This is a genomic window from Rhizorhabdus sp. P4_G5 (assembly GCF_056401065.1).
On the sequence record NZ_JBFUKB010000013.1, the window covers coordinates 1 to 55,860 of the forward strand.

Below are 55,860 nucleotides of genomic sequence, written 5' to 3' on the forward strand. Positions count from 1 at the left end.
TTGCGCGTGATGTAGCGGACCAGGCCACCGGTCGCGTTGCGGCCGAACAGCGTGCCCTGCGGCCCCTTCAGCACCTCGACGCGGTCGATATCGAACAGGGCGAAAGTCTGGCCCTGGCCGATCGCGATGTAACCGTCGTCCAGATAAACCGCGTTCGGCGCCTCGACGATATCGTTGATGTCATTCTGGGTGACGCCGCGGATCGTGTACTGGCTGTTCTGGCCGGCGAGCGCGCCGCCGAGGTGCACGCCCGGCGTGATCGCCGCCAGTTCGCGTGAATCGGTCACGTTGAGCGCGCGCAACTGGTCGCCGGAATAGGCGGTGATGGCGATGCCCACCTTCTGGATGCTCTGCTCGCGACGCTGCGCGGTCACGATGATGTCGCCCGACAATGCCGAGCCGCCTTCGTCGGCCTGATCTTGGGCCGCTTGACCCTGCATGGGAGCAGCGGCGGGCGCGTCCTGCGCCAGTGCGGGACTGGCAAGCGCGCCAACCGCAACGGCGCAAAGTAAGGTCGACCGCATTCCAAGATCTTTTCTCATTATCATTCCCCTTAAGTGATAATTATAGAGCAAATCATCCTGCACAATGAGCGCCCTGCGCCAGCGCTTGGCTCGACCCCGCAGGTAGGCGAATGGGAACTGCTCACTGGTTGCGTGCGCGGTGCCCATCAAATCCAATGCCCAAATCCGCTTCGCGCTTACCCCGCATTTCCATCGCGGTGCCGCCGATCCACGCTGGGCTGACAGCGAAAAAGAATAAGGGTTTAACGGTCGCTTCGGTTAGGATGGACGGCTTGATCGCTTGAACTACTTTGTTCTGATTGCGATGATTGGTCCTAATCGATGATCGGCTGATCCGCTTTCTGGTCATTTCCGGTACCGCGACTGGTAACCAAGGCTATTGTGTGGGCGTAGTCGGACGGAAAGAGCGCGTCACCAGCCGGTGATGCAACGAACCTCCTCAAGGCGATGGAAGATCTCACCGTTGAGCAGGCCATCCCGCAGCGGGCACTGACGCTTTCGATATATGGGGCCTGTATGCTCGCAAAGGCAGGCCTGTCGCAGTTGGCGTGCAACCTGGCGGCGCAGCGCAGAACGATCCGGCTGCGCTCCGACAGCGAACGCCTGACCCGCTGTTCCAGATGCCTATGTGTGAATGATTTTTTGAGCAGAGACATTTGGGCGACGCGACGTGTCGCCTTGCCGCAGATTGACCTCCGCGATCTGGTTACCGCTTGGCGCGGTCCATGACGAGTGACGATCCCAAATTTGTGGATCATGACCTGGAACGAGGCGTTCGAACTTGTTCTTCAAAAGTTCGCGGATTTCGCGATATGCGCGAATCTGGTTGAACGTATTGCCTTGGCTATAGCCAGGAGGCCACATGCGCTCGATATTAGAGTACCAATAGACCGTGTCGCCTACCACCGCGAACGGACCGTTGCGCGTCTGCACTTCGAACCACTGCGTCCCAAAGGTGTGACTCTCCTTCGCCAGGTGAGCCGTTATGCCGGGCAGCACTTCCTCATCACCGCGAATGAATTTCACGCGGCCTTCGGATACGCCTTGTGCGGCTCTGATCAGATCCTGCGGATCGAAAGAAGAAAAGACCCATGCCTTTTCTTCCTCGGTTTCCATCTGATGAGCGGCACAAACCGCATCAGACCATCCAAGATATTCATCCAGCTGGATGTATAATTTAGCGTTCGGAAAGGCTTCGAAATTACCAATATGGTCGAAATGCATATGTGTCACGAGGATCACATCAACATCTTCGGGTTTGAAGCCAACACGCCCAAGAACGTCGCTTGGCTCCTCCCAGCTTGAAAATGCGTAACGCGTCAACCAATGATCGTTGCGGAATCCGCAATCGACCAACGCAACATGCTGCTTGCCGCCGACTTCACCACCTACAACCAACGTGTAGATCATGGGAAGACGGACAGTCCCGGCATTGCTGTACAGACCGGATCCGGCAACGAAATCCAGAGGCATATCAGATTGGCAGTATGCCAAGGGCCAAATAGAATAATCAGTATCCAGCTTGGTACCGAGTCCTATGATCGATGAGTTGGCCACGGCATAACTCCTAGTAGTGTGTCACAGAATACTTCGCACGTCCGGAAATTAAAGAAAATGCACAGTTTGCTTCGTCAAAGGCGAGCCGCACCTGACACGCGGGTAAACAGCATTAGAGTAGAGAGGCTCTCAGCTGTTAGGATTGACGGCTTGATCGCTTGAACTGCTTTGGAATCTTGAGACGCCGGCCCATTACGGCATCTGGGCTGTGAGGAACCCCTGTTAAATGCCATTGTACCACGCCCAGCCGTTCCGGATCGGTCCCGCGCGACCCAGGTCGTCGAACTTATCGGTGACGACTATCCGTCGCAGGAATTTCAAGCTCTTGTAGCCGATCTGCCGCTCGACCCTCAGGCGCAGCGGTGCGCCGTGGCCGATGGGCAGTTCGCGCCCGTTCATCCCGTAGGCGAGGATCGTTTGCGGATGAAGCGCATCGACCATGTCGATCCCGTCCGCCATCAGGTCGAAAGTATGGAACTGGACGAAGCGCCCAGAGGGGCGGACACCTGCCGCGGCGAGCACCGTACGCAGCGGCACGCCGGTCCATTCTGCGATCGCGGTCCAGCCTTGCTCGCATGTGTGCCTGGTGATCTGGGTGCGCGATTGCATTTGCTTAAGTTCGGCAAGTGAAAAACTCTTCGGATTGTTCACGCTGCCCTCGACTTTGAGCCGCCAGTCGGCGAAATCGCCTTTCCGAAGCGCCGCGTAGGCTTCACCGCCTTGCGGATCGTGGAGACCCACATCCGACCGCGAAGGGTCGATCGTGCCGATCGCCGGCATCGAACTAATCTGCGAGCGATCGTATTCGGCCACCAATGCGGTGCGCGAGAGCAGGAGGCGCTGCGCGTTGTATGTCAGATTGTCTCCCATCCTCAGAATGTTGCCATAGGTCGGCGGCTGCTGATCGCTGCAGCCGGAGAGCAGCAGGCCACCGCTGGAGGCGAGGCCTCCGATAAGTGCGCGGCGCGAGAGTTGGAGGGGCCTGTCGGTCATGTCAGTTCCCCAAAATCATCCCGCGCAACTGCCGCAGCGGGCCGGTTAGAAGGATCATCGCGATGTGGATGAGCAGGAAGATCGCAAGGAACGTAAAGGTGAAGAAGTGGATCGTGCGCGCCGACTGCGCGCCGCCAAAAATGGCGAGCAAGATCGGATAATCCGCCGTGATCGCGGGCGACATGGAGATCCCGGTTAGGAACATCAGCGGCAGGGCGAGGAACACCACCAGCGTATAAGCGAGCTTCTGCAGGATGGCGTAGGGTGGACCGGGCTCGGCGGCGGGCATGGGGAGACGTAGATGCGCCTGGACGTCCTGCCACACGTTCTTACGCCTAAGTTCGTCCCGGCGCGGCCACAAGACGCGGCGGGCGTGGCCGGAGGCGAAGGCGAAGGTCAGATAGGCGAGCAGTCCGGCCAAAAAACACCACGCGGCGAGGAAATGCAGGCTGCGCGCCCAGGAGTTCTGATTCCATGGCTCCACCAGCAGGTTGGCGGTCACCGGGCTGTCGGGCGAGGCGAAGAACGGCCTTCCGGGAGCAAAGCTGATATTGTGATAGTTCGGTCCGAGCGGAACCTCGAACAGGGGCTGGATGAGATCGTTTCCGGCATTGCCCCAATAGAACCGCGGATGCGCCATCAGAATGGTGACGCCGGTATAGATCAGCACGAGAACCGCGCCGGCGATCAGCCAGTGTGTCAGCCGCACCCATAATCGGTGGCCACGCGACCCGATATTCGCTTCGGCTTCGCTCGCCCCTGTCATCCAACCTCCTGAGGCCTCAATGTGATTCCGCTAATTCATACTTGGCCATCCTGCTATTCAGAGGTCGGATATTCACCGGAATAGCGGTCATCCGCGGCATGGCGTTTATGTGCTGATAGTCCTGATCGGCCGCCATGAGGGCTCCTACGCAAACGCCCCCATCTTCATCCATCTCCTCGCCCGGGACCATACCCCAGCCATGCGCGATGGATATCACCCCAGGCCGCATCGTCTCATCTGCCTCGGCGATCGCCGTGATCCTGCCGACATCAGATTCGAGTTCAATATGATCGCCATTCTCTAAACTCAGAGCAGTCATGTCGTCGGGATGAATAAAGGCAGGATTAAACTTCGATTTTGCACGAATGCTCGGCATGCCGATCGTGCCGACGCTGTTGAATACATGCCGCATTCGACGACTGCTAACCAGATAGCTGAATTTCTTGCCGTGGCTGACGATGTTGCCAGGCGCGATCTCATATCGGAGAGCTTCTTCCAGTTCGGCCCTCACGTCATCAGGCATCACATCGAACTTGGCCGTGCCTTCCGGTCGAGGGGGAGCCACATAGGATGACGGGAATTCGAATGAATGGCCGCTGGGATATTTTTTCATCTCGTCCAGCGATACGCGGCCATCCGCAGCGCGAATGCTGAGCAGATCGTCGGTGGTAACCGTATCCAAATCCAGATAGGTCGTGTGATTATATTGAATCTGCAACCCGAGCCTTTTTGCAAGACCCGTATATAGCTGCCAGTCCTCGATCAGTTCAGACCCGGCGGGGGGCGAAACAACCGGCGGTGTATATTGTATCCAGTTTATGTCTGTGAAGACTACGGTGGGAATTGTCAGCGGCAAATCCGCACGTTCATAGGGCATCGTCGGGGGTAATATATAGTCGCAATATCGGGCAGTCTGCGTCATGAACGGATCGATAAGCACCGACAATTCCAGCGCCTCCATCGCTTCAACCATGCGCTTCTGACCCGGAATCGCGATGACCGGATTGCCACCCTGGATCAGCAGCCCACGGATTTGCCCCTTGCCCGGGGTGAGGATCTCGTCCGGAAGCGCACCGGTCATCTCCTCCCTGTTGAGAAGTGTGCCCATCCCGCGGATGCGACCCGGCGGGAGCTTTTCCCACGTGCGACTCGCTGGGATCACCTCGGGATAGATCGGCCTCTCCGGACTGAGCATTTCGACAAGCGTGCGGTCACCCTCCCGAAGATAGCGACCGCATACGACGTTCAAGCAATCTACCAGATGCTGCGCAACATTCGAGTGCGGTCCAAAGTTGTTGCCGGTGCCGGTCGTAGCCGGTCCACGTCGCGAGTCATGCGCGAACATCTTGGCGGCCGCGCGCAGCTGGCCCTCCTTCAATCCGGCTCGGCGCGTCACCATGTCAGGTTCGAATGGGGAGACCGCCTCGCGCAGCGCGGCCATTCTCTCCGGACCGACGAACTGATCGCAGAACTCGCGGTCCTCCCATCCTTCCTCCAATATGATGCGAATAAGACCTGCGGCGATTGCCGCGTCCTGGCCCGGAATCGCCTGAAGATGGATATCCGCGTAACGAGCGGTTTCCGAAAGCCGGGGATCGATGACGATCAGTTTCATCCCCCTGGCTTTCGCCGCTTTTATCTTGCGGACCGGATCCGACATCAAGAAATTGAGCGAGGCGTGCGAGAGCACGGGATTGCCCCCGAACACCATCACGACATCCGCGGTATCGACGCGCTGCTGGCCCGCCGCCCAGAATCCCATGCGCTCATAGGACACCATCTTCGCGGACTGATCTATCGTGTTCGTCGTATAGAAGTGCCGAGACCCCAAGGCCTGCATGAATGGCGTATGGATCGAGAAGGCGGCAGAGTTGAAGTTTGCTCCGTTGCCGATGAACAGGCCTAGCGCTTCGGGTCCGTCCCGGTCCATGATATGCCGCATCTTCTCGGCAATCTCATCCAACGCCTGCTCAATGGAGATGCGCTCGAATGTCCCATCGGGCTGACGCTTCAAAGGATGGAGCAGGCGATCAGGACTGTATTGCGCTTCGTGGCTCTGCAAGCCTTTGAAACAGGCATAACCGTTGCTCATCGCATTGTCGTGATCACCGCGGATGCTGATGATCCGCTCCTGATCATCGACTGTCAGCTTTGTGCCGCAGCCCGCTGTACAAGTTCTGCAAAAGGACGGCACTGTCCGCACGGTCAGTCTCCCAGGGCGATTTCCAAGCGATCGGGCGAGATTGCTGGCCAGGAAAATCGCGATAAACAAAAAATCAGAGCGGCGATCTGCTTCAATCAGATAGCCCAGAGTAGCGTTAGTTCCCTGTCATGCCGGCTCGGCGGACAGTTCTTCGAGGACGTCTCGGGTCAATTCGGGGGTGAGCTTGATGAAATGCCCATCGACGGTCGGCGGGAAGGATGTGAGCCCGCCCAGTATGTCGGTCTTCGCCAGAATCACGGTCGGCCGGTCCGATGCCAGCGCATCATCCATGCCCTGCCGGAGCGCGTCCACGTCATGACCGTCGCATTCGATGACGTTCCAGCCGAAGGCACGCCATTTGTCAGCGATCGGTTCAACCGTCGTGACGAAGGTGACCGGACCGTCGACCTGGGAATTGTTGACGTCCATCACCGCGATCAGGTTGCCGACCTTGTGATGGGCGGCGAACATCGCCGCTTCCCAGGTCTGGCCTTCCTCCATCTCGCCGTCGCTGATCAGCGCGATCGTCCGCCCGCCGTCGCCGGCGAACCGCTGGGCAAGCGCCAGGCCGATGCCGCCCGAAAGCCCTTGGGCCAGCGAGCCGCAGGTGATGTCGACAACCGGTGTACGCTCCGTGCTGATCGCTTCCAGAAGCGCTTCGTCCTTGCCATAGTCCGCGAGCGCCTCGCGCGGGATAAGGCCGATCTCCGCCGCCACGGCGTAGAAGGTGATGGCATAGTGCCCCGGCGACAGCACGAAGCGGTCCACGCCCTGGCGCCAATATCTCTCGCCGAAGATCACCGCCATGATCTCGGCCGTGCCGAGCGCCTGGCCCAGATAGCCGAAGCCCTGGATATCGACCATGTTGACGGCGTTGACGCGAATCCGCCGGGCGAGGTCTTCGGTGTTGGTGGGCTGTGTCATGCCCCATCCTCCTTGCAATATTCAAACATCTATAGCGACCGGCAGAAAGCCGCCGCGAAGACCGACGGTCTTGGGGAAGCCGGCCAGGCCATGGTCCCGCGCGGGCCCTTTCGGGCACCGGAAACTGTGAAACATGACCGCTGTCAGAAGCGAATGGGCGATGAGCAGGCCGGCTGCGATATGGATGACCATGGGCGGCAGAAAGCCCGCCCGGATGATCACGACCGCTCCGCCGATTTCCAGCAGGATCGCCAAAGCGAGCGCGATGCCGGGCATCGCCCTTCCCTTTTCCTTCAGCACGACCGTGATCGCAGCGAAATTGGCAGGCTTGTTGATCGACCCCGACCAGAGGGACATGCCTGCGAGGAGCACCTTCGCGAACAGATCGACTATCGGCATGGCACTTCCACCCGCTCTCCAATCAATGACGCTGGGCGCCGATCGCCGACAAATCGATCTCCATTAGCTGCCGGCGCCGAAATTCGAGCGGCGACACGCCCAGATCCTGCCGGAACCGCCGAGAGAAATAGGCATGGTCTTCGAACCCGCATTCGAACGCCACCTGGGAGACGCGCCTGTCGGTATAGATCAACAGCTCGCGCGCATGCTGCAGCCGCGCCTTGAGCAGAAGCTCGCCGAATGTCTGCCCGGTCACCCGCTTGATGCGGGCTGCCAGGCAGCTTGTAGAGATTGCGAGGTGACGGGCCGCTTCGTGGATCGACAGGTGCTCGGCAAGATTGGCCTCGATGAACTGGCGCAATTCGTCAATCTTGTCCGAAGCGCCCTCATGCTGCTCCATCTCGACCACCTCGATGATCTCGCTCTCAAATGCTTCCAACACCTCCAGCAGCAGGATGGACAGCTGCGCGCGCGCATATTGCTCCGAGCCCAGGCTTTGCGAGCCGTTGCGTTCGATCAGCGAGGTCCAGATCCTCTGGAGCTTCTCCGTCAGGCAGGGATCGCATTCGTAGCGCATCTGCTTCTGCCCCAAGAAGGGAAGAAGTTCGGGCGCTGCGCTCAGCGTGCTCGGGTGCGACCACAGGCGCTGGGCATCTGCCGGCAATTCGGGATGCAGGAATTTCAGGTTGAACTGGACGGAGAGGCTGGCGGTGTGCCCGACGATGGTTGCGCCATGGCGCAACCCTGGCGGGGTAAAGATCAGGCTGCCGGAATTGGCTTCGATCTCCAGACTGCCATGATGCTGCACCCGGCGGCCCGACAGGATCAGCAGCGCTTCGAAATGATCGTGCGCATGGACGGGAAAGACGCCGCCGCGATGGCTTTCCTGGCGAGCCAGGAAATATTCCCCAGTGTCGCCCAAGACGGTCGATGTCGAGAGATCGCTCACCATTTCCTCCCATTGCGGAGTTGCAGGAATTGACCTTGCTACTTGACCTAAGCATGCCAAGTCGAAGGCCGTTAGGATAACCAACTTGATTATTGGACGAAAGGCCCGTCGGGCCCGGCGGGCGACGAAGTCCAGCGCGGCCCAGTCGAGGTCGGCCCCGCGGCCGCCGTGGCTTCGAGAAAGCTGTCGCGAAGTAGGCAGCCAGGGAAGCGGCGCCTGCCGGTCCCTTGCGCTACTTCAATCGAGGTGGACCCCTTCGGACAAGAGTGCGCGTTCCGCGCTTATCCTTGGCGTCGATGAGGATGGGCGACTGCGCTACGCGGGCAAGGTCGGACGTGGGCCGTCAATGATGGCAAACCGCGTCGCGGCCGGGAATGGATGAGATACCTCTCTGTGCTCGACGGAACTCGCTTGGGCTCATACCGGCCTCCCGTACGAAGGCGGCGGAAAAGCTGCTGTGCGACGAAAAACCTACCTTATACGCGATTTGCTTGAGCGGCATTTCCGTCGAGCCAAGCAGCGCACATGCTGAGTTGAACTGATTTCGCGCGATATGGCGCGAGAGGGTAACGCCCGTCGCCGCTGAAAACAGCCGGTTAAGGTGGCGGCCGGACATGCCCAGTTCGTCGGCGATCATCGTGACCGTAGGGAGGCCATTGTAGTCGTGGAGCATTTCGTCGATGCGTCGGAGTTGCCATGACGCGAGCACGCTACCTTGCTCATGTGTCACGCGATCGAAGCGCATCAGTTCGACGAGAACCGTTGTCATCAGCGCTTCCACGAGGACGTTCGATCCAAAACTCGGGGCCTTTATCTCAATCAGCACCCGATGCAGGGCACTGGCTATACGGCCATTGTGGATGTCGACATCCGGCGGGGCCTCTGCCAGTTCGCGGAATTCTTCTCCTATCCGACGGAAAACCTCTTCGAGATCGAACTGGCACGCGAGAATACGGAAACTGCCGCCCGGGTTCATGCAGTGAAGCGTGAGATTGGCCGGACGGAAGACGATGCCGCCAGCCGTCAATTCATCGCTATATTGCTGCCCCCTCTTGATTCGGATCTTCGAAGGAGTGGGAGGCGGCTTGATCATGAGCGCCATGGTGGGATAGGGATCGCAATAGACATGCTCGACCGGCTCGGCCCAAGTATAGTTGCGTATCTCTAGTTCGCCGCCGCCGAAGCACTGCTTCGCCTCTGTCTTGAAATCCGCGCATTCCATCGTCAGCGTCCCGCAATAGGGCTGCGCCTAACGAAGTCGCGATGAAGCATATATCGGACCGAAGGCATGACGACTCTCCAACCAGATTTACGATTTTGTTTTCTCAGATGAACGATGCGCCAGGTTAGAACATCTGTAAAGACGGGGTCCGTTCGGCAAATCATGCGAAAAGCTGCACCGCTTTGCCTCCATCGACGTTCAGGCATGTGCCCGTGACGTAAGCAGCCGCATCCGACAGGAGAAACAGGATCGGCGCGGCGATCTCCTCGGCGCGCGCGGCGCGCAGCATCGGGATCTTGCTTTCGGCCGAAAGCTTCAGCGCCGGATCGGTATCGAAGAATTCGGCGGCATGGGGCGTCTCGACCAGCCCCGGGGCGATCGCGTTGACCCTGACGCCCGACGGCGCGCCCTCCATGGCTGCGACCGCGCTCAAATGGATGATCGCCGCCTTGCTGGCTGAATACGTCGCCATTCCCGGCATGGCCCTTAGTCCGTTGGTGGAGGAGATGTTGACGATCGATCCGCTGCCCTGCCGCGCCATGATCCGCATCGCTGCGCGCGTCCCCACAAATACGGCCTCGGCCCCTCCTCGAAAGGCTTCCCGCCATTGCTCGTTGCTGGCGTCTGCTACGGGGCCATAGGTATAGGAGGACGCATTGTTGACCAGGCCGTCCAGCCGCCCTTTGCTTTCGGCGACGCGGGTAATCGCCGCGTCGAGCGCCTCCGCATCGGTGACATCAACCGAACAGGCTTCCACGGAAACGTCCATCGCGCCTATCTCGTCGCGGAGCGCGTGCAACCGCTCGGCGTTGCGCGCGATCAGGACGATGTCGGCCCGCTCCTCGGCCAGCATCAGGGCCGTTGCCCTACCGATACCGAGCGTTGCGCCGGTCACGACGACAACCTTGCCGTTCATCGTTCTCGTCAGGCCCATCACATCCCCTCAATATGGTGTCGCGCATCGCCGCCGGCGCGCATGTCTTTCCATATCGACCGTCGCATCGACGTCGGTCGAAGGCGGGTGATCATGGGCATGCTTCATGTGCTTATGCTCCATAAGGCATCTCCATGCATTTGCATCGATCGGTCCACATCGCGCTAAAGGATGTCCGGTTCGAAACAGCAATCCGCGCTTGTGAGCCGTGCTGTACCAGCCAATAGCTGTATCGATGGCGAGCGAATGCAAGGCCCCGTCGCGCGGCCCAGCAGGACGGCGTGAGAGAATCATCCGCGCGGACGCCGTCTGAACTGGAGATTGAAAAGGATGTTGTCGGATGTCGCTCTGGTCGTGCGCGGCGGGACCATCGTCGATGGGACGGGCAAGCCCCCCTTCAAGGCGGATATCAGGATTCAGGGCGACAGGATCGTCGCGGGCGGGGCCGGGATCCCCGAGCCGATCCCATCTCCCTGCACGGCGTCACGACGATATTGATCGGCAATTGCAGCCTGGGCCTCGCCCCGGTACGCGCGGCCGACGTAGACATGCTCGGTGCGCTGTTCAGTTATATCGAGGATCTGCCCCGAGACCTCTTCGCTTCGGAAATTCCCTGGAACTGGGTAAGCTTTCCGCAATATGCCGCGACGATGCGCGATCGCCGATGGGGCGTGAACATCGCGGCCCTGGTGAGCCATTCGCTGCTGCGCCAATATGAAATGGGCGGCAAGGCCTGGAGCGACCCGGCCTCGCCCGATCAGGCCCGCGCCATCGCCACGACCGCCGAGGCCGCGATGGCTTCGGGGGCTTTCGGCATCTCGACCTCGCGGTTCGATCGGTCACCCGCAGGCGATCCGGTGCCGAGCTTCCATGCCGACGATGCGGAGCTGGGCGGCCTGTTCGAGGCCGTCGCCTCGCACGGCGGGCTGGTGCAGGTCATTGCCGATCTGAGCGACACCGAGACCTGGATCCGCGACCTCCGCCGCTTCGGAGAGCATGCGGGCCGGGACAACGTGCCGGTGGTGTCGAACGGCATTTATCAGCGCGCCGACGATCCCGCCCAAGCGGCGGCGCTGCTGGAAGCCGGCCGCGACATGCAGCACGCTGGAATCCCGTTCTACCACATGGTCTCTCCGCGCTCGATCGAGCTGTTGGTCAGCTTCAAGCAGAGCATGTTGTTCATCTATGTGCCGGCTTTCAACGAGATGGTTCAGCCATCGCTGTCGCGCGAAGAAAAGCTGTCGATGCTCGCTGATCCCGAATGGCGCGTGCGTGCGCGCTTCGACTGGGATAATATGAAGGGTGGTTTCCCGAGCAACGGCGCCGAGAGGTCGCTGCGCATCATCAAGGTGGGGACACCCGCCAACGAACCTTACCTCGGCAAAACCTTCGACATCATCCTCGACGCCCGGCAGGGCCATCCGGCCGACATAATCGCCGACTGGGTGATCGAGAATGATCTCGAGGCGGAATTCGTCCACCGCTACACCAACACCGATCCGGAAGCAGTGGCCGAACTTCTCGCAGCGCCCGAGAATGTGATCGGGGCCAGCGATGCGGGAGCACATGTCGGCATGTTCGACGGCGCCGGGGACAGCACCTGCGTGCTTGCCGAATATGTGCGCGATCGCAAGGCGATGACGATCGAGGAAGCGATCGCGCGGATGACCGGTGACCTCGCCCAGCTCATCGGGCTCGCCGATCGCGGTATCATCCGGACAGGTAAGATCGCCGATCTGTTCGTGTTCGATCTCGATGCGCTGCATTGGGCTCCGGAGATCAAGGTAACCGACCTCCCTAACGGTCATGCGCGCTTCCGCCGTCCGCCGGGCGGCATCCGCTACACGCTGATCGGCGGCAAGATCGTCCAGCGGGACGGCCGCTACCTCAGCGGCCTGCACGGCCGTTTCCTGGGTCCGGCGGATCGCACCGTCGCGACCGGCGTGGACAGGAGCGCGCGCCGATGACCGATCGGCCGGAACCGATGCCCGACCAGGCGGCCTTCATCTCCTTGCGCGACGGCGCGTCGTCGGAAATTCGGCCGAGTCTCGCCACCGATCGAGTTACGCGCTGGCATGGCGATCATGACGTGATCGTAATCGGTTTTGGCCTTGCCGGCGCCAGTGCGGCCCTGGAAGCCGCGGACCAGGGACAGGATGTCCTGCTGGTTGATCGGTTCGACGGCGGCGGCTCCAGCCAGATGAGCGGCGGTATCGTCTATGCCGGGGGCGGCACGCACGTCCAGAAAGCCTTTGGCGTCGAGGACTCGCCCGCCGCGATGGCCGATTATCTGCGGCGAGAAGTCGGGGGCTTCGTTTCCGACGAAACGGTGCGGCGTTTTGCCGAGGACAGCTGCGATTCGCTGGCGTTTCTCGAACGCCATAACGTGCATTTCAGCGGGCCGCGCGCGCCGAAGAAAACATCCTATCCGACCGATGAATTCTATCTCTATTTTTCCGACAACGGTGAGGCGCCCGCTTATCGCGGAGCGCATCCGCCCGCCGAGCGGGGGCATCGGGTCAAGAATCCAGAGCTGGTCCCCGGCGCGCGCCAGCTAGAAGGCGTCAAGCCGCACGGTGGATTCTCCGAGGGTGGAGATTGCGGCTGGTATCTGATGGCGGCGATGAAGGAGGCGGTTCGGGATTGTCCCCGCATCACCGTCCTGCGCCAGGCCAGGGCCGTGCGGCTGGTGACCGAGCAAGAGCGCGTCATTGGCGTGGAGATGTCGTCGTTGCGCGGGCCAGCCGCTGCCCTGCATCGCTGGGCGGAGCGCATGGCCAACAAGCTGACCTTGCAGGTCGTTGGCGGCCACCGGCCGTTCGCCGCGCTGTTCCGCACCCTGGAGGTATTCGGCAGGCGGCGTCGTTTCCGGGGCCGATCAGGCGTCGTGATCGCAGCGGGCGGCTATATACGGAACCGCGCGATGATCGACCGCTTCGCGCCGGACTATGCACGGACGATGCCGATCGGCAGCTTCGGCGACGACGGCGCGGGTATCCGCCTGGGCGTGTCGGCCGGGGGCGCGGCCGACCATCTCGACCGTGTATCAGCGTGGCGATTCATCAATCCACCGTTTGACTGGACGAAGGGCGTGATCATCGGCGCGGCGGGAACCCGGCTGGTGAATGAGGAACTTTATGGCGCCCATATCGCCCGCGCGATGTGCGAGGCTTCGGGCGGACGGGCGTGGCTGGTCTGCGACGCGGCGATCTGGGCGTCGGCCTTTGCCGAAGTCGATGCGGGCAGACTGTTCGACTTTCAAAAATTCCCGGTCAACCTGGCGAAAAGCAGGGCGCTGTCGGCAGACAGCATCGAGGCGTTGGCGGCGGCGATGGGAGTGCCTTGCGCACCCATGCGGGAGGCGATCCGGTCGTACAGCGACGATGCGGCGACCGGCGCGGTCGATTCCCTTGGGAAAAGCGACGACTGCCGTCAGGCCTTCGCAGCCGGCCCTTATTATGCCGTCAGCCTCGCCCATGAAATGCCGGTCAGCCCGTTGTCCGCGATCAGCACGGGAGGCCTGCGCGTCGAGGAATCCAGCGGCAATGTGCTGGACGCGGCGGGCGGAAAGGTCGCAGGGCTGTTCGCGGCGGGACGAAGTGCGGTCGGGCTGCCGGTCAACAATTATGTGAGCGGACTGTCGCTCGCCGATTGCGTCTGGTCGGGACGCCGCGCCGCTGCGGCTATCGCGGCGGCCGCGCGCCAGGACTGAACAGCGGGATATGGATGACGATGCCATGAACACTACCCCCGACGCCATCCTGTTCGAAGATCGCGATGATGGGATCGCCATCCTGCGGCTGAACAGCCCCGCTACCCTTAATGCCCTGACACGCGAAAGCGTCGCGCTTCTGAACGAGCGGCTCGATGCGATCGCCCAGACCACGTCGGTGCGGGCCGTGGTACTGACCGGAGTGGGACGCGGTTTCTGCGCGGGCCAGGATGTCGGCGTAGCGAAGACGCGCGGCGACGGTTCCGGCAACGGGGTCGTCGAGCGAATGCTCTGGCAGGAACGCTATTCGGGCATGGTGCAGCGACTGATCGGATTGCCGCAAGCCGTGATCGCGGCTGTGAACGGCCCCGCCGCGGGCGTCGGCATGGCATTGGCGCTGGGGGCCGACATCCGCATCGTGTCCCGATCCGCGAAATTTGTGATCGGCTCGATCCGCCTGGGACTGCTCGGCGGCGAAAGCGGGATCAGCTATCTGCTGCCGCAACTGATCGGCGCGTCGCGCGCGTTCGAGATCATGCTCACGGGGCGTACGATCCGCGCACAGGAAGCCGATCTGATCGGGCTCGCGGCCGACATCGTCGACGACGACCAATGCGAGGCGAGAGCACTGGAGATCGCGAGCCAGATCGTCGCGAACAGTCCGTTCGGCGTCGCCTATACGAAGCGGCTGATGTGGGACAATCTCGATGCCAGCCGGCAGACCGCGCTCAACGCCGAGAACGCGACCCAGATCCTGGCATCAATGACGTCGGATTATAAAGAGGCCCTGGCGGCGTTCGTCGAAAAGCGCCCCGCAAGCTTCAAGGGGGCGTGACGGTCCAGGCCGCCGTCCCTTTCCGGCGCGCCGGACCCAGCGAGCTTCAGCCGAAATCCTGCGATGCGTCGATCGCGTGCAGCCCGCCGTCCACGGGGATGGACGTGGCGGTAATGTAGGAGGATTCGCGAGACAGCAGAAAGGCGACAACGGCCGCAAGTTCCTCGGGTCGCCCAGGCCGTTTCAGGGGAACAAGGCGAGTCGCATGATCGTAGGCACCCTCGATGCCGCCGAAGCGATCGGCAAGCTGGCGCATCCCGGCATCCGCCATTTCGGTCCTCGTCCAGCCGGGCAGAACGACATTAGCGCGAATTCCGCTGGACGCCTCCTCGACCGCTATCGTCCGGACGAGGGCGGTCAGCGCGGCCTTGGAGCTGACATAGGCCGCATAGCCCGCCGTGGCGCGCTGAGCGCCAAGCGACGATATTGCCACGACGCCTCCCCGAGCCTCGCGCAGCGCGGGCAGGGCCGCCTGAACGAGCCAGAGGACAGCTTCCAAATTGACGTCGAGGGTCCTGCGCCATGTATTGGCGTCCAGTGCTTCCACCGCAGCATATTCGAATATGCCGGCGTTGCAGACCAGCCCACCAATCCGCCCGAAGTGCTCCAACGTGCGGGCGACGATAGTGGCGCCGACGCCCGGCGTGGCGACGTCGCCGGCGATGGCAAGACAACCCGTTTCACGCGCAATCTCTTCCAGCCGGTCCGTGCGCCTGCCCACGGCCGCGACCTGCCAGCCGTCCGACGTCAGGCGCCGGACCACGGCAGCGCCGATGCCGCTGCCGCCCCCGGTGACGATCGCCACGTCCTTCGTCATGTCATGCGCTCTCAGCCATGCAACAGGCTTTCGACCCTGGCGTCCGACGCCTCGGGCGCAATGTCGAAATATTCGCGGGTCAGCCGCGCGACGAGATCGTGTACCGACGGGATGTCGTGGATCAAGTCGATGCCCTGTCCGGCGCTCCAGATCGTCGCCCATGGCCGGGCGCCTTCGGGCAGATGCGAATAGTCCGACTTGTGGTTGAACTTGCCGTCCGGCGGCGGGGGCAGGTTGTCGGGATCGAGCCCGTGCTGCGCAAGCGATGCACGAAGCCAGTTGGCGGGCGCGCCGCCGAGGCCGTTGGTGAAAATCAGATCTTTCGAACCGCCGTCGACGATCATCTGCTTATAGGCGTCATCCGCCGCGGCCTCGCGGGTAGCGATGAAGCGCGTGCCCATATAAGCCATGTCGGCGCCCAGAGCCAGCGCGGCGCGGATCGATGCGCCGTCGGTCAGGCCCCCGGCCATCGTGACGATGCCATCGAACATGGCGCGGATCCGCGATACCAGCGCGAGATGGGACAGCGTGCCCGAATGGCCGCCGCCGCCCGCGCCGATTGCGTTGATCCCGTCGGCCCCGGCCTCAATCGCCTTTTCGGCAAAACGGATCGCGGTCGCGTCGCACAATATCTTGCCCCCCTGATCATGGACACGCTGGATCAACTCGGTGGGATTGCCGGTGGCGCTGATAAAGATACTGACGCCCTGTTCATGACAGAAGGCCAGGTTCTCGCGCATCTCCACTTCGTCGAGTGCCGTCGAGATGTTGATCGCGAGCGGCCCGATCGGGCGGCCAGGATGGGCATCGCGGAACCGCTCGGTCGCGTCATTGATCTCCCGGATCGCCGCCTTGAAGCTTTGGAAATCACGGAAATTATGCCGCGGCAGGCCACCAACGATGCCTGCGGTCCGGCAGGCGATCATGAGATCGACGCCGCTGATGAAGAACATCGGTGCGCAAATCAGGGGCAGCGCCAGGCCCGCCGCCGATTTCGCGCCATCATTCCGCAACGCGTTATCCTTCCTGGCCATTCCATATTCCCCCGATGCGAGGGATCACAGGATGATCCCAACCTTGTTGTAACCCGCGACGGTACCGATATCGTCGGCGAGCTCGATCTCGCTTTCCTCCAGGCGGAAGTCGGGCGCCTTATCCAGAAGAGCTTCGAGGAACGCCTTGACCTCAAGCCGGGCCAAGTGTGAGCCGAGGCAGCGATGTGGCCCCATCCCGAAGGAATAGTGGCGGATTAACTCGCGGCGAAAATCGATCTTGTGTGGATCGTCGTATTCGGCAGGGTCGCGGTTCGCCGCCGCCCATGACATGAAGACATGTTCGCCGGCCTCGATATGCTGTCCGGCGATCGTTACGGGCTTTACCGCGCACCGTGAATTACCCTGGGTCGGCGGGAAGACCCGCAGGAACTCCTCAATCGCATTATCGATCAGGTGTCGGTTCTCGTTCAGGTCGTGCAGATACTCGGGGTTGTGGCCCAGGAACACGCTGATGCGCCCCATCAGCGCCTGCGCGGTGTCGAAGCCACCGCCGAAGATGATGAGCACCATGCTCTGGATCTCGTCCATGCGGAGCTTCCGGCCCGCCATGTCGACATCAAACAGATATTCCAGGATGCTGCCGGGCGGCGGATCGGGCCGCAGGCGCGCGATCTCGGCATTCATCTCGCGTTCCATCTCGGACATCATCGCGAGCTTTTCCTCGCGCGGCGCGGCGCTGTAGACCAGTTCGTGCAGGGGATGGGCATATTTGTACCAGTCAGCGGGATTGAATCCGGCCATCTTCAGCGTCGTGATGGCGGTGAGCGGCTGGCCGACATCCATGACAAGATCACCGCCGCCCCGCGCTACCAGCTTGTCCATCAGCGCGTTCGCCTCGTCGCGCACGGCCTGCGCTAATTGCGCCATCTTTTTCGGGGCGAACAGCGGGTTGAGGATGGCGCGATAATCGTAGAGCTCGGGTGGGTCCGAATGCAGCGGGATCATCCGCGTATCGGTGCCATCCGGAATGGTCTCGCCCTGCGCGCTCGAGAAGACCTCGGCGTTCTTTGCGATTTCCAACACATGCTCGCCGGTCGTCGCTACCCAGAAGCCACCCCAGGCCTCGCTATGCACGAAGGGGCAATGCCGCTGCATATGCTCGAGGATTTCGGCGGAATGCTCGCGATATTCGGGGCCGTGATGGTCGAATCGCGCAGCCAGCGCGGCAATCTTCTCGTCCGATAATTTTTGCGATGTGGTCATCGATTATATCGCCTCGGAAATCGGCGGTCTGCCGGTGCACCCCACTGTTTAAGGGCACATCCCGGCCACCGATCAATCGTCGAGTGTTGCGCGAACGGGACATGTTATCGTGATTGGCGGCACCCACCGGTCGCCCGCCCGACATCAGGAACGACGCGTTGTCCACCGGGCCGGCCGCTTCTCCAGGAACGCCTTCGGTCCTTCCTCGAAATCGGGATGGCTCCAATGCGATTTCAGCAGTTCCCACCCATGATCGAGCGCCTCATGATAACCGACATCCTCTGATTTCCAGATCGCCCGTTTCGACAGGGCGGTAGCCTGGGGCGAGTTGCGGCATATCGATCGGGCCAGAGACAGCGCAGTGGTCATCACCGCCGCAGCGTCTTCTTCCAATATATCCACCAGGCCTAGCTGGTAGGCGCGCTCAGCCGACATGCGATAATCGCGACCGACGAGGGTCAGCAGCAGCGCGCTGCCGAGCGTCGCCCGCCTTGCGAGGCCGATATTCTCGATGGCGCCCACCGCGCCGACCGAGACATGGGTATCCATGAATTGTGCACTCTTCGGCGCGACGACGATGTCGGAATCCACCACGAAATGGAGCCCCCCGCCATTGACCAGCCCATTGACCGCACAGATCACTGGCTTCCACACGTCGCATTGACGCGGGGTGAAGCGATTGGCCTCCTTGTGGGGCACCGCCTCCTGTCCGACCAGGATGCCACCTTCGCCTTCCTTGCGCAGTCCGGACACCGACGCGCCGGTGCAGAAATGTCGTTCCCCGGCGCCAGTAATGATTGCGACCCGGATGCCGTCATCGCGGATGACCCGGGTCCAGGCCTCGTTAAGCGCCGTGATCATCGTGGAGGTGAGCGCATTGCCCTCATGGGGGCGATTGAGGGTAATGATCGCGGTCTGGTCGTCGACAACGAAACTCAATTCCAACTCGCTATTGTCCGTCATCTAATGCTCTCTACTGGAATGGAAACCGGGGTGGCGCGCGCCGATGCCGATCGTTGCGCGCCTGGCAGTCAAAGTACAAGCCGTCGTGACGATCTTCTTCGACCTCAGTCGATCAGCCTGCGCCGTATCGCGCTGTGGCCATGGCGGTCTTCCAGCCAATGTTGATCCCGCCCACCACTGCGTCGGCCAGCGGCAGGCGGACGCGGTCGTAGAATATTTCGCAGAACCTGGTCGGTCCGGCCATGGTCCGGATCGGACGAACGGTGATGCCCGGGCAGGTTCATCCGGCGATATTTGTCAAGGTTATGGAGACCATTCGCCCATCTCAAGCATCAAAGCTGTCGCCAAAGGGAAAAGCTCCTTCGACCTGCCCGTGACCATTGGCACAGCGGGCCGGTCCAGCGTAGCGTTCGATAAGGGCACGATGGCGCTCAGTCGCCAATCTGCCGACCGGCGCGATAGAGACAGGGGAGTGACACAAGATGAAAACCGCGATCATCACCGGCGCTGGAAGCGGGATCGGCCTGGCCACGGCAAAAGTGCTTCATGGCGCGGGGTTCGCGATCGTCGCCGTGGGCCGCACCCCGGACAAACTTTCGCGGCTGGCGGATGCGCTGAACGGAGAACGCATTGTCGCATGCCCGGCGGATGTCACGATGGACGAAGCGCCAGCGAACATCATCCGCTGTGCGCTCGACAGCTTCGGCTCCATCGATGTCTTGGTCAACAATGCCGGGGTCGGCAGCCCGAAACCGCTCCATGAAACCGACGACGCGTCGCTGGACGCTTTCCTGGACCTGATGCTGCGCGCGCCGTTCCGGCTGTGCCGCGAGGCGATCGGCCACATGAAGGCGGGCGCCAGCATCGTCAACATCACTTCCACCTTCGCGCATATCGGCGGGCGGCGGGGCGGCGCCTATTCGGCGGCCAAGGGCGGCCTGAAGGCGCTGACCGAGCATATGGCCTGCGAATATGGGCCGCGAGGAATCCGCAGCAACTGCGTGGCGCCCGGGGTGACGATGACCGACATGGTTCGCCACCGGTTCGCAGACGAAGCGTTTCGACGCAACAATATCGAGACGACGCCATATCCCCGGCTCGCCGAACCAGAAGATATGGCGGCGATGATCGCCTTTCTCTGCTCGCCCGGTTCCGAGATGATCAACGGCCAGTCGATCGTCGTCGACGGCGGCTGGACCAACACCAAATATCTCAGCCCGCGGGCGATCAACTCTACCTGGATCGATCCCGAATAGCGCGCGTGGCGGCCATGGGCGCGCAGGGGCCGGCTGGCAATTTCCATGGAAATTGGCCAAGAGGACGTGGGCTGTCATCCAATAGCAGGATACCGGAGCATGATCGGATTTGAAGGCAAGATCGGGGTCGTGACCGGCGGCGCCTCGGGCATCGGCGCTGCCGTCACACGCGGCTTCTCGAAGCACGGCGGCACCGCGGTGATCGTCGATTTCGACCAGAAGCGCGGCATGGACCTGATGGAGGATATCAGGGGCGGCGGCGGAAAGGCCGATTTCGTCGCCTGCGACCTACGCGAACGGTCCCAGATCGACGCCATGGTCGAGACGGTGGTCTCGCGCCATCGACGCATCGATTTCCTGCACAATAACGGCTACGCGATCTGGCGCGGCAACGATAGCGCCGCCCTGCTCGGCGGCGTCGGCGACGAGCAGTGGGACCATGTCATGAACGTGGGTCTCACCTCGGCCTTCCGCGTGTCGCGCAGCGTCCTTCCTGTCATGGCCTCGCAAGGCGGCGGATCGATCGTCAACACATCGTCTACGGCGGCCTATCATGCCGAACGCCATGTCGGGCCATATGCGGTGGCAAAGGCCGGAATCTCCCAGCTGACGCGCGCGATCGCGGTCGAATATGCGAGCAGTGGAATCCGATGCAACGCGGTCTGCCCGGGTGTGATCAACACGCCGCTGATCGCTGGCGCGCCGCTCGACGCGAGCTTCATCGACGGCATCCCGCTCGGTCGGCTCGGCGAAGCGGAGGAGATCGCCAACGTCATCCTGTTCCTGGCGTCGGACGTCGCCAGCTACGTCACCGGGGCGCTGATCGTGGCGGATGGCGGCCGGACGATCTGACGTTCTCGGCCGATCGACAAAAGACGCCTGCTCTCCTGCCAGGGGGTGGCAGAGGGAGGCGGGACGCTTGTCCGATCACCTTTCAGCGGGTTATCCGTGAATGCCCGCGCGAGAGGCCGAGCAATCTGTAGGACAGATCCTCGGCCGATCGCTTTCCCTTGGCGAAGGCGGCGGCGCCGACGAAGTCTTCGATCAGAGGCGTGCTCGCCGACCAATCGACGATGCAGGTACGCTCCTTGATCTTCCATTCGCCCTCGCGGCGTTCGACCTTGTCCAGATAGCGGCCCATCATATGGTCCAGCATGTCCTGCCCGTCATGCTGGCGGGTCATCGTACAGTAGAAATAGGTTTCCGAGCCGCCCTGGTCGCCGTCCACCCTGATCCGCGACTGGCCGAGCAGGTGCAGGCATCCCTCCCAGCGGGTCAGTAGCTCGCGGGTCGCGCTGTCGGCGAAATTCCATCCGGTGTCCTTGATCGGGCCGTGGTCATCCCAACTGTCCGGATGGTACACGTCGATCGTTGCCTGCGCGTCGGCGCGATCCTGAGCGTGCACATAGGCCTCCAGAAGCTCCCGGATTTCGAAATGGTCCAGAAGAAGCTGCATCTTGTCGTTCATGACGACCCTCCAGGCGGATGATCTTCCGATCGTATGATGGCGACGCCGGCCGTCCGGAACGGGCCGTCGACATCGCCATCTGGTCAACCCTTGGTCCGATCAGAACTTGATCGATCCCGTGACGCCATATGTCCGGGGATCGCCCCAGCGGCAGGCGGTGTAGCCGATGCTCGTATTGTCCGAGCAACTGAGCTTGTAGGACTTGTCGGTGAGGTTCTGGGCCCAGAATGCCAGGGCGAACTGGGTTTCCCCAACGTCCCGCAAGGTCAGGCGGGCGTTCAGCACGCCAAATCCCGGCGTCGTTGCCACGCCCAGATTGGAATTGCCGACGGTCTTGTTCCGATAGGCATAGTTGACGTTCAGTGACGGCTTGGCGAAGCTTTCGGCCACGAACCTGGGCTCATATGTCACGGACACATTCATCGTGTGGCGTGGAATGCCGACGAACTCCTGGCCGTCCAGATCGAGCCCACTTGTATAGTCGATCGGATTGGTGCTGCTTACCGGCGTGGTGATGTCGCGCGGCTGCGGAATTACGGTGCCGCTACCATAGCGCCCAACCTGATACGAATAGCCAAAGTCCAGGATCAGTTCGGGTGTCGGCTTGAACGACGCCTCAACTTCGACGCCCTTGATCGTCGCCTGGCCCACATTGAACAGGATAAGGTCGGTATAGGACGCGGTACACGCATCGGTGACGCAGAAGGGAATGATCGCCTGCGTCTGTATCTTCTTATATTTGCCGTAGAATCCCGCGACGTTCACCCGATAGGGCCGCCCGCCGATCCGACCCTGATGCTTGATGCCCAGTTCGACGTCGGTCAGACGCTCGGGACCGAAGAAGGCGAAATCAAGATTGGCGGTGACGGGATTGACACCGCCGGCCTTATATCCTCGACGATTGGCCAGATAGACCAGGGTCTGCTGCGCCAGCTGATATTCGAGCGACGCCGACCAGGTCAGCGCCTTGAAGCTCTTGGCGCCCCCGAGATAGCATTGGCTTGCCGAATTGAAGCCCACCGCCGCGGCGCCGGTGCCGGCCACCGTGGCGCAGACGCCGCCTGGCGCCGGCCATTGCTGAACCAGGGCGAGGCTGTTGGAATAGAACAGCTCGTTCGTGAAGTTCCGCTTGTCCCACGTATGCCGAGCGCCCAGCGTCAGGCGCAGTCCGTCCGCCCCCATGGCAGAGAAATCATAGGTCCCCTGGGCGAATATGGCGTAGGAATCCGAATCCACATTGGTGTTGTAGTATCGGACGGCAGCCGGATAGAGCGACACCGGCCCCGCAATGAACAGCGACGTGTTCCGGAAGTTATAGTCATTGTGGCTGTAGAACAGACCGATGATGCCCGACAGGTTCTGCGACTTTACGATAAGCTGCAGCTCGTCGCCCACATCCTTGTTCAGTCCGTAATTGCGTGAGACCAGATTGATGAAGTCACCCGGATAGCTAGCCGGCAGGCCGGGTACGCCGAGGCCGGACAGGAATGGCGTCAGGTTGACCGTCATGCCGGCGCCGCCCCCTGGATCCTGCGTCTCGTCCGCGCGCTCGTACCGATAGCCGAAGATGTTGCGCAGGCTGAGCGTGTCGTTCAGTTCGAGCGTGGTGGTGTCGCTGACGCCATATGCCTTGGTCGTGCTGGACAGGGGCAGGGCCGGGTTGAGGGGCCCAAGCGGCGTGCTGACCGGCGTCGCGAAGGTGGTGCGCCCAGTATAGAGGTCGACGCGGAACGGGCTACCGCTCCGCTGCAGTAGATTGCCGTTCACCAACGCGGTTCCTCCGCCGATCTGGCTCTGCCTCTGGACGAACTGCTGCGTGAGCAGCGAAACGAGAGCACCGAAACCGGTGGCGTTTAACGGAGCGGAGTCGATGATCGCCGGCGAAGGCAGCTGGTTGGCATGATAATAGTCGAACACCGCGACATTCTCGAGCCGCTCGATAGGCCGCGCGAGCACGCTGACACGGAAACTCTCGTTGCGGCGATCGCCCAGGTCGTCCCCGCGCGGGTTGACGTTCTTGAACACGCCGTCGCGCCGTTCGATGTTGCCGGCCACGCGCACCGCCAACTTGTCGTCGATCACCGAGAGGTTGAGCACCGCCGTGCCGTGGATGAGATTGTAATTGCCATATTCGAGCGTCATCGATCCTTCCGTGTCGAAGGTGGGCTTGTTGGTGGTGAACACCATGGCGCCGCCCAGCGAGTTCTTGCCGAACAGCGTTCCCTGCGGGCCCCGCAGGGCCTGGACGTCGTGGAGATCGTACAATGTGATGCCGCGCGGTCGATGGGGCACGCCATCGAAGTAGACGATCACATTCTCATCGGTGAACAGCTGCTGCCGCTGGCCGCGAATGATGAACTCGATATTTTCCGGGGAGAGGTTGCCCTGCTTGATCTGGAGGTTGGGGACGCTGAACTGGAGGTCGCGAACCGCGCTCACATTCTTTTCGGTGAGCATGTCGCCGGACACGGTGGTCACCGAGATTGGCACGGTCTGCTGGTTCTCTTCCACCCGTCGAGCGGTGACGACTATGTCCCCCAGCGAGTCCGGGGCCTGGGTCGTATCGGCCAGGCTCGACGAAACGGGCTGTGCGATCGATTGCCCCGGCGACATCCAGAGCAACGTTGCGAAGGCGACGCCGCTCGCAGTGCTACGAAATTTCATCCCTGCCCTCCTAGAATGTTATCGTTTAATATTATCGTTGAATATATAATTATTATCGCACTATGAATGAACTTCCTCTTTTCAATCCCAATACTTCATAAGATAAGTCATCCTGCGATCGAGCCCCCTGGATAAACAGCGACCTTCCCTTGGTGAAATCTTCCGTGAGGGGAGAACTTCCCGACCAGTCGCAGATGCAGCGCCGATTCCTGATGCGCCATTGGCTGTCGACGCGCTCGAATTGGTCGATATAGCGGCCGACGAAGGTGTCGAGCATCGTCCGGTCGCCATCCTCGCGGGTCAGTGTCGAGTAGAGATAGGTTTCGGCGCCTGCGGAATCGCCGGTCACCTTGATTCTCGACTGGCCAAGAAGATGGCCACACATGCTCCAATTTTCGATCAGGCTATTCGTGCAATCGACCGCGAACTGCTTGCCGTTACATTTGAATGGACCATGGTCATCCCAGCTGTCATCGAAGTACACCTCGGCCAGGGCCGCCGCATCTGCCCGGTCGCAGGCATGAACATAGGCTTCGATCACCTCGCGAATGTCGAAATGATCGATAAGCTGCTGAAGCTTATCCTCTTTATTTTTCATAGTAATCACTTCCATTCCTAAGATTTTTCCCGTTATTTTATCACATTTGGCAAGAACAGGTCATCCCCTCCCTTGCTTAGTTCGGAAAGTCTCAATGTGTGTTCCCGCCATCGTCACCCGATTTTAGCGCAGACAAACGCTCCGATCGGCAACACATATCAAGCAGCAATTGGCAATCTGGCGATGGTCGAAAAAATGTCCTTTTCGCGACAGTCAGGGGATATTAGCCTATCGCCGCTACGGTGAGATGATGCCGGTCGAGGAACGGATCGCCACAATCGGTTCGTTTTGCGCAGGATGGCCTTGCGACTTACGGACGAGCAACGGGGCTCGGATGGGGTCGGCCGCAATCGCGCTTGCGGAATGGATAGGACGGATTCAGATATGGCGACCGCAAAAGACTATGGCCTGGGCAGTTTCACCTTCCCGCGCGGATGGTTCATGGTGGCCGATGCCGAACAGCTTGCCGATCGACCGCTTAGCGTGCGATTTTTCGGTCAGGATATGGTGCTCTACCGAGGCGAAAGCGGGAAACCGTATATGGTTTCCGCATATTGCCCACACATGAGAACACACATCGGCAAGAGCACGACATCGTTCATGGCGCAACGCGGCGACCAAGTGCAGGGCGAGTCGATCCGCTGTCCTTATCATGCCTGGCGTTTCGGCCCGGACGGGAAATGCAATCACATTCCCTATTCCGACAGCATTCCCGCGGGCGCAAAGTTGGAAGCTTTTCCTGTCGTCGAGCGCTACAACGCTATTTTCCACTGGCATGACCCCGAGGGTCAGGAGCCCGATTATCCACTGCCCGACATCCCCGAATGGGATGATCCCCAGTATGTCCGCTGGCATTTCGATGATCTGGGGCCAATCGGTATCCATCAACTGGAAGTGATCGACAATATCTGCGACATCCAGCATCTGTACCCAGTTCACGCATCCCACCAGAGCTATTTCGAGAACATCATAAGCGGCCATCGAATCTGGCAACTGATGGGCGGAAAACACGAAATGCTAGGCGTCGATGCCGACATCACAGAGTTCAACACCTTCTACACCGGACCGGGCATCCTGATCTCCAAATTCTTCGGCGACATGCCGTCGATGATGTTCATCTGCCACACGCCGATCGACGATGGCTCGATCCATGCCTGGCACGCGACCCTGACTAGGATCGCGAAGCGCGTGCCGACCGACGAGGATGTAGCGGCAGCTAGGGCGTACCAGAAACTGAGCCGGGATGGCCTGGCGCAGGATTTTGAGATCTGGGCGAACAAAGAAAGTTGCCTGCGCCCCATGCAGATGCCGCGAGATGGAAACTTCCTCAAGGTCCGGACCTGGTACAGGCAATTCTATAATAGCAGGGCCGATATTGCCGACATCCTCGAACGCTGCGAGGGCCGCTATGTCATTCCCGGGATGCCCGATGCCGCCCACGGCAATGCCCGCGCAGAAATCATCTCCGCCGGGATTTGATCGGACGATTGATGTTAGGCGGCGACCTCGCGGTTATCACAACCTCAAATCTGTGCCATCGGCGCTGATGGAGGACACCGCGCCGCCAGCCGGTGCTGCGTCTGCTGATACACCGCCGCCTATTCACCGTGCGAAGTGACAGCCCGCCGCGTTCGCCTCGAACATGAAAAGCACGCCACTATTTCGAACGACATCGGGGAAATCGGGACGGCGATAAACGACAAATATAACCCGGCTGTTCCGACGATCCTCGACAAGCCTCAGATCAGGATCGCTCCGCAACATAGCCACTAGCGCCGCGTCGTGACGACCGGGCATGATGACCGCCCCTACAATCTGACCGCTCCGGGGCTGCAGCAGGTTCATGAAGCCGAACAAAAGCGATCCCAAAAGGCCGATGCCGATTGGGCGCAACCAGATCTGCCGCCAGGATGCATCATGCAGCAAGGGTATCGGCAAGTTGCGTTACCTCAAGGCTGACCTTGTCGACATTGCTGGTCAGCCGTGCCGCAGCTTCCGTAAGCATTTCCCGCTTGTCGGTGACCGCTGAAATGGCTGACTGGACGTTCTTCAGCTTTTCCATCGCCGCCTCGGATACGGATGCCGCCATGAGGACGTTATTTGCTATTTCATTGGTCGAGGAACGCTGCTGGGACGTCGCTACCGCGATCGCCGAAACCAGAACGTCCGATGCGGTAATGGATTGACGAATGGTTGCCATTGCCTCGACGGTGCGCGACGTTTCCGACGTCATGGATTCGATCAGGGCAGAGATTACCTTGGTTGTTTCCGAAGTCTGAGCTGCGAGTTCTTTCACCTCATACGCAACGACAGCAAACCCTTTGCCCAGCTCGCCTGAGCGCGCCGCTTCGATTGTTGCATTCAGGGACAGAAGACGTGTCCGTGCCGCGATGTCATTAATCAGCTTTGTGGCCCCCTGAATCTCGTTGCTGGTCTTGCTGAGGGTCGTGATAGTGGCGCTGGCGTCATCCACCATATCGGCCGCTTCGGAAGAATGCCTTGCGGCATCTGCAGCCCGCTGGCTGATTTCCGACACCGAAATCGCGAGTTCATGCGCCGCATTCGCAACCGTCGTCAGGGTTGCCGATATCTCCTTGGCGCCATCCAGCATTTCCGTGGTGGAATGATTGACGTCCTGGCTGCTCACGAACAGCGCCTCTGTCCCGTCCTCGACGGTCAGCGTGGCCGAACGGACCGATTCCCAAATCTCGGCGAAAGCCTGGGTCAGACGGCCGCGCACACTTGCCAGAACTTGTTCGCGAATGCCGCGGGATTCGGTCTCCAGGCGGGTTTTCTCGGCGAGCGCGGCATCCGCCCGACCAACGGCCGCGCGGGCTTCCTGCAATGAACTGTCTGCACGCGCCTTGGCGGCATTCGCCTCCAGCAATGAAGCGTCCGCCCGGGCAACAGCCGAATGCGCCGCATCGAGAGAAGTGACCGTCGCAAGCTCACCGGCCAGTAGATATCGACTAATGAACATCAGGGGAATAACCTGGGTAATGGCAATGCTGGCATGTATCGCAAGATTTATATAAGATGTTTCCGGGTTTGAATAATACCAAACAAATTGCGGGGCAAATACTGCCAATGTCACATGATGTATAACTACAATAACATTGTAAATTAATAGACTCCTCCAACACATGTAGGCCAGCAAAAATGTATTCGTGACGAAATACATCATATGCGCCATCTGTGTAGCGCCGTCACTAAACGGGCTTGCGGAAAAGATCAGCAGCATCAGCGCAACGGCAAGGCAACAGGCAACAAGTGTCCGCGTTGCGGCAGCCGTCGGATTACGCCAAGCAGCTTGCGCCACGGCAAGAAGGAGTCCGCACCCGGTCACCACGCACACCAGGAAGCCCTTGCCGGAAAAATAGGCCAGGATGATGGAAACGGCGTTGATCAACGCCAGGAACGCCACGAGGCCCCGGCTGGTAAGCATTCTGATACGCAGGACACTCGGAGGAGTGTCCTCGTCCATTCCGCAAGCAGCACGCATACGCTATATCTCGCCTACAAGCATCGTCTCTCGCGTCACACACATTAGAAGAATATGCTTAAATTTTTCCTACTGGCCCGCCTCAGAACAGAACCGGGCACTCCGCCAGCCACCGCTTCGGCGCCTCATACCGTGCAGCTTGGCGCACGCTGTCCATCCTGGTGGCATCGACGCCCAAAGAGAAAACATTGGGCAACGGGCGCGGACAACGCCGGGATATTCGTCCCGGCATAGAGCGCGCACGCATTTCCGTTCCAATCGTTTCGAAAAAGGCATCGCGGGCTTGTTCGCTCGGAAAACCGTGACGTCGAAAATAGTCCGACCAGACGTGTGTGTAGCCGGTGTCGGCGCTCTAGGCTGGATTACCTTCATGGTCGAAAGCACGTGGCACGGCAGGACGGATACGATGGCTAGAGCCGAAATACAGACTCCACGGCGTGGAGAAGTGATCCGGAAAATGGATGTCCGAACCATCGACGATCATGGGCTCAACATCCTCTTGGAACAGCTGATGGAGCATCGCTTCATCCTTCTCCCCGGTCAGGATTTGTCGAATGACGACTATGTAAGGTTTGGGAAGCGTTGGGGGCGACCGGTAATGCTGATCGCTCGTAAGAACACCTTGGACAGCCATCCCGAAATGATCATGCAGAGTAACAGGGAGGCGACTCCCGAGTTCATACGCAATGTCGCAAACCACTGGCATTGCGACAGCTCTTATGAAGCGGAAACTGCGACGTTCACCATGCTTTATGGGGTAGAGGCCCCTGAGGAAGGCGGCGAAACCCTTTTTGCGGACCTTGTCGCTGCTTATGAGGAACTCCCCGCCGATAAGCAGGCGTTTTATGACACCTTGTTAGTCAAGCATGCGACAAGCGCGGCAACACCTCTGCCTGATGAGTTTATCTCTGACTCATCTACTCTGCCGGATGACTTCAGAAAGGCGGTCAACTTTCCGGATCCTGTGACTCATCCATTGGTACGCACGCACCCGATCAATGGCCGCAAGGCTCTATATGGTCTCGGTGGCTCCGCATATGGCATCGAAGGATGGCCCGACGAGGAGGGGAACCGGCTCGTAATGGAGCTGCGCCAGTACGCGACGCAGGATAGGTTCAGGTCCGCCTGCAAGCTCATGCCCGGCGACATCCTTATCTGGGATAATTTCAGCACAATGCACCGCGCCACTCCGATCGCCTATAGCGACGCCCCGGGTGAACGCCGGCTCAATTACCGCATCAGCCTCAAGGGAGTCCCCGATTTCATTCGGGGGAATGGTCATGACCACCGCGGGCGTCCTCCCGCATGAAAGTTACGCGGAAAAAGCGACTCATTCGCGGCTTCATTTTGCAAGTCGATACGGCATGCACGGCTTCCTCAACATGTCGGGCGACCAATGGCCGCGATAGATAATGCCTATAACATCGACGACCTCGCACGGTTAGCCAAGCGGCGCCTGCCCCGTGGTCTTTACGAGTTCATCGACCGCGGCGCGGAAGATGAGGTTACGATGCGTGCCAACGTCGAAAGCATCAAGCGCGTCTTTTTTCGGCAGCGGGTCGGCGCCGATGTCTCCGTTCGGGACATCTCCGCAACCGTTTTCGGGGTAAGACAGTCTATGCCGCTCGGTATCGGCGTAACCGGCCTCTCGGGCATGTTGGCTTATGAGGGCGAATACAAGCTCGCTCGCGCCGCGGCGGCGGCAGGCGTGCCATATACTCTAGGTAACACAAATTTCGCTCCGATCAGTGAGATCAGAAAAATTTGCGGCGATTTGCTCTGGCGGCAAACCTATCCGCTGAAAAGCCGAGCAGCGATGGACCATGTGCTGCAGACTACTCGCGATGCCGGTGTCCGCGTGCTGGTGCTGACGATGGACTCGCCGATCGCCGGCAATCGTGAATATATGTATCGCAACGGCTTTCAGCCCGGGATGACCAATGCGCGCACCTATCGCGATATGCTGATGGCACCCCATTGGCTGTTCGGGACAGTACTCCGCTATATGATGAAAGGTGGCTTGCCGCAGATCGCCGATTTGCCGGCAGGGCATCGAGTATTTTTCGGCAGACGCAATACCGGCGCGGCTTTTCCGGCCGACGATTTCACTTGGGATGACGTTCGCAATTTGCGCCGGAAGTGGCAGGACGTCCTGGTTCTAAAGGGTCTGTCAACGGCGGAAGATGCGCGAATCGCGATGAACCTTGGCGCCGATGGCATCATTGTATCCAATCATGGCGGACGTAGCCTCGACGGCTGCGTTCCTTCCTTCGGCGCGCTGCCATCAATCGTTGATGCGGTAGCGCCGAAGATGACCGTAATGGTTGACGGCGGATTCAAGCGTGGCTCAGATATCTTAAAGGCGATCGCCGTTGGCGCATCCAGCGTGATGGTAGGTCGTGCGACGGTTTTTGGCCTTGCCGCGGGGGGGCAAGCGGGCGTTGCGCGCGCCCTCGAATTGCTGCAGCAAGAAACGAGCCGTGCTCTCGCTATGCTCGCTTGCACGTCGCTGTCACAGGTAAATCGCGATATGCTCGCTTTTGCCGGCGAGCGTACATACTGATGACGATTTATATCGCCCTGCGCTGAGGGGAACCTATCAAGCCCCTCGCCTTCAGGGAAGGGGGGACTCATGATCACCGCCACTTGGTATTGACCATCGGAACCATATTGCGAAGTTGGCCATATTTATCAGTGCGGCCGACACCTTCGCAAAAGCTGAAAGTTTCACACGGTAACCGTGCGCTCAGTTGCAGCCTTCGGCGATATCCATGCTGCACCAGAACAAACTCTGGATTCGCTCCATTTATGACGCAGTAAGCTTGACGCGCTGTCCGGATTCGTCAGACCGCATCTTTACCCGTCATTCTGCTCCAGCATCACCCCGCGAGATGCTTGGCGACGCGCCGCCCGGAGAACATGCAGTCGGCGAAAGACAGGCCGCTGACATAGATGTTCGAACAGACCCCAACGGCATTGCGCCCGGCCGCATAGAGGCCGGCTATGGGTTCGCCTGCGACGGACAGGACTTGGCCGTTTGCTTCGTCAACCTTGAGACCCCCGACCGACATCACCGACATCGGCAGGAACCGGCTGTCGACCGACGCATCGAGTGCGTAGAATGGCGCCGCGTCGATTTCCGCCATCTCGCCGACTCGCTTTTCGAATGGATCAGGACGCTGTCCCCGCGCCGCGATATTGTAGATTTCGAGAGTCTGGCGCAGCACGACTGGATCACAACCGATTTTGGCCGCCAATGCTTCGACATTCGCGGCCTTGACGCAGTTGAACATGTGGTTGAGCCGCGCAATGCCACGTTGGAAAGGCACGATCCGGGGATCGCCAGCCTGCTCGGCGGCGAGATTGCGCAACCGCGCGTCAAGGATGACCCAGGCCTTGCCATCGGCCTGCTTGACGATGGCATCGCCAAGCGATGCCCCGTACAGCGTTTCATTGACGAACCGCTCGCCACGGGCATTGACCATCGCGCCCCTTGCCCAGGCCTCTGGCGGATTGATGAAACGCCAGGCGCTGCAATGCTCCATCAGCTGCAAGGCCCCCTGGACCGATGCGCCCAGCATGATACCGCTGCCGTTGTCGCCGAGCGTGCCCATCGGCAAGCCCGCCGAAAACCGGGGCGCATAGTGATCGACCATCGGCTGATTCATGCAAAAACCACCCGCTGACAATAAAACCCCCCGACGTGCCCGAAGGAAGCGCGGCCGGCGATATCTTGCCTCCAGCGCATGGGCCCGTTTCAGATACCAGCGGCCGACGGCATACGCAGCGCCGGCCATCGGAAAACTGGACGGCAAGGCCGCGATCCATTTCGCCGCGGCCCCGAAATAGCGCGCGAAGCGTCCCGCCGCCTCGCTGGCGTCTGGGAAATGCATCACTTTCACGCCGACGACGCGGCCGTTGCGATCCATGACGATCTGGCGCGCCTCGCCATAGCGGTAATAATTGAGGCCCAGCCGCAGCGCCGCGTCGAGCAGGGGCCGATAAATGCCGAAGCCCAGCCCCCAGGCCTTCTTGCCGTTGGTCACGAAGGCGCGGTGCCCCCGCGCAGCGGGCTTGGCTCTGCGCGCATATGGCGCTGCCAGCGAGCTGTCGGGGTGATAGAGGAAATATTCGAGCGGTGGATAGGAGCATTTCTCCTTCCAGACCTTGCTGTTGAACCGTGCTCCATGACCGACAAGCCATTCAAACGTCGGTGCGCTGTCCTCGCAAAAGCGTCTCAGGGTCTCGTCCGACACCACGCCGTCGACCTCCAGCCTGAGATAGTCGAACATGTCGTCGACCGAGTCCGTCTCGCCAGCCTCATGCTGGATCGAGGTGCCTCCGCCCGCGTAATAGATGCCGCCATTTGCAGCCGTGGAGCCGCCCGCCGCGTAGCGATCGACGCCGATGACCTCGATCCCCTGTTCCAGACCATCGAGCGCAGCGGCGATGCCGGCGCCACCCAGCCCCACCACAACCAAGTCGGCGCTGTCATCCCATGCGTGGTCTTCAGGATCGTCGATGATCAGCGGCGGCTCGACTGCATCGGACCATCGCTGCCAATCCGGTCTATTATCAGGCAAACTCCACTCCTTCCCGATCATGTCGCCTGCAACGCGACCGGCTTAAGCTATTCGCAGACCTCGACGGTTGAAATCGCGTGGGCCGCCACCTCGAAAAGCAATGCCTCGTCAGCTTCGCGCATCTCCTTCGCCCGGCCTTGCATGGCGCCTGCCATCGCAGTTTCGAACGATTCCCGGGTCTCGAACGTGATCTCCGTAAGCACGTCGAACCCGGCGACCGTCTCGGGGAAGTAGTTGCGGCGATATTCGACGACCGCCGGCATCAGCTCGCGAATGAGCGGCGCGTGCTTGTTCTCGTAGTGATCGCGAAACTGCGCACGCGTCAGGCCGGGCGCCTTGCGCATCAGGGCCACAAGCTTGACAGACATACATCTCCCCTCAGGCCATCGCCCTGTCCGCCCGTGAGGCATATCGCCACTGGCAGACCTTGCGAAAGGCTATCGGCCCGGCAGAACCACCTGCTACGTCCAATCGGACGGTACGACGAAGAGGTGAACGCCGATCTTGTGCGGATGTTCTGTATCCACGGCACAAACGATAGGGGCACCCCGCCAAGCTCGTCATAGTCTAGTCGCACTGGAGGATGGCGCAGAGATCGGCCTGATTTATGGATTCAGCCTGACCCATGATTTCGATCGAGAGAGAGAGATGCCGATAGACACGCTCGACGTTCACCTCGATGATACCGGCATTCTGGCCATCATTATGGACAGGCCGCCGGCAAACGCCGTCGACGTGCCGATGTATATCCGCATAGCGGAAGTATTTGCGGGAATTGCCCGCTCGCAGGATGACATCCGCGTAGTAATCTTGAGCGGCAGGGGACGGCATTTTTGCGCCGGCAACGACCTTGACGAATTCGCCACGATGAATCCCGAGAATGCGACGGAACGGATGTGGCACGTGCGCGAAGCTTTTTTCGCGATCATGGGGTGCGCGGTGCCGGTGATCGGCGCGGTGCACGGATCGGCGCTCGGAACAGGCCTCGCCCTTGCCGCCTCCTGTGATTTCGTGGTTGCCGGGGCAGGCGCGTCGTTCGGCCTGCCCGAACTGACTGTCGGCGTCATGGGCGGCGCTCGACACTTGACGCGCCTCGCGCCGCAACCTTTGGTGCGGCGCATGTATTTCACCGGACAGCCCCTGTCGGCGGCGGCTTTCCAGGCTGCTGGCGGCGCGGTCATGGTCTGCGATGATGACGATCTGATGGCTACCGCGCATTCGCTTGCCGCCCGCATCGCGGCGCACAGCCCGACCGCTGTTCGGGTCAGCAAGCGGGTGCTGGACCGGATCGAATGGATGGACATTCGAGAGGGCTACCGCTTCGAACAGGCCGCGACCGAACGAATGAGCGGGCATCCCGACGCGAAGGAAGCGCTCAGCGCCTTTCGTGAAAGGCGTGCCCCGCAGTACCAGGCGCGAAGCGACGATCACCGCTGGTTTGGGGACTGATTTCCGCTATCCGTGCTCCAACTCGAAGGACGCGAGCGGAGCCAGACCGTTCTGGATCAGACTCGCCAGTTCAAACCGGCTATTGACGCCGGCCTTGGCATAGATCGCCCGCAGGTGCGCCCTGACGGTTGCATCCGCCACCGATAATTCGCTGGCAAGTTGGCGCACACCGGACACACGCATCAGCCCAATCGCCACCCGGGCCTCCGCCTGAGTAAAACCGAACATGTCACGCAGCGATGCCACGTCGAGGGGCGAAACAGTAGCGGCGGCGCGGACATGGACGAGTGCGCAGCGTTCCGGCCGTTCAAAGCCATCCGCGATAATCGACCAGGAGGATACCGCGACATGGAGTAACCAGTCCTTGTCCATGGCCCGATGCTCAGTCCCGTCGATGATTTCCCGATCACCACCGCGTAGCAACAAAGAACGGCCATAAAGACCGTCAGACGCGATCGCGCCTTCTATCGACTTCTGCAACCGGCGGTCCGATGCCGCATCCGCCGCATGCAGACGCTTGTCGGGTCCGATCCTCAGCGACCCCGTCGTCAAGACTTGTTCGGCCGTAGCATTGATCGCCCTTGCCTCGCGTGCGCTGTTGACGAGGATGATTGCAATGCCGATCCGGTTCAGCGCATCGACATGTGCCCGCTGAACCAGTTCGCCGCTCGCGATTTCGCGCCGGATGCGAAGCACGTCGCCGACCAGCCGGGCCAGCCGCTGCAATGTCCCAAGATCCCCGGCGCCGAATGCAGGAGCATGGGAAGCCCGATTGCAATGGAGCACGCACTCCAACCCGTTGGTGAGGTCAACGCAGGCCATCATCGTGTGACCGATGTCGATCCTTTCGAACAGCGCGGCAAGTGGAACCGCATGGTCGCGCCAGGTAACGATGCGCCCCTCTCCGGCCTTGAGCCCGCCCGTAAAGGGCAGGTCGTGCGGACTGGCTCGTTCCCACATCGCGATTGTCTCGGGTGAGCTGGTCGCGCCGGCGGCGAACATGGCATGGCGCGCACGCCCACCACCTCGGGCAACGCGCAGGATCGCATCACGCGACTGGGTCGCTTCCCTGACTGCCTCGAGCGCCACCTCCCATGCTGTGTCGGGCGATGCGCAACGGTAGATGCGCTCCACCGTATCCGCCGAATATCGCGGTGCCTCCATTCTCGCGGACCCTTCCGGACTTCGCAGTGGACATTCCTAGCCGGAGTTGCCCGCTTAATCCAATTTGACGATGCAGCCGTGCCCGAGCCGGATCAGAGTCGCGAAAAGACAAACTGGAGAGCCCGAGACATGTCAAAAACAGCGCTTGCCGACGAACAGCGCGGAACCGCTGAACCCACCTGCGAAGACATCATCGCCCGGGCTCGGGATCTCATACCGCTGCTGCGCGAGCGGGCAGATGCCGACGAAGAGCGCCGCTCGATTGATCCGGATACGATCGCCCGAATGAAGGACGCCGGACTGTTCCGCATACTCCAGCCGCGCCGCTGGGGCGGCTTCGAAATGGATCAGAAGACCTTCGCCGAAGTGCAGATCGCCCTTTCGGAAGGCGATATGTCGGTAGGGTGGGTCTACGGGATCGTGGAGGTCCACTCCTTTCATCTGGCGTTGCTGGACGATCGTGCGGCGCGGGATGTCTGGGGAAAGGACAGCAGCAGCATCATCGCCTCGCCCTACATGCCCACGGGCAAGGTCGAAACGGTCGAAGGAGGCTTTCGATTTTCTGGCCGCTGGTCCTACTCTACCGGATGCGATCACTGCGATTGGAATTTCCTCGGTGGTTTCGTCGATGACGATCCGAAGCAGTTCCGTGCCTTCCTCGTCCCGCGCGAGGACGCGATCATCGTGGATAGCTGGCACACCACCGGGCTGCGCGCGACGGGGAGCCAAGACATTGTCGTCGAGAACGCCTTCGTTCCTGACTATCGTACCCACCGCTTCATCGATGGCTTCACCGGAGAGAATCCGGGACGCGCGGTCAATGATGGCCCCCTATACCGAATTCCCCAGCAACTCGTCTTCTTCCGCGCGATTACCAACGGTCAGATCGGCGCACTGCAGTATATGGTCGACCTGTTCGAAGCCTATACGAAGCAAAGGCCCGCGCTCGCCGCAGATCCCGACGCGCCTCTCGCACTGGCGATGGCTGTGATGGGAATTGATGAAATGAAGAAGGTGATGCACGTTAATTTCACGATACAGGAAGACTGTGCCGCTAATGACAGGCAGCCGCCTTATGAGATGCGCCACCTGATGCGGATGCAAGCCGCCGTCGCCGACCGCTGCGTCCGGCTGGCCGAGCCTCTGCTTACCCTAGCTGGCGGCGGCGGCGTGTATGACCGGTGCTTGATGGGCAGGGTCTTTCGCAACATGCTGACCGGTCGCCAGCATCAGGCTGCGAGCCTGCGAGGATACGCCCGCATATATGGCGACCTGCTGCTGACCGGCAGTTCGGACGATATCCTCGTATGATGCCCCAGCCATCGGCCATCACCGTCGAGCGGATCGGCCACATCACCCGCATCACGATACAGCGTGAGGCGCGGCGTAACGCGCTGGACCGGTGCGCGCAGGAGCAACTGAGCGACGCCCTTGACGAGTTTTCCGCCGACCGGCACCAGAGGGTTGCCATCCTGACGGGCGCTGGCACCAAGGCTTTCTGCGCTGGACACGACCTGACGACCCCGACGCCAAGCGGCGTGGATGGACTGCTGCCGAACGGATTTGGCGGAGTCACCGCCCGGTTCGACCTCGACAAGCCCTTGATCGCGGCAGTTAATGGCGCCGCCTTTGGCGGAGGCTTCGAAATGGTGCTGGCTTGTGACATCGTGATTGCGGCGCAGACGGCCAGCTTTGCCTTACCGGAAGTGGTTGTTGGCGTTGCCGCGATGGGCGGCGGCATATTGCGCTTGGCCCGCCACCTGTCGCACCAGCAGGCGATGGGAATTATCCTTACGGGTCGGCCGGTATCCGCCGACCAGGCCTTGGCAATGGGCTTTGTCAACGAAGTCGTTTGTTACGACAGGCTGCAGGCCACAGCGATGGAATGGGCCGATTCCATTGTCAGGGCGAGCCCGATGGCCGTGCGCGCCTCCAAGCGGATCGCGCTCGATTGCGCAGAAGGGACGATGCGGCAGGCAAATCGGGATCAGTGGGATCTCCCCACGGTCCGGACCGCCATGCGTTCCGGCGACTGGTCCGAGGGACCGAGGGCCTTCACCGAGAAGCGCAAGCCCCGCTGGCAGGATTGACCACTCTCTGTAAACTGAAGCCGGCTGGCCAAGAGCATGAAGCACTTTCGCCTGGTCGGCGATTCGCCCTCAGCTTTCCGCCACCTGGCATCGCTTCAAAAAAGCAGCCAACGCGATTTCCCGGTCTGGTCCGGTCGGACTTTCCGGGCAATTAACGCTGGATGCGCAGATTGCCGGCTTTCAACCCGAGAACCTCGTTTGCGATGTCGGATGGATCGCGCGCGCCGTGGAGAAAGAGGTCGCCGCGCATGAAGTCCTCGCCGATGGGAGCGGAGGAAGACCATTCCGAGATGCAGCGCCGGTCCTTGATGCGCCATTGTCCGTCACGGCGTTCGAACTTGTCGATGTAGCGGCCCACCATCTGGTCGAGCATCGTGACACCATCGGCCTCGCGCGTCAGCGAAGCGTAGAAATAGGTCTGCACGCCTGCCTCATCGCCCGAGACACGGATGCGAGACTGGCCGAGCAGGTGATTGCAGGTGGTCCAGTTATCGATCAGGCTCTGGACGCATGCGTCGGCAAAATCTGGCCCGGACATGTTGAATGGGCCATGATTGTCCCAGCTGTCGGGGTGATACACGTCCCTTACGGCGTCCTTGTCACACCGGTCGCTTCCATCGACATAAACTTCGATCACCTCGCGGATGTCGAAATGGTCGATCAGCATCTGCAGCTTTTCTTGCATCTTGGTATCCACTGATGGTCTCCCTTTTTAGAACAGGGGTAGGCACTGGAAGCCAGACCAGGCATCACCCGATCGGACTAAACACGACGACCTGATCCAGGAATGCCACGACGAATGGTTTCGAATTTCGAAGCTGTATCGGAGACACGTGTTCCTCCTGCGTCCAAGTCGCTTCGGACGGGCTTTTCTGCGACATAGCGCGCTGATTCTAGTCCGTTTGAGCGATGTCGATGGGGCCCCGAGAATCGAGGGCGCTGCTCGCGACCCTCAAATTGGGCACCTGATTCAACCTCGGAGGAAAGAATGAAGAAGTTTGCGCTGCGATTGTCGGCTTCTGCCGTAGCACTTGTGGCCCTTGCAGGAGCGCCAGCGTTTGCGCAGGAAGCCGCTGTCGCTCCGGCCACAGGCGCTGATGCCGCAGGCGCTGATGCCGCAGAGACGCAATCCGACGGTCTTAACGATATCATCGTCACGGCCCGGCGCGTGTCCGAAAACCTGCAGAACGTACCGGTCGCGGTGACTGCGCTTTCGGCCGACGCTCTCAAGCAGAAGAATGTGAGCCAGATCTCAGACCTGCAGTTTTCTGTTCCCAACCTGCAGATCAAGCCCAGCACCATCTATCCCTCGCAGGTCGAGTTCATCATCCGTGGGCAGCGCCAGAACCTGTTCACCGACGAAAACGTCGTCACTTATGTCAATGGCGTTCCGCAGGACACTCGCGGTCTCAGCCTCTATGACATGGATAGCGTGCAGGCGCTGAAAGGCCCGCAGGGCACATTGTTCGGCAAGAATTCCATTGGTGGCGCGATGGTCTTCACTACGGCACGGCCGAAGCATGATTTTGGCGGCTCATTGGAAATGGAGTATGGCAACTATAACCTGATGAAGGTCAACGCCGTCATAAATACTCCGATTTCAGATGCGGTTTCATTCCGCCTGGCCGGAGAAGTCGAGCGGCGCGACGGCATCTTCAAGAATACCTATCCGGGCATGAAGGACCTTGGCGACCGCGACAATGAAAGCTTCCGCGCGAGCCTGCTCATCGAGCCTTCCTCGCGTTTTGAGAACCTGCTGACGGTGGATTTCAAGCAACGGAAAGAAATTCCCTTCCCCACTATCATTGAGGCCGCACCTCTCAATGCAACCGGTTTCGCCGGCCTCGTCTCGCTCCTGACGACCCAGGTCGTTCAGCAGCAGAGCGCTCTTGGCGGGGGTAACGCCGCCGTCAATGGCAATCTTCTGGTGCGACAGGGGAACCCGTTCATCACCCGCGCTTTCACCGGAGTGGGCAATGCCTATCCTCCGATGCCATCCTTGACGACGGGCGGCCTGGATACGATCGCTCCGATCAACTCCTATGGTTCGGATGTCCGCACATGGTCGGTCGCAAACAACACGACATTTGAACTGAACGACAATATCTCGATCAAGAACATCTTCGGCTACAGCAATGTCAAGGCGTTCGACCATTCGGATCCGTCGGGCGAGTCGGCCTTCGCGCCCGATGCCTCGCTGTTCTATAACTGCCTGTTCGATCCGACGGGCAGATGCAACGCGGGCATTCCGGGCCCCATCCCGGCGCTTCTGACGAATAACAATGTGAATTATTACAACGGTAAGGAAACATTTTCCAACGAGGTCCAGTTCATCGGCAAGTTCGACAACCTGAATTTTATCGGCGGTTTGTTCTACAGCAATAGTGATCTGCTTTATTCGGTAAATTCCTTCTTCACGATCGGTGGGCTGTCACTTTATGACAACCCCGCCACGTTGACCCGAACAGAAAGCGCCCGACATGCGCAGGCGAAGATCGGCACGGACAGCTACGCGGTTTTCGCGCAGGGCACATACGACTTCAGCGCGATGGGAGCAGAAGGTCTGCGGCTGACCCTTGGTGCGCGTTATAACTGGGTCAAGACTGACTATTTCAGCGAAAACTTCTATAGCACCAGCAACGCCCAGCTCATGACTTTCGCCGGTGCAAACGGGGTTCAGGCAAATTGCAACGAGCTTACCGGGACCTCTGGTCCGCTTACCAGCACAAACGACGGAACCAATTGCTCCATATCTGGCAAGAAGACGGACGATGCGCCGACATGGACAGCTTCGCTCGAATATAAGTTCGGGCGCAATTCGCTGGCGTATCTCACCACACGGCGCGGCTGGAAAGCGGGTGGCGCGAACCCGACCACCCGTTCCCAGGACTTTGCGTTCTTCGGGCCCGAGAAGATCACCGACTATGAGCTCGGTATCAAGCATCAGGGCTATCTCGGCTCGGTCCCGTTCCGGCTGAACGTCGCGGGCTTCATCGGCAAATACCAGGACATCCAGACGCAGAACATCATTACGTTCTACGTCGATTCCGTGAAGGGGCCGACTGGTGCGCAGGGCACTTACACCGACCTGATCATCTTCAACACCAGCAGCGCGACCATCAAGGGTGTTGAGCTAGAGGCGTCGATCAAGCCTGTCCCCGATCTTACACTGGACCTCGGCTTCAGCCACCAAGTCGGCAAATACGGCAAGGGGTCGGTGCAGCCACAGCCACAGAACCCCACCGACTTCGTGTGGGCCGGCAATCCAATCGCGACATCCTCGGGTGTAAGCTTGGCGGGCGCGCATTTCGCGGGCGTACCGAAGACCACCTTGAACGCGTCGGTGGTCTATGCGCCGAGCTGGGTTCCGGAGAGCGTTGCCAAGCCGGTGATCAGCGTCAACTACTCCTGGCGCTCCAATACGCCGGGCAGCGCGACGCAGGGTATCTACCCGTGGCCGAGCTATGGACTATGGGGAGCGCGCGTGGCGCTGAACGAAATCGGTGGCACGCCAGTTTCGCTCGCTTTCTGGATGCAGAACATCGCGGACAAGACCTACAAGATCTACTGCGCGGACAACCTCTACAGCATCGGCTATTCGGCATGCCGCTTCGGAGAGCCGCAAACCTACGGCGCAGCCATTTCGTTCAAATGGTAATGCGCTGTTAAATCGATGCCCAGATCGTCCCGCCCGGCAATTCGGGCGGGACTTTTTGTTTATGCCACCGGTCGGCCTATTGCATGAGCCTCTTCCAAGAGGACGATGCTTTGACGGTGATCGTGCATAGGCTCTGCTCGGACGGCGAATGGCCTGATGCGGAGGTAGGAGAGCGCAGCGTGACGGATGCAGGCAAGTCTTCGACCGAGCAGATTACACGCTCCGCACCGGGCGATTTTTTGTCGGGAATGCCTGACGAGGTTGCCGGGCTGATCCGATCTGCTGGCCTTTGCGAATTTGCCACGGTTTCAAAGGGAGTTGTCCCCATCGATACGCCCGTTGGCTGTTTCTGGGGGCCGACCGGGACAATCAACGTCACGACGGGGCTCGCCTATCCCACCAAGGCCGAGCGCGCGCGCAACAATCCCAAGGTCGGTATCCTGCTGGAAGGTTTTCGTGACGAACCCGTCGCTCTGGTCGCTGGGCATGCGGCGGTGCGTGATGCCGACATCAATGCCAATATCATGCGCTACCTTCCTGAAATATCATCCTATTTTGACACCTTTGCGGCGGGACACTCTTGGGATTCGGCCAGGCAGGCCGTTCATTACTGGGCGCGCATCATCATCGAGGTGACGCCACTGACGGTCTGGTGGTGGCGGTCCGCGGATATGCTGGACCGGACGCCGGAGCGCTGGGACGCGCCACCGGACACCACCCTTCCGAAATCCGATCCTGCTCCGCAAGGCGAACCGTCTTCGGCCCCTCGGTGGCCGGGCGAACCATGGCAGATCCAGGCAGAGGAAGTTGTCGCGCAGGCGCTTCCAGCGCATCTGACCACAATGGGCGAGGCCGGATTTCCTCTTTCGATCCGTGTGTGGTCATGCTCTCCGGACGATCGCGGTTTCCTCCTGGATGTTCCACGCGGCTTTCCCGGGCCGGTGAGTGGTGCAGCCACGCTCTGCTTCGCTGGGCGTTCGACTTTCGTCGGTGATGTCCTATCGACCGATGGAGCTACGCTTTTCCGTGTCGAGCGGGCGTTGCCGGCGCTGCCTTTTACGCGCGACCTCTCACAGCTGTGGGCGCCATCGGAAGAGACTCGCGGCAAGCTCACAGCCCGGCTCGAGCAGGAGCTTGCGCGCCGTAATCAGCCGATGCCGGTCCTGCCGCTGGCGCTTCCCGAGCCTACATCCGGCTGCCTGATGCGCGAGGCGCGGAACCGACGCATGACCCAGGAAATGCAAGCAGTCGGGCCACACGAAGCGGCAGCCCCCTATATCGTTGGACAAAGTTGATAGTGATGGATCCGACGCGCCGCGCTCCAGCTAGGGCCGACCCCGGCGGGTCAGCAGCCGGTCAGCGCCCTCGATAAGCCCCTCACCTCACCCGGCATCGACATGCAGGATTGCACGAAGCTGCCCTGCGTGAAGCTCAACGTCAAACAGATAGATCGCGGTGTTCATCATCGACGGCAAGCTCGCCAAGGCATCGGCCTTCGCCGCCGCCGGCGGCGTGCTGACCTTCTTCGGGCTGATCCACTCCGAAGCGATCGGGGTCGGCAAGAAGCCGGCGGTCGCCGCTGCCTATATGGTGGTCGCGGTCTTCCTCTATGCCTGCTCGTTGAAGAAGTCGCATGCCGTGGCTCCGGCCCTCGAGCCGGCGCACGCGGCGGCATGAGCGGCGACCGCACGACGTTGGAGGATGTCGAGCGGTTGGCGAGGATGGCGGGGTTGACGATCGGCCCCGCCTATCTTCCTGCGGTCGCGCACAACTTTGGCATCCTGCTCGATCAGGCTGCACCGTTCGTCGATCAGCCGATCGATCCGATGGTAGAGCCCGCGTCGGTATTCCACCCATGAGGCTGCTCGATCATCCGCTCGACATGATCGGCATCGCCACCATCGCACGGGGCGTGCGCGAAGGCCGCCTCTCGGCGGTGGCGCTGATCGAAAGCCGGCTCGCACGGATCGAGCGGCTCAATCCACAGCTCAACTGCTTCACCGAGATCCTCAGCGAGCGCGCGACGCCAGGCCGACGCCGTCGACGCGATGGTGGCGGCACGGCGCGATCCGGGGCCGCTGGCCGGCGTGCCCTTCGGCGTGAAGGACAATTATGACGTGCCGGGCGGGTCACCGCCGCCGGCTCGATCCCAATCGGCCAACCTATGCTGATCAACGATCCCGCCACGCTTGCCGCGATCACCGATGCTTTCTGGAGTTACGAGAAGGCGTTGATGACCAACGACATCGAAGCGCTCGACGATTTCTTCTGGCCCTCGGAATTCACCGTGCGGATCGGGCCCGGTCAGAATCTCTACGGAATCGACGTGATCAAGGCGTTCCGCCTTGCACGGGTCGGCGGTTCGCCGCAGCGCGCGCTTCTCAAAACGGTGATCACGAGCTTCGGCACCGACTTTGCCACCGCCAACGCCGAATTCCAGAGGGTGGGCGCGCCCGTACCCGGGCGGCAGAGCCAGACCTGGGTGCGCTTCGCCGAAGGCTGGCGGGTGGTTTCCGCCCATATCTCGCTGTTGGGCGAAGGGAATTAGATGAACCTCCCTCCGATGCTCGATCTCGGCACGATCCGCAGCCTCTACGCCGAACGGGGGCTGACACCGCGGGACCTCGCCGCGGCCCTGTCGATGCGGATGGGTAAGGCCGACCCCGCCGCCTTCATCGTGCGCGCCTCGCTGGCGGAGTTGCTGGGCCAGGTCGACGCGCTGGTCGCGCGCGCGCCGACTCCGAACAGCCTGCCGCTGTGGGGCATCCCGTTCGCGGTGAAGGACAATATCGATGTCGCGGGCTTCCCCACCAGCGCTGCCTGCCCCGCCTTCGCGCATCCTGTCGATCGCGACGCCACCGTGGTCGCGCGGCTGCGCGCGGCCGGCGCGATCATGATCGGCAAGACGAATCTCGACCAGTTCGCCACCGGCCTGAACGGCACCCGCTCACCGCACGGCGCGCCGCGCTCGGTGTTCGATGCGGCCTTTATCTCCGGCGGCTCGAGCTCGGGATCGGCGGTAACGGTGGCCGCCGGCCTCGCCAGCTTTCGCTCGGCACCGACACCGCCGGCTCGGGCAGGGTCCCCGCGGCGTTCAACAACATCGTCGGGATCAAGCCGACGCCGGGTCTGCTCAGCACCACCGGCCTGGTCCCCGCCTGTCTTCGCCACGCACGGCGACGACAGGCTCGATCTCGCGGTGGTCGGGGCGCACCTGTCGGGAATGGCGCTCCATCACGAGCTGATATCGCTCGACGCCACGCTGGCGGCGCGCACGCGGACGACCGGCGACTATCGTCTCTATGTGCTCCCCGACACGATGCCGCCCAAGCCGGGCCTGGTGCGCGATCCGGGCTATGCGGGCCCCGGAATAGACATCGAGATCTGGTCGCTCGCACCTGCGGCGTTTGGGCGCTTCGTGGAGAAGATCCCGGCCCCGCTCGGCATCGGCAAGGTAAGCCTCGCCGATGGCGGCATCGTCTCCTGCTTCCTGTGCGCCGAGGCGGCGACCCGCGAGGCGAAAGAGATTACGGCTTTGGGGGCTGGCGCGCCTATATCGCGTCATTGGGCGTTGGGCAGCCGCAGCCGGCCCACCCTGGCTAGCGTCACTGTCCGTCGCGCGAAGCCCGGTTCCGCTTGCGCAGCGCGAGCAGGTAGATCGTTAGCGCCACCGCTGCGAACAGGAACCATTGGACGGCATAGCTGCGATGGTTGTTGGGGATCATGTCGATCGACGGCGGGACGCTCGGCGACAGGCCAGGCGCACCGGTCTCGAGCACCAGCAGCAGGGGTATCGCGCGCGGCCGGCTTCCGATGACGCGGTTCGCGAGCACATCGTCGGGAATGAGCTGCCCGCTCGCCTCGATACGCTGGCCGATCGCCGGCAGCGCCGGCTTGGCGCCGATCGCGCTCCAACCGAGGTCCGCCATTATAGTGCGACCGTCGATCAGCGTGCAGCCCACGATGTTGCGGAAGCCGGTACGCCCGCTTCGGTCAGCGCCGCCGAGCTCGGTCGGCCCTGTCGCTATCTGGCAAAGCACGTGCGCGCGGCGGAACGCCAGCTGCTCGGCGGGCATGTCCGTCGGCAGCCCATAGAGTTCGGCCGCCTTCGCCCCCTGCGCATAGCTCGCCAGCAGCGCGTCCTTCCAGTGGGCGCGGCGGATCTGCCAGAAGGCCAGCGCGATCATCGCGGCAATAGCGGCGGCGACGACGAGGGTAGGCAAGATCGGCAGGCGGCGCATCAGTCGGTCTTCCGTATCCGCCCTTCGGCGGCGGCATTCCTATATTCCAGCGCGAGCAGCAGGCCCTTGGCGATTCGCAGCAGCGCTACGGTCAGCGCTATCGTCAGCGGCAGCCACAGGAGCAGGTGAACCCACAAGGGCGGCGACCATCTGAGTTCGACGAGGATGGCCAGCAGGCTGACCAGCCCACCGACGATCATGATCAGGAAGGCAGCGGCGCCATCGCCGACGTTGAACGCGCCATAGTCCAGCCCGCACGCCCGGCAGCGATCGGCAAAGCGGAGGAAGCCGGCGAACAGGCCCGAAGCGCCGCAGCGGGGGCAGAGGCCGCGAAGCGCCGCCGCCTGCGGGCTGGGCTGCAGCGTAGGCGACCGCATCGGATCTTCGGCCATGAGCGCTCCCTGATCCTCAAAAGAAAAGGCGCAGCGGCAGGTCCGTCCTGCCGCCGCGCCCCCGTTTTTCCGTACCGTTGCGCTTAGCCGTGAACCGGCGCGCCCCAGCCGCCCCATACATAGACGACAACGAACAGGAACAGCCACACGACGTCGACGAAGTGCCAGTACCAGGCAGCCGCCTCGAACCCGAAATGCTGCTTCGGCGTGAAGTCGCCCTTATAGGCGCGGATCTGGCAGACGATCAGGAAGATCGTGCCGATCAGCACGTGGAAGCCATGGAAGCCGGTCGCCATGAAGAAAGCCGACGAATAGTTCAGCCCTTTGAAGCCGAACGGGGCATGGGCATATTCATAGGCCTGGATCGACGTGAACAGCATGCCGAGGATGATCGTCAGCCACAGGCCCTTCTTCAGACCATCGCGATCGCCATGGATCAGTGCGTGGTGAGCCCAGGTCACCGTCGTGCCGGAGCACAGCAGGATCAGCGTGTTGAGCAGCGGGAAATGGAAGGCGTCGATCACCTCGATGCCCTTGGGCGGCCAGACGCCCGCGGCATGGGTGACGCTGTTGGGCCCCTCGATGAGCGATATGACCCCGTCGATCACCTGCAGCGGCTGCGGGAACAGCGAGAAATCGAACCACGCCCAGAACCATCCCACGAAGAACATCACTTCGGAAGCGATGAACAGGATCATTCCGTAGCGCAGGTGAAGCTGGACCACCGGGGTATGGTCGCCGGCATGCGCCTCCTTGATGACGTCCGACCACCAGCTGAACATCGTGAACAGCACGCCGAGCAGGCCCGCGAAGAAAACATAGCCGCCAAAGGCAGCCTTGTGCATCCACATGACGCCGCCGGCAGCCATCGCCAGTGCCGAGAAGGCACCGATCAGCGGCCATATGCTCGGCGGTAGGATGTGATAATCGTGGCTCTTCGCTCCGGCCATTTTCCGTGCCCCTGATGGTCTGATGGATCGTCCCTTAACCGCCTGCCCGTTCGGAATCCACAGCGGATTTGTCGGGGAAGAAGGTGTAGGACAGAGTGATTTCGTTGAACTTGCCCGCTTCCTTATCCTTCAGGATCGCGGGGTCGACATAATAAACCACCGGCATGCGCACCGTCTCGCCGGGCTTCAGCGTCTGGCTGGTGAAGCAGAAGCACTGGATCTTGGTGAAATAGGCGCCAGCCAGTTCGGGCGTGACGTTGAACGCCGCGGTCCCGGTGATCGCATGATCGGAGAGGTTGGTCGCATTGAAGAAGGCCATCTGCCGGGCACCGATCGCCACGCGCGCCACATTTTTTTCCGGCGCGAAGCGCCAGGGCAGCGACGGCGAGACATTGGCATCGAAACGGACGTTGATGATCTTGCCCACCACCGCGCCGGGCGCGATCCCGGTTTCGCTGCGCTGGGTCGTGCCGCCGAAGCCGGTCGCCTGGCAGAACATGCGGTAAAGCGGCACCGCCGCATAGCCGAGCCCGAGCATCGCGACCGCGATGAGCAGGGAGATGATTCCCACCCGTGCATTGCGGTCCTGTGGAAGGACAGCGATGCTCACAGCATTTTCGCGACGGAGATCGCGTAGAAGAGGATCACCAGCGCGCCGAGGATCAGCGCGGTGACGACGGCGCGCGACTTCTGCCGGCGGCGGATCTCAGCCTGCTCCTCGGGGGTATAGGGGGTCATGCCAGCACCTTGTCGGCGACGATCAAACCGAACGTCATGAACAGATAGAGAATCGAGAAGGCGAACAGATGCCGCTCCGGCTTCATCTTCGCCTGCTCGGTCTCGCGGCTGAACCCGACGCGCAGCGCCAGCAGCAGGAACATGCCCGACAACAGGCTTGCGCCGATGCCGTAGATCGCACCGGTCAGCCCCATCGCCCAGGGCGCGACGGCCGCGACCGCCATCGGCACGGTGTAGAGCATGATCTGGATACGGGTGGCGCGCTGGCCGGCGACGGCCGGCAGCATCGGCACGCCGGCACGCGCATAATCGGAGTTGATGAACAGGGCGAGCGCCCAGAAATGCGGCGGCGTCCAGAGGAAGACGAGCGCGAACAGCAGCACCGGCAGCATTTCGACCCGCCCCGTCGCAGCGGCCCAGCCGATCAGCGCAGGAAAGGCGCCGGCGGCGCCGCCAATGACGATATTCTGCGGTGTTCGGCGCTTGAGCCACACCGTATAGACGAGCACGTAGAACAGGATCGAGACGGCCAGGATCGCGGCGGACAGCAGGTTCACCGCCAGCCCCATCAGGATCACCGAGAAAGCGCCCAGCCCGACGCCGAAGTGGAGCGCCGTCTGCCGGTCCATCCGGCCGGCGGGCAGCGGGCGATCCGCGGTGCGCTTCATCATCGCGTCGAGATCGGCTTCATACCATTGGTTGAGCGCCCCTGCCGCGCCTGCGCCCAATGCGATGCACAGGATCGCGGTGAAGCCGAGCACGGGGTTGATCGCCTCGGGCGCCGCCAGCAGCCCGCACAAGCCGGTGAACACCACCAGCGACAGTACGCGCGGCTTGGTCAGCGCAAGGAAATCGCGCCAGTCGGCGGTGGCCGCCGTTGCAACAGGATAAGCTTTACTCGCCATGGTCTTTCGATCCCGATGAAACCGCCGCTTGAACGATCATGTCGAAGCGGCGGTCCATCTTTCAGTCAAACAGCCGATCAGTGGCGATGGTCGTCGCCGATGTGCGGCAGCTGTTCGAACTGGTGGTAGGGCGGCGGGCTCGACAGCGTCCATTCGAGCGTGGTGGCGCCTTCGCCCCAATAATTGCCTTCTGCCTTCTTGCCCGCGAACATCGACCAGAACACGTTGATGAAGAAGAAGATCATGCTGAAGGCCATGATCTCGTAGCCGTGGCTGGCGAGCGCGTTCCACTTGGCGAACGCATCCGGATAATCGGGGATGCGGCGCGGCATGCCGTCGAGACCCAGGAAGTGCATCGGGAAGAACAGGACGTTCACGCCGACGAAGAACAGCCAGAAGTGAACCTGGCCCAGGAACTCGTTGTACATGCGGCCCGACATCTTGCCGAACCAGTAGTAGAAGGCCGCGAACAGCGAGAACACCGCGCCGAGCGACAGCACATAGTGGAAGTGGGCGACGACATAATAGGTGTCGTGCATATAGTTATCGACGCCGCCGTTCGCGAGCACGACGCCGGTGACGCCGCCGACCGTGAACATGAAGATGAAGCCGATCGCCCACAGCATCGGGGTCTTGAAGCTGATCGATCCGCCCCACATCGTCGCGATCCACGAGAAGATCTTGATGCCGGTCGGCACCGCGATCACCATCGTCGCCGCGGTGAAGTACATCTTGGTGTCGACCGAGAGGCCAGTCGTGAACATGTGGTGCGCCCACACGACGAAGCCGACCACGCCGATCGCGACCATCGCATAGGCCATGCCGAGATAGCCGAACACCGGCTTCTTCGAGAAGGTCGAGACGATCTGGCTGATGATGCCGAAGCCCGGCAGGATCATGATGTACACTTCGGGGTGGCCGAAGAACCAGAAGAGGTGCTGGTAGAGCACCGGATCGCCGCCGCCCGACGCATCATAGAAGGTCGTGCCGAAGTTGCGGTCGGTCAGCAGCATGGTGATCGCCGCGGCCAGCACCGGCAGCGCCAGCAGCAGCAGGAAGGCGGTGACGAGGACCGACCATACGAACAGCGGCATCTTGTGGAGCGTCATGCCCGGTGCGCGCATGTTGAAGATGGTGGTGATGAAGTTGATCGCGCCGAGGATCGACGAGGCGCCCGCGAGGTGGAGCGACAGGATCGCCATGTCCACCGAGGGACCAGCCGACCCGCTGGTCGACAGCGGCGCATAGACCGTCCAGCCGGTACCCGCGCCATGGCCGGTACCGCCCGAGAAGAAGGACGAACCCAGCAGCAGCGTGAACGCCGGAACGAGCAGCCAGAAGCTGATATTGTTCATCCGCGGGAAGGCCATGTCGGGCGCGCCGATCATGATCGGCACGAACCAGTTGCCGAAGCCGCCGATGATCGCCGGCATGACCATGAAGAACACCATGATCAGGCCGTGCGCGGTGATCAGCACGTTCCACATGTGGAGCGCGGTATCCATGTCGGCAGCGCCGCCCATCAGATGGGTCCAGGTCTGCAGATACTGGATGCCGGGATGCGCGAGTTCTGCGCGCATCAAGCCCGAGATTCCGCCGCCGACGATGCCCGCGAAGATCGCGAAGATCAGGTAGAGCGTGCCGATGTCCTTGTGGTTCGTCGACATGAACCAGCGCTGGAAGAATGCCGGCTTGTGATCGGCGTCATGATGGGCGTGATCCTCATGCGCCTGGAAATGCGACGGAGATGCGGTGGTATCTGTCATCGGTCTGCCTTACTTCTGCGCGGTCGCAGGCTGGGACGTGGTTGGCGTTGCGGGCGCGGCGCCCGGCGCTGCGGCATCCGACGCTGGCGCGGCAGCAGGTGCCGCGGCTGCGGGCGCCGGAGCGGCTGCCGCTTCGCCGGGCATCTTGCCGCCTTTCGAATGGACCCATTCAGCGAACTTGTCCTTCGAGACGACCTCGACTGCGATCGGCATGAACCCGTGGCGAGCGCCGCACAGCTCCGAACACTGGCCATAATAGAGGCCTTCGCGATCAGCCTTGAACCAGGTTTCGTTCAGGCGGCCGGGAACCGCGTCCATCTTCGTCCAGAAAGCGGGGACCGCCCAGCTGTGGATCACGTCGTTGGAGGTGACGATCACTTTGACGACGGAATTCACCGGCACAACGACCCGCTCGTCGACCGCGAGCAGGCGGGGCTCGCCACGCTTCTTGGCCTCCGCATCCGGCAGGATGTTCGAGACGAGCTCGAAATCGCCGTTGTCGGGATATTGATAGGTCCAGTACCACTGGTTGCCGATCACCTTGATCGTCAGGTCGGGCTTGGGCTGTGAATATTGATGCGCGAGCAGCCGAATCGAAGGCACCGCGATGACCAGCAGGATCAGCACTGGAACAAGCGTCCAGATGATCTCGATGAACGTGTTGTGCGAGGTCTTCGACGGGATCGGGTGCGCCTTGGCGCGATAGCGGAACGAAGCCCAGCCGAGCAGCAGCAGAACGAAGATCGAAATGATGGTGATCAGCGGCACCAGCAGCACATTATGGAACCACTGCGCGTCCTCGCCGATCTCGGTGACCTGCGGCTGGATCTTGTAGCCGCCGGGAATCGGCTGGCCGATATCGGCTTCGGGCGCACGGTGCACGAAGGCCGGCGCGGCGGGAGCCGTCGCCGCAGCGGGAGCGGCTGCGGCGGGCGCCGGAGCCGGTGCCGCTTCCTGAGCCTGGACCGCCAATGGTACGGCAGCCAGCGAGAGCGCCATCATTATTGTCTTGAACGTCTTCATCTTACCCCCGTGAAGCGCGTTGGAATCCGCGCCTGCCTGTTATCGGGCCCTACGAAATCGAGCGCCTTATAGGCGCGGCTTCGCTGTGCCTCAAGCACCGCTTCGCGCCGAATGCAAGCGGTTGAAGCGATTATCTCATACCTCTATCTGGACCTCATGCTGCAAAGCGGCAGCGGGAAGCGGGATTCAGATGATGACGGACGACGATGTGCTGGCGGAGTTCCGGGCGGCCGAGGCGCTGCTGGAGGGACACTTCATCCTGTCCTCGGGCCTGCGCAGCCCCCGCTATCTCCAGTGTGCACGGGTGCTGATGAATCCTGCGCGGGCGGCGCGGCTCGCCGAGGCGCTGGCCTTCAGGATTCCCGACAAGATCAAGATCCAGCTCGGCGCAGTCGTCTCCCCGGCGATGGGCGGCGTCATCGCCGGTCATGAGATGGGCCGCGCGCTTGGGCTCGACGCGATGTTCGTCGAGCGGCCCGAAGGGGTGTTCGGCCTGCGCCGTGGCTTCCGGCTCGAGCCCGGGCAGAAGGTGCTGCTGATGGAGGATGTGGTCACGACCGGCCTGTCGTCCCGCGAAGCGATCAAGGCGGTGGAGGAGGCTGGCGGCAAGGTGATCGCAGCCGCGTCGCTGGTCGACCGGTCGAACGGCACCGCCGACCTGGGCGTGCCCTTCTATCCGCTGATCCGACTGGACGTGCCGACCTATGCCGCCGATGCGCTGCCGCCCGAGCTGGCGGCGATCCCCGCGATGAAGCCGGGCAGCCGCGCCACGGTGGCGGCGTGAAACGGCTCCGCCTCGGGGTCAACATCGACCATGTCGCAACGATCCGCAACGCGCGCGGCGGGCTCTATCCCGACCCCATTCGCGCCGCCCAGGTTGCGACCGAGGCCGGCGCCGACGGCATAACCGCGCACCTTCGCGAGGATCGCCGCCATATCATCGACGAGGATATCGGCCGGCTGATCGGCGCGATCCAGCTGCCGATCAACATGGAGATGGCGGCGACCGAGGAGATGGTGGCGCTCGCGCTGAAGCATCGCCCCCATGCCGCGTGCATCGTGCCGGAGCGGCGCGAGGAACTGACGACCGAGGGCGGGCTCAATGCAGCCGGTCAGCATAATCACCTGAAGCCGCTGATCGCGCGGCTCGGCGATGCCGGCATCCGCGTCAGCCTGTTCATCGAGCCCGACCCCCGCCAGATCGAGGCGGCGCTGTCGCTCGGGGCGCCAGTCGTCGAGTTCCACACCGGCCGCTACGCCCATGCCGAAGGCGAGGAGCGCAGCGCCCAGCTGGCCCGTATCGCCGACGCCGCTGCGCTAGCCGCCAAGAACGGTATCGAACCGCATGCGGGCCACGGCCTGACTTTCGACAATGTCGTGCCGGTGGCCGCCATCCCCCAGATTGCAGAGCTCAACATCGGCCATTTCCTGATTGGCGAGGCGATCTTCGAAGGGCTGGGCCCGGTCGTGAAGCGCATGCGCGCGCTGATGGACGAGGCGAGGTGAATCCCCTTTTCCGCTTGATGGGAGGGATAATATGATCATCGGGATCGGTTCCGACCTCTGCAATATCGAGCGGATCCAGAAGTCGCTCGATCGATTCGGCCAGCGCTTCATCGATCGCGTGTTCACCGAACGCGAATTTGCGCGTGCCGAGCGGCGCCCGCTGACCCGTAGCGGCACCTATGCCAAGCGATTCGCAGCCAAGGAGGCTTTTTCGAAGGCTGTCGGTACCGGCTTCCAGGCTGGCGTGTTCATGAAGGATATCGGTGTCGCCAACCTGCCGAGCGGTGCCCCCACCCTGGTTTTGACCGGAGGGGCCAAGGCAAGGCTTGACGCGCTGACGCCGCCGGGCCACGCGGTGGACGTACATTTGACCATGACGGACGATCACCCCTGGGCGCAGGCGTTCGTTATCCTATATGCCCGTCCGCTCTGAGGAGAGGGTCGCGTGAGCGATCAGCCGAGTGATAAAATGGACAATGCGAGCGAGCTGTCCACCGCCCCGGTCGAAGCGCCGGCCGCCCCGAAGAAACAGGGTACGGACTGGCTCGCCGAGGCGCGCGGTATCTTCTGGCTGATCCTGGCGGTGCTCGGCTTCCACAGCTTCGTGGCGAAGCCCTTCTACATCCCGTCCGAATCGATGATGCCGACACTGATCACCGGCGACCGGCTGGTGGTGACCAAATATCCCTATGGCTGGTCCTATGTGTCGCCCAGCTTCCATGTGCTGCCCTTTCTGCGCGGCCGGCTGTTCGGCCGCCTGCCCGAACGCGGTGACATCGTCATTCTCAAGCCGCCCCAGGCGGACACCGATTTCATCAAGCGCGTGATCGGCCTGCCCGGCGACCGGCTCGAAGTCCGGGGCGGGGTGGTCGTGCTCAACGGCGTGCCGGTCAAGCGCGTGCCCGAGGCACCGGCGATGATCCCCGTCGATGCCAATGTGCCCTGCGACCAATATGAGGTCGCCCGCTTCCGGATGACCGGGTCCGACGGCAAGCTCTATTGCGCGTTGCCGCGCTTCCGCGAAACGCTACCCAACGGCCGCAGCTACGATACGATCGATCTGGGCTATATGCCCGAAATCGACGATTATCCCGCGATCACCATCCCGGCAGACCATATTTTCGTGATGGGGGACAATCGCGACCAGTCGGCCGACAGCCGCGTGCCAGCCTATCGCAACGGGCTCGACGGCCCGGTGCCGTTCGAGAATATCGGCGGCCGCGCCGAGTTCATCACCTTCTCGCTCGACGGCACGACCAAGCTTTGGAACCCGCTGAGCTGGTTCTCGGCGCTGCGCGGTGGCCGCGCGGGCACCAGCCTCCATCCGCAGCGCGAGGAACGCTAAGCCCATGGCGGGCCGCAAGGTCGAGCAGCCCGGTCCATCAGACAGCCGCTCGGCAACGACCGTCCACGAGCTGCACAAGGCCGCGGTTTGGCTAGGTCTGGCCTGTGCGATCGCGCTGGTCGTACTGCTCGTCCAGCCCCTGCTGCTGGTGTTTGCGGCCGTGGTCTTCGCAACCATGCTCGATGGCGGCACCCGCCTGCTCGGCCGCGTCCTGCCGATTCCGCGCGGGTGGCGGCTGTTGATCACCTGCGTCGGCGTCGTCGCCTTCCTCGGCTGGACGATGTATTTCGCCGGCTCACAGATCGCCGGGCAGTTCGAGGCGCTGCGACTGGTCGTCGAGTCGCAGCTTACTCGCGTTCTGGAATGGGCGCAGGCCCGCGGCATGCTGCCCAAGACTGGTGGCGGCCAGGCTATCACCAGCGAGTTGATGGGGTCCTTCGACCGGCTGACCTCCTGGGTCGGCAGCGCGCTCGGCGCGGTCTCGAGCATGGCGATGATCCTGGTCCTCGGCGTGTTCATCGCCGCGGAACCCCGGCTGTACGAGCGAGGCTTCGCCTGGCTGCTACCGATTCACCGCCGCGCCGACTTCTACGCCACCTCCGAGCGGATGGGCTACACCCTGCGCCGGCTGATGTTCGGCCGGCTGATCGGCATGGGAGTGGAAGGTTTCGGCACCGGCATCGCGCTGTCGATCGCGGGCGTGCCGATGGCGGCGCTGCTCGGCCTGCTGACCGGCATCCTCGCCTTCCTGCCCAATATCGGTTCGATCATATCGGGGGTGCTGATCATCCTGGTCGGCTTTTCCGCCGGTGTCGACACCGGCATCTGGGCGATCATCATCTATGTCGCGGTCCAGATGATCGACGGCAACATCATCGTTCCGTGGGTCGCGCGCCGCTCGGTCGACCTGGCTCCGGCGCTCATCCTTGCCGCACAGCTGCTGTTCGGCACCTTGTTCGGCGTCGTCGGACTCGCCATGGCCGATCCGATCGTGGCGATGATCAAGGTTTTCCTGGAGGAGCGCGCCAAGCGCAGTGCGGAGTAGCGGGCGAGCCTGGACGGCGAGCGGCCGTCCCCGAAATCCTGCAAGCTCGCCCACCCCGCCATCATCCCCGAGCCTAGACTCGAGTTCATTCACATCCAACCGCAGCGTCACTCCAGCGAACGCTGGAATCTCCCTTATCTTCAGCAGGGTAGCAAGAAGTGAGATCCCAGCTTTCGCTGGGATGGCGATTCAAGGTGAGCAGTTTCGACTCCAGGGCCGTCACCCTCGCAGAAGCCGGGGCGATGGACGGGCCGTTTTATCCACCAGCCCAAAAAGAATGGGGCCGCATCGCTGCGACCCCATCCTCTCCTATCCTAGGCTGTATCGACATTCAGAGGATTCCCAAGTGGTGGGATGTCTGATTCATGGGTTTCCGCGATTGCGGAGGCATCATGGGGATCAAGCGATACGAGTTAAGCGAGGCGCAGTGGCGTCGGATCGAGCCGATGCTTCCGGGCAAG

At 61.7% G+C, this 55,860-nt stretch carries 54 protein-coding genes and 2 pseudogenes; 24 read left to right on the forward strand and 32 right to left on the reverse strand.

The genetic code is table 11. The annotated features are described in order from the left end of the window. From AC1DQK_RS18115 to AC1DQK_RS18160, 10 genes are all read right to left on the reverse strand, one after another. Positions 1-542 (reverse strand): TonB-dependent receptor plug domain-containing protein (locus tag AC1DQK_RS18115; protein ID WP_477873095.1); only part of this gene is annotated, 542 nt, incomplete at its 3' end. Between the two features lie 606 nt (positions 543-1,148). Beyond that, on the reverse strand, positions 1,149-2,081 hold the full coding sequence (locus AC1DQK_RS18120) for an N-acyl homoserine lactonase family protein (RefSeq protein WP_477873097.1): 933 nt from the start codon (positions 2,079-2,081) through the stop codon (positions 1,149-1,151). A 222-nt stretch (positions 2,082-2,303) separates the two neighbouring features. Further along, positions 2,304-3,074 carry a molybdopterin-dependent oxidoreductase gene (locus AC1DQK_RS18125; RefSeq protein WP_477873099.1) on the reverse strand — a complete coding sequence of 257 codons (771 nt, stop codon included), beginning with the start codon at positions 3,072-3,074 and terminating at the stop codon, positions 2,304-2,306. Position 3,075: 1 nt separating this feature from the next. Then, positions 3,076-3,840 (reverse strand): cytochrome b/b6 domain-containing protein, encoded by a 765-nt coding sequence (locus tag AC1DQK_RS18130; protein WP_477873101.1) that lies wholly within the window; start codon positions 3,838-3,840, stop codon positions 3,076-3,078. A gap of 16 nt (positions 3,841-3,856) precedes the next feature. Beyond that, positions 3,857-6,112 carry a molybdopterin-containing oxidoreductase family protein gene (locus AC1DQK_RS18135; protein WP_477873103.1) on the reverse strand — a complete coding sequence of 752 codons (2,256 nt, stop codon included), beginning with the start codon at positions 6,110-6,112 and terminating at the stop codon, positions 3,857-3,859. 57 nt (positions 6,113-6,169) lie between these two features. After that, on the reverse strand, positions 6,170-6,967 hold the full coding sequence (locus AC1DQK_RS18140) for a transketolase (protein ID WP_477873105.1): 798 nt from the start codon (positions 6,965-6,967) through the stop codon (positions 6,170-6,172). Between the two features lie 21 nt (positions 6,968-6,988). Further along, positions 6,989-7,366: a hypothetical protein gene (locus AC1DQK_RS18145; protein ID WP_477873107.1), complete on the reverse strand. Its 378-nt coding sequence runs from the start codon at positions 7,364-7,366 to the stop codon at positions 6,989-6,991. A 22-nt stretch (positions 7,367-7,388) separates the two neighbouring features. Then, positions 7,389-8,315 (reverse strand): cupin domain-containing protein, encoded by a 927-nt coding sequence (locus tag AC1DQK_RS18150; protein ID WP_477873109.1) that lies wholly within the window; start codon positions 8,313-8,315, stop codon positions 7,389-7,391. Between the two features lie 343 nt (positions 8,316-8,658). Continuing rightward, positions 8,659-9,537 (reverse strand): helix-turn-helix transcriptional regulator, encoded by an 879-nt coding sequence (locus AC1DQK_RS18155; protein ID WP_477873111.1) that lies wholly within the window; start codon positions 9,535-9,537, stop codon positions 8,659-8,661. Positions 9,538-9,697: 160 nt separating this feature from the next. After that, positions 9,698-10,471 carry an SDR family NAD(P)-dependent oxidoreductase gene (locus tag AC1DQK_RS18160; RefSeq protein WP_477873113.1) on the reverse strand — a complete coding sequence of 258 codons (774 nt, stop codon included), beginning with the start codon at positions 10,469-10,471 and terminating at the stop codon, positions 9,698-9,700. Positions 10,472-10,965: 494 nt separating this feature from the next. Between AC1DQK_RS18160 and AC1DQK_RS18165 the strand changes: the two genes are divergently transcribed. From AC1DQK_RS18165 to AC1DQK_RS18175, 3 genes are read left to right on the forward strand one after another with little or no spacing between them, the layout of a single operon-like run. After that, positions 10,966-12,438, forward strand: coding sequence for an amidohydrolase family protein (locus AC1DQK_RS18165; protein WP_477873115.1), 1,473 nt, complete (start codon positions 10,966-10,968; stop codon positions 12,436-12,438). Further along, positions 12,435-14,183, forward strand: a complete 1,749-nt coding sequence (locus AC1DQK_RS18170; RefSeq protein WP_477873117.1) for an FAD-binding protein — start codon at positions 12,435-12,437, stop codon at positions 14,181-14,183. Before AC1DQK_RS18165 ends, AC1DQK_RS18170 begins: the two co-directional genes overlap by 4 nt. A gap of 25 nt (positions 14,184-14,208) precedes the next feature. After that, positions 14,209-15,018 (forward strand): enoyl-CoA hydratase/isomerase family protein, encoded by an 810-nt coding sequence (locus AC1DQK_RS18175; protein ID WP_477873119.1) that lies wholly within the window; start codon positions 14,209-14,211, stop codon positions 15,016-15,018. Positions 15,019-15,064: 46 nt separating this feature from the next. On the opposite strand, the gene AC1DQK_RS18180 is transcribed toward AC1DQK_RS18175, so the two are convergent. The 5 genes from AC1DQK_RS18180 to AC1DQK_RS18200 all read right to left on the reverse strand — a co-directional run bounded on the left by AC1DQK_RS18180 (position 15,065) and on the right by AC1DQK_RS18200 (position 19,300). Next, positions 15,065-15,835, reverse strand: a complete 771-nt coding sequence (locus AC1DQK_RS18180) for an SDR family NAD(P)-dependent oxidoreductase (RefSeq protein ID WP_477873121.1) — start codon at positions 15,833-15,835, stop codon at positions 15,065-15,067. A gap of 11 nt (positions 15,836-15,846) precedes the next feature. After that, complete coding sequence (locus tag AC1DQK_RS18185) at positions 15,847-16,869, reverse strand: NAD(P)H-dependent flavin oxidoreductase (protein WP_477873123.1); 1,023 nt, start codon at positions 16,867-16,869, stop codon at positions 15,847-15,849. A 24-nt stretch (positions 16,870-16,893) separates the two neighbouring features. Then, complete coding sequence (locus AC1DQK_RS18190; RefSeq protein ID WP_477873125.1) at positions 16,894-18,093, reverse strand: cytochrome P450; 1,200 nt, start codon at positions 18,091-18,093, stop codon at positions 16,894-16,896. Positions 18,094-18,237: 144 nt separating this feature from the next. After that, the gene (locus tag AC1DQK_RS18195) at positions 18,238-19,056 is read right to left on the reverse strand and encodes an enoyl-CoA hydratase/isomerase family protein (RefSeq protein WP_477873127.1); all 819 of its coding nucleotides are present in this window, start codon (positions 19,054-19,056) and stop codon (positions 18,238-18,240) included. A 112-nt stretch (positions 19,057-19,168) separates the two neighbouring features. Then, positions 19,169-19,300: a hypothetical protein gene (locus tag AC1DQK_RS18200; protein ID WP_477873129.1), complete on the reverse strand. Its 132-nt coding sequence runs from the start codon at positions 19,298-19,300 to the stop codon at positions 19,169-19,171. Positions 19,301-19,538: 238 nt separating this feature from the next. Between AC1DQK_RS18200 and AC1DQK_RS18205 the strand changes: the two genes are divergently transcribed. After that, entirely contained in the window at positions 19,539-20,312 is a 774-nt protein-coding gene (locus tag AC1DQK_RS18205; RefSeq protein ID WP_477873131.1) for an SDR family NAD(P)-dependent oxidoreductase, read from the forward strand. Between the two features lie 99 nt (positions 20,313-20,411). Beyond that, positions 20,412-21,164 (forward strand): SDR family NAD(P)-dependent oxidoreductase, encoded by a 753-nt coding sequence (locus AC1DQK_RS18210; RefSeq protein WP_477873133.1) that lies wholly within the window; start codon positions 20,412-20,414, stop codon positions 21,162-21,164. An 82-nt stretch (positions 21,165-21,246) separates the two neighbouring features. On the opposite strand, the gene AC1DQK_RS18215 is transcribed toward AC1DQK_RS18210, so the two are convergent. The 3 genes from AC1DQK_RS18215 to AC1DQK_RS18225 form a co-directional block, all read right to left on the reverse strand. After that, a complete protein-coding gene (locus AC1DQK_RS18215; RefSeq protein WP_477873135.1) occupies positions 21,247-21,780 on the reverse strand; it encodes a nuclear transport factor 2 family protein in 534 nt (177 codons plus the stop codon). Between the two features lie 99 nt (positions 21,781-21,879). Further along, on the reverse strand, positions 21,880-24,444 hold the full coding sequence (locus tag AC1DQK_RS18220) for a TonB-dependent receptor (RefSeq protein ID WP_477873137.1): 2,565 nt from the start codon (positions 24,442-24,444) through the stop codon (positions 21,880-21,882). Positions 24,445-24,496: 52 nt separating this feature from the next. Further along, positions 24,497-25,057, reverse strand: coding sequence for a nuclear transport factor 2 family protein (locus tag AC1DQK_RS18225; RefSeq protein WP_477873139.1), 561 nt, complete (start codon positions 25,055-25,057; stop codon positions 24,497-24,499). Positions 25,058-25,483: 426 nt separating this feature from the next. On the opposite strand from AC1DQK_RS18225, the gene AC1DQK_RS18230 reads away from it, so the two are divergent. Then, on the forward strand, positions 25,484-26,521 hold the full coding sequence (locus AC1DQK_RS18230) for a 3-ketosteroid-9-alpha-monooxygenase, oxygenase component (RefSeq protein WP_477873141.1): 1,038 nt from the start codon (positions 25,484-25,486) through the stop codon (positions 26,519-26,521). 123 nt (positions 26,522-26,644) lie between these two features. On the opposite strand, the gene AC1DQK_RS18235 is transcribed toward AC1DQK_RS18230, so the two are convergent. Then, positions 26,645-26,968 (reverse strand): hypothetical protein, encoded by a 324-nt coding sequence (locus AC1DQK_RS18235; RefSeq protein ID WP_477873143.1) that lies wholly within the window; start codon positions 26,966-26,968, stop codon positions 26,645-26,647. Next, a complete protein-coding gene (locus AC1DQK_RS18240; protein WP_477873145.1) occupies positions 26,958-28,526 on the reverse strand; it encodes a methyl-accepting chemotaxis protein in 1,569 nt (522 codons plus the stop codon). Before AC1DQK_RS18240 ends, AC1DQK_RS18235 begins: the two co-directional genes overlap by 11 nt. 388 nt (positions 28,527-28,914) lie before the next feature. Between AC1DQK_RS18240 and AC1DQK_RS18245 the strand changes: the two genes are divergently transcribed. Both AC1DQK_RS18245 and AC1DQK_RS18250 read left to right on the forward strand, forming a co-directional pair. Further along, a complete protein-coding gene (locus tag AC1DQK_RS18245) occupies positions 28,915-29,853 on the forward strand; it encodes a TauD/TfdA dioxygenase family protein (RefSeq protein WP_477873147.1) in 939 nt (312 codons plus the stop codon). A gap of 87 nt (positions 29,854-29,940) precedes the next feature. Beyond that, positions 29,941-31,107: an alpha-hydroxy acid oxidase gene (locus AC1DQK_RS18250; RefSeq protein WP_477873149.1), complete on the forward strand. Its 1,167-nt coding sequence runs from the start codon at positions 29,941-29,943 to the stop codon at positions 31,105-31,107. Positions 31,108-31,423: 316 nt separating this feature from the next. Here AC1DQK_RS18250 and AC1DQK_RS18255 read toward each other — a convergent pair whose 3' ends face one another. Both AC1DQK_RS18255 and AC1DQK_RS18260 read right to left on the reverse strand, forming a co-directional pair. Then, positions 31,424-33,127, reverse strand: coding sequence for an FAD-binding protein (locus tag AC1DQK_RS18255; protein WP_477873151.1), 1,704 nt, complete (start codon positions 33,125-33,127; stop codon positions 31,424-31,426). 47 nt (positions 33,128-33,174) lie between these two features. Beyond that, positions 33,175-33,495, reverse strand: coding sequence for an EthD domain-containing protein (locus AC1DQK_RS18260; RefSeq protein WP_477873153.1), 321 nt, complete (start codon positions 33,493-33,495; stop codon positions 33,175-33,177). A 136-nt stretch (positions 33,496-33,631) separates the two neighbouring features. Between AC1DQK_RS18260 and AC1DQK_RS18265 the strand changes: the two genes are divergently transcribed. Next, complete coding sequence (locus tag AC1DQK_RS18265) at positions 33,632-34,576, forward strand: enoyl-CoA hydratase-related protein (RefSeq protein ID WP_477873155.1); 945 nt, start codon at positions 33,632-33,634, stop codon at positions 34,574-34,576. Positions 34,577-34,582: 6 nt separating this feature from the next. On the opposite strand, the gene AC1DQK_RS18270 is transcribed toward AC1DQK_RS18265, so the two are convergent. After that, complete coding sequence (locus tag AC1DQK_RS18270; RefSeq protein WP_477873157.1) at positions 34,583-35,710, reverse strand: helix-turn-helix transcriptional regulator; 1,128 nt, start codon at positions 35,708-35,710, stop codon at positions 34,583-34,585. Positions 35,711-35,869: 159 nt separating this feature from the next. Here AC1DQK_RS18270 and AC1DQK_RS18275 point away from each other — a divergent pair, with 159 nt between their 5' ends. Both AC1DQK_RS18275 and AC1DQK_RS18280 read left to right on the forward strand, forming a co-directional pair. Beyond that, positions 35,870-37,051 (forward strand): acyl-CoA dehydrogenase family protein, encoded by a 1,182-nt coding sequence (locus AC1DQK_RS18275; RefSeq protein WP_477873159.1) that lies wholly within the window; start codon positions 35,870-35,872, stop codon positions 37,049-37,051. Further along, the gene (locus AC1DQK_RS18280) at positions 37,048-37,830 is read left to right on the forward strand and encodes an enoyl-CoA hydratase-related protein (RefSeq protein WP_477873161.1); all 783 of its coding nucleotides are present in this window, start codon (positions 37,048-37,050) and stop codon (positions 37,828-37,830) included. The genes AC1DQK_RS18275 and AC1DQK_RS18280 overlap by 4 nt, the downstream gene beginning before the upstream one ends. Before the next feature lie 151 nt (positions 37,831-37,981). Here AC1DQK_RS18280 and AC1DQK_RS18285 read toward each other — a convergent pair whose 3' ends face one another. Then, a complete protein-coding gene (locus AC1DQK_RS18285; protein ID WP_477873163.1) occupies positions 37,982-38,515 on the reverse strand; it encodes a nuclear transport factor 2 family protein in 534 nt (177 codons plus the stop codon). 303 nt (positions 38,516-38,818) lie between these two features. Here AC1DQK_RS18285 and AC1DQK_RS18290 point away from each other — a divergent pair, with 303 nt between their 5' ends. The 8 genes and pseudogenes from AC1DQK_RS18290 to AC1DQK_RS18325 form a co-directional block, all read left to right on the forward strand. Then, positions 38,819-41,488, forward strand: coding sequence for a TonB-dependent receptor (locus AC1DQK_RS18290; protein WP_477873164.1), 2,670 nt, complete (start codon positions 38,819-38,821; stop codon positions 41,486-41,488). A 110-nt stretch (positions 41,489-41,598) separates the two neighbouring features. Next, a complete protein-coding gene (locus tag AC1DQK_RS18295; protein ID WP_477873165.1) occupies positions 41,599-42,783 on the forward strand; it encodes a pyridoxamine 5'-phosphate oxidase family protein in 1,185 nt (394 codons plus the stop codon). A gap of 160 nt (positions 42,784-42,943) precedes the next feature. Then, complete coding sequence (locus tag AC1DQK_RS18300) at positions 42,944-43,165, forward strand: hypothetical protein (RefSeq protein ID WP_477873166.1); 222 nt, start codon at positions 42,944-42,946, stop codon at positions 43,163-43,165. Further along, positions 43,162-43,347 carry a DUF4089 domain-containing protein gene (locus AC1DQK_RS18305; protein ID WP_477873167.1) on the forward strand — a complete coding sequence of 62 codons (186 nt, stop codon included), beginning with the start codon at positions 43,162-43,164 and terminating at the stop codon, positions 43,345-43,347. Before AC1DQK_RS18300 ends, AC1DQK_RS18305 begins: the two co-directional genes overlap by 4 nt. 189 nt (positions 43,348-43,536) lie before the next feature. After that, positions 43,537-43,659: a hypothetical protein gene (locus AC1DQK_RS18310; protein WP_477873168.1), complete on the forward strand. Its 123-nt coding sequence runs from the start codon at positions 43,537-43,539 to the stop codon at positions 43,657-43,659. Then, positions 43,653-44,036: an oxalurate catabolism protein HpxZ gene (gene hpxZ, locus AC1DQK_RS18315; protein ID WP_477873169.1), complete on the forward strand. Its 384-nt coding sequence runs from the start codon at positions 43,653-43,655 to the stop codon at positions 44,034-44,036. Before AC1DQK_RS18310 ends, hpxZ begins: the two co-directional genes overlap by 7 nt. Before the next feature lie 114 nt (positions 44,037-44,150). Continuing rightward, positions 44,151-44,650, forward strand: a pseudogene (locus tag AC1DQK_RS18320) (amidase family protein); the annotation flags it as partial. Positions 44,651-44,687: 37 nt separating this feature from the next. After that, positions 44,688-45,017, forward strand: a pseudogene (locus AC1DQK_RS18325) (allophanate hydrolase-related protein); the annotation flags it as partial. Between the two features lie 76 nt (positions 45,018-45,093). Here the strand turns inward: AC1DQK_RS18325 and AC1DQK_RS18330 are convergent. The 8 genes from AC1DQK_RS18330 to coxB form a co-directional block, all read right to left on the reverse strand. After that, positions 45,094-45,729, reverse strand: a complete 636-nt coding sequence (locus AC1DQK_RS18330) for an SURF1 family protein (RefSeq protein ID WP_477873170.1) — start codon at positions 45,727-45,729, stop codon at positions 45,094-45,096. Beyond that, positions 45,729-46,121, reverse strand: a complete 393-nt coding sequence (locus AC1DQK_RS18335; protein WP_477873171.1) for a DUF983 domain-containing protein — start codon at positions 46,119-46,121, stop codon at positions 45,729-45,731. Before AC1DQK_RS18335 ends, AC1DQK_RS18330 begins: the two co-directional genes overlap by 1 nt. An 83-nt stretch (positions 46,122-46,204) precedes the next feature. Then, a complete protein-coding gene (locus AC1DQK_RS18340) occupies positions 46,205-47,071 on the reverse strand; it encodes a cytochrome c oxidase subunit 3 (protein WP_477873172.1) in 867 nt (288 codons plus the stop codon). 34 nt (positions 47,072-47,105) lie between these two features. Then, on the reverse strand, positions 47,106-47,681 hold the full coding sequence (locus tag AC1DQK_RS18345) for a cytochrome c oxidase assembly protein (protein ID WP_477873174.1): 576 nt from the start codon (positions 47,679-47,681) through the stop codon (positions 47,106-47,108). After that, entirely contained in the window at positions 47,678-47,809 is a 132-nt protein-coding gene (locus AC1DQK_RS18350) for a hypothetical protein (RefSeq protein WP_477873176.1), read from the reverse strand. The genes AC1DQK_RS18345 and AC1DQK_RS18350 overlap by 4 nt, the downstream gene beginning before the upstream one ends. Beyond that, a complete protein-coding gene (locus tag AC1DQK_RS18355; protein ID WP_477873178.1) occupies positions 47,806-48,714 on the reverse strand; it encodes a heme o synthase in 909 nt (302 codons plus the stop codon). The genes AC1DQK_RS18350 and AC1DQK_RS18355 overlap by 4 nt, the downstream gene beginning before the upstream one ends. Positions 48,715-48,791: 77 nt before the next feature. Further along, a complete protein-coding gene (gene ctaD, locus AC1DQK_RS18360) occupies positions 48,792-50,480 on the reverse strand; it encodes a cytochrome c oxidase subunit I (RefSeq protein ID WP_477873180.1) in 1,689 nt (562 codons plus the stop codon). A 9-nt stretch (positions 50,481-50,489) separates the two neighbouring features. Continuing rightward, positions 50,490-51,503 (reverse strand): cytochrome c oxidase subunit II, encoded by a 1,014-nt coding sequence (coxB, locus tag AC1DQK_RS18365; protein WP_477873182.1) that lies wholly within the window; start codon positions 51,501-51,503, stop codon positions 50,490-50,492. Between the two features lie 193 nt (positions 51,504-51,696). On the opposite strand from coxB, the gene pyrE reads away from it, so the two are divergent. From pyrE to AC1DQK_RS18390, 5 genes are read left to right on the forward strand one after another with little or no spacing between them, the layout of a single operon-like run. Beyond that, positions 51,697-52,287 (forward strand): orotate phosphoribosyltransferase, encoded by a 591-nt coding sequence (pyrE, locus tag AC1DQK_RS18370; protein ID WP_477873184.1) that lies wholly within the window; start codon positions 51,697-51,699, stop codon positions 52,285-52,287. Then, positions 52,284-53,009 (forward strand): pyridoxine 5'-phosphate synthase, encoded by a 726-nt coding sequence (locus AC1DQK_RS18375; RefSeq protein ID WP_477873186.1) that lies wholly within the window; start codon positions 52,284-52,286, stop codon positions 53,007-53,009. Before pyrE ends, AC1DQK_RS18375 begins: the two co-directional genes overlap by 4 nt. 31 nt (positions 53,010-53,040) lie before the next feature. Further along, a complete protein-coding gene (acpS, locus tag AC1DQK_RS18380) occupies positions 53,041-53,442 on the forward strand; it encodes a holo-ACP synthase (protein ID WP_477873188.1) in 402 nt (133 codons plus the stop codon). 36 nt (positions 53,443-53,478) lie between these two features. Further along, positions 53,479-54,354 (forward strand): signal peptidase I, encoded by an 876-nt coding sequence (lepB, locus tag AC1DQK_RS18385; RefSeq protein WP_477873192.1) that lies wholly within the window; start codon positions 53,479-53,481, stop codon positions 54,352-54,354. A 4-nt stretch (positions 54,355-54,358) separates the two neighbouring features. Beyond that, complete coding sequence (locus AC1DQK_RS18390; protein ID WP_477873190.1) at positions 54,359-55,399, forward strand: AI-2E family transporter; 1,041 nt, start codon at positions 54,359-54,361, stop codon at positions 55,397-55,399. The last annotated feature ends 461 nt before the right edge of the window (positions 55,400-55,860 follow it).

What these genes read in the sequence shown, in the direction of transcription:
- AC1DQK_RS18125 (WP_477873099.1), bottom strand. Translation starts at nt 3,074, where the DNA reads ATGACCGACAGGCCCCTCCAACTCTCGCGCCGCGCACTTATCGGAGGC.
- AC1DQK_RS18130 (WP_477873101.1), bottom strand. Translation starts at nt 3,840, where the DNA reads ATGACAGGGGCGAGCGAAGCCGAAGCGAATATCGGGTCGCGTGGCCAC.
- AC1DQK_RS18140 (WP_477873105.1), bottom strand. Translation starts at nt 6,967, where the DNA reads ATGACACAGCCCACCAACACCGAAGACCTCGCCCGGCGGATTCGCGTC.
- AC1DQK_RS18145 (WP_477873107.1), bottom strand. Translation starts at nt 7,366, where the DNA reads ATGCCGATAGTCGATCTGTTCGCGAAGGTGCTCCTCGCAGGCATGTCC.
- AC1DQK_RS18155 (WP_477873111.1), bottom strand. Translation starts at nt 9,537, where the DNA reads ATGGAATGCGCGGATTTCAAGACAGAGGCGAAGCAGTGCTTCGGCGGC.
- AC1DQK_RS18160 (WP_477873113.1), bottom strand. Translation starts at nt 10,471, where the DNA reads ATGGGCCTGACGAGAACGATGAACGGCAAGGTTGTCGTCGTGACCGGC.
- AC1DQK_RS18170 (WP_477873117.1), top strand. Translation starts at nt 12,435, where the DNA reads ATGACCGATCGGCCGGAACCGATGCCCGACCAGGCGGCCTTCATCTCC.
- AC1DQK_RS18175 (WP_477873119.1), top strand. Translation starts at nt 14,209, where the DNA reads ATGAACACTACCCCCGACGCCATCCTGTTCGAAGATCGCGATGATGGG.
- AC1DQK_RS18180 (WP_477873121.1), bottom strand. Translation starts at nt 15,835, where the DNA reads ATGACGAAGGACGTGGCGATCGTCACCGGGGGCGGCAGCGGCATCGGC.
- AC1DQK_RS18185 (WP_477873123.1), bottom strand. Translation starts at nt 16,869, where the DNA reads ATGGCCAGGAAGGATAACGCGTTGCGGAATGATGGCGCGAAATCGGCG.
- AC1DQK_RS18190 (WP_477873125.1), bottom strand. Translation starts at nt 18,093, where the DNA reads ATGACCACATCGCAAAAATTATCGGACGAGAAGATTGCCGCGCTGGCT.
- AC1DQK_RS18195 (WP_477873127.1), bottom strand. Translation starts at nt 19,056, where the DNA reads ATGACGGACAATAGCGAGTTGGAATTGAGTTTCGTTGTCGACGACCAG.
- AC1DQK_RS18200 (WP_477873129.1), bottom strand. Translation starts at nt 19,300, where the DNA reads ATGGCCGGACCGACCAGGTTCTGCGAAATATTCTACGACCGCGTCCGC.
- AC1DQK_RS18205 (WP_477873131.1), top strand. Translation starts at nt 19,539, where the DNA reads ATGAAAACCGCGATCATCACCGGCGCTGGAAGCGGGATCGGCCTGGCC.
- AC1DQK_RS18210 (WP_477873133.1), top strand. Translation starts at nt 20,412, where the DNA reads ATGATCGGATTTGAAGGCAAGATCGGGGTCGTGACCGGCGGCGCCTCG.
- AC1DQK_RS18215 (WP_477873135.1), bottom strand. Translation starts at nt 21,780, where the DNA reads ATGAACGACAAGATGCAGCTTCTTCTGGACCATTTCGAAATCCGGGAG.
- AC1DQK_RS18220 (WP_477873137.1), bottom strand. Translation starts at nt 24,444, where the DNA reads ATGAAATTTCGTAGCACTGCGAGCGGCGTCGCCTTCGCAACGTTGCTC.
- AC1DQK_RS18225 (WP_477873139.1), bottom strand. Translation starts at nt 25,057, where the DNA reads ATGGAAGTGATTACTATGAAAAATAAAGAGGATAAGCTTCAGCAGCTT.
- AC1DQK_RS18230 (WP_477873141.1), top strand. Translation starts at nt 25,484, where the DNA reads ATGGTGGCCGATGCCGAACAGCTTGCCGATCGACCGCTTAGCGTGCGA.
- AC1DQK_RS18240 (WP_477873145.1), bottom strand. Translation starts at nt 28,526, where the DNA reads ATGGACGAGGACACTCCTCCGAGTGTCCTGCGTATCAGAATGCTTACC.
- AC1DQK_RS18245 (WP_477873147.1), top strand. Translation starts at nt 28,915, where the DNA reads ATGGTCGAAAGCACGTGGCACGGCAGGACGGATACGATGGCTAGAGCC.
- AC1DQK_RS18250 (WP_477873149.1), top strand. Translation starts at nt 29,941, where the DNA reads ATGGCCGCGATAGATAATGCCTATAACATCGACGACCTCGCACGGTTA.
- AC1DQK_RS18260 (WP_477873153.1), bottom strand. Translation starts at nt 33,495, where the DNA reads ATGTCTGTCAAGCTTGTGGCCCTGATGCGCAAGGCGCCCGGCCTGACG.
- AC1DQK_RS18275 (WP_477873159.1), top strand. Translation starts at nt 35,870, where the DNA reads ATGTCAAAAACAGCGCTTGCCGACGAACAGCGCGGAACCGCTGAACCC.
- AC1DQK_RS18280 (WP_477873161.1), top strand. Translation starts at nt 37,048, where the DNA reads ATGATGCCCCAGCCATCGGCCATCACCGTCGAGCGGATCGGCCACATC.
- AC1DQK_RS18285 (WP_477873163.1), bottom strand. Translation starts at nt 38,515, where the DNA reads ATGCAAGAAAAGCTGCAGATGCTGATCGACCATTTCGACATCCGCGAG.
- AC1DQK_RS18290 (WP_477873164.1), top strand. Translation starts at nt 38,819, where the DNA reads ATGAAGAAGTTTGCGCTGCGATTGTCGGCTTCTGCCGTAGCACTTGTG.
- AC1DQK_RS18305 (WP_477873167.1), top strand. Translation starts at nt 43,162, where the DNA reads ATGAGCGGCGACCGCACGACGTTGGAGGATGTCGAGCGGTTGGCGAGG.
- AC1DQK_RS18310 (WP_477873168.1), top strand. Translation starts at nt 43,537, where the DNA reads ATGGTGGCGGCACGGCGCGATCCGGGGCCGCTGGCCGGCGTGCCCTTC.
- hpxZ (WP_477873169.1), top strand. Translation starts at nt 43,653, where the DNA reads ATGCTGATCAACGATCCCGCCACGCTTGCCGCGATCACCGATGCTTTC.
- AC1DQK_RS18330 (WP_477873170.1), bottom strand. Translation starts at nt 45,729, where the DNA reads ATGCGCCGCCTGCCGATCTTGCCTACCCTCGTCGTCGCCGCCGCTATT.
- AC1DQK_RS18335 (WP_477873171.1), bottom strand. Translation starts at nt 46,121, where the DNA reads ATGGCCGAAGATCCGATGCGGTCGCCTACGCTGCAGCCCAGCCCGCAG.
- AC1DQK_RS18340 (WP_477873172.1), bottom strand. Translation starts at nt 47,071, where the DNA reads ATGGCCGGAGCGAAGAGCCACGATTATCACATCCTACCGCCGAGCATA.
- AC1DQK_RS18350 (WP_477873176.1), bottom strand. Translation starts at nt 47,809, where the DNA reads ATGACCCCCTATACCCCCGAGGAGCAGGCTGAGATCCGCCGCCGGCAG.
- AC1DQK_RS18355 (WP_477873178.1), bottom strand. Translation starts at nt 48,714, where the DNA reads ATGGCGAGTAAAGCTTATCCTGTTGCAACGGCGGCCACCGCCGACTGG.
- ctaD (WP_477873180.1), bottom strand. Translation starts at nt 50,480, where the DNA reads ATGACAGATACCACCGCATCTCCGTCGCATTTCCAGGCGCATGAGGAT.
- coxB (WP_477873182.1), bottom strand. Translation starts at nt 51,503, where the DNA reads ATGAAGACGTTCAAGACAATAATGATGGCGCTCTCGCTGGCTGCCGTA.
- pyrE (WP_477873184.1), top strand. Translation starts at nt 51,697, where the DNA reads ATGACGGACGACGATGTGCTGGCGGAGTTCCGGGCGGCCGAGGCGCTG.
- acpS (WP_477873188.1), top strand. Translation starts at nt 53,041, where the DNA reads ATGATCATCGGGATCGGTTCCGACCTCTGCAATATCGAGCGGATCCAG.
- lepB (WP_477873192.1), top strand. Translation starts at nt 53,479, where the DNA reads ATGGACAATGCGAGCGAGCTGTCCACCGCCCCGGTCGAAGCGCCGGCC.
- AC1DQK_RS18390 (WP_477873190.1), top strand. Translation starts at nt 54,359, where the DNA reads ATGGCGGGCCGCAAGGTCGAGCAGCCCGGTCCATCAGACAGCCGCTCG.